This is a genomic window from Streptomyces sp. NPDC051286, from assembly GCF_044455345.1.
Taxonomy (GTDB): domain Bacteria; phylum Actinomycetota; class Actinomycetes; order Streptomycetales; family Streptomycetaceae; genus Streptomyces.
This window is the reverse complement of record NZ_JBITER010000029.1, coordinates 1-56,815: the sequence shown is the minus strand read 5'-3', so window position 1 is coordinate 56,815 and position 56,815 is coordinate 1. Positions and strand designations below refer to the sequence as shown.

Below are 56,815 nucleotides of genomic sequence, written 5' to 3'. Positions count from 1 at the left end.
GGGTAGCAGTGTCTGCTCAAGGAGCTGAAGAGCTTGCTGGAGGTCTCCGATCTCCACGAAGTCGTCTACTACCTCCTGGCCGATGGTGACAACCGATCTCCAGGCGCCGGCGAGGTGGAAGAACTTCATGGCGTGCAGGGCGGCGAGTCCATGGTGCTCATCGAGTTCTCGTTTGCAGCGCACGGTCAGCGCCAGGCAGTCGGCCAGGCGTTTGCAGTCGTCGAGGTCCGTGCCCTGCTGTCCCAAACGGGCGCCCAGTTCATCGACGCCGACACCGAGGACGTCCTCGGGCTTGAGCCCGAGGTGGTCCAAATACGCCTCGGCCACGTCCATGGCCAGAATGTCCGACTGTTCGTACCTGCCGGCGATGGAGAAGCACTGGGCCTGCGTGTAGCGCAGGATGCGCCTGGCCACGGAGTTCTCGGCTGTCTCGGATCGTGTTGCCAGGTACGTGGTGTTCATGGCGCCGAGGTCACCGGTGGATGCGTGCTGGATCATCCGGTGGGTCGCGAGCACCAGCCGCTCGCGTGTGCCCCACCGTGCTGAGTGCGCGGCCACGAGTGCGGCAAGGTCGTCAACCAGGCGGCCGTGGTCTGTTGTCTCGTCGGCGGCGTACGCAAGGAGGGCGAGCGCGTTCAGCGCATCGAGTCGACTGGCTGGTGCGGCGTCCTTGTCAGTGGCCACAGCGGTGAGAATCGGGGCAAGGTCGGCGGAGAAGGACTGTTCGAAGAAGAGATCGTGGCTGGCCAGTTCGAGAAGCTGCTCGGTCTGATCGGTTCGGGCCAGCAGCATGGCCCATTTCGCCAGACGTCCGACCGGTGCGCTGCCTCCTTCAATGGACTCGCGCAGGATGCCGCTCAGAGCATGCTCGATCGTGAGATGGCTTCCTGCTGGGCCGTACTCCGTCGCGAGAGAACGCGTGGCGTCGTGCAGGGTGAGCAAGCGGCCGGTGCGCTGGGTGATGGCGAAGGCAGTAAGGGTTCGCGTGCCTCGTGAACAGGCCGGTCCGCTGAGCTCCGCCGCGTGGGCTAGGCGCCGTAGTTCTTGATCGGTCAGAGGCACTTCGGCCATTGCCAGGAGGAAGGCGACCGTCCGGGCCGTTGGGTCCAGACTGGCGAAGACTTCCTCGAGGATGAGGTCCTGGACGGAGGGGACGCTGTGGCAACGCTGGCTGAGTTCTGTGCAGAGGCTGGCCGCGTCGTGATCGTAGTGAGTGCGGGTCAGGGCGGCGGCGTGGCACACGTAGAGCGGCAGGCCGCCGGTGAGGGTGACGAGGCGCTCGGCAGTGGGCCGGTCGACGGGGCACTCGGCATCAGCGAACACACCGGCCACGCTGTCGGCCGTCCACCCGTTTAGGTTTTCCGTCGCGATGCCGATGTGGGCTGCGAAAGCGGCCTGGTCGGGGCGGGGCTGGCCGAGCAGTACGAGTCGTGTCGAGGGCAGTGCGGATGCCAGGTCTCGCAGATCGGCGGCATTCAGTCGGTGGACGTTGTCGATGACGATCGCGACGGGTGTACCTGCCAGATGTTGGTGGACCGCCCGTAGGACATCGATGCCAGCCCCGTGCAGGAGCTCCGCTCGCTGCGCTGTGTCGAGATGACGGGCCGCAAGTTCGCGTGCGAGTGCTCCGGCTACGGCGTCGCGCGAGAGCGCGGAGACGTCGAAGTAGGTGATCGGCTCAGGGCAGTGCGTGGCAGCATGAGATGCCCAGGCGGTCTTCCCTGAGCCGGAGAAGCCGGTGATGAGGCGTACCTTGGCGGCCGTCAGCAGTTCCGGTTCGGTGGCCTGCGGCAGATAGGGGGCCGGAGGGGCTGGGAAGGCTTGCAGTTCCTGGACGAACTGCTCGTAGAGTGCGGGCATTTCACTGACATTGAACATTTGCCCGCCGTGACCGGTGCAGGCAAGGACCACCCGGGCAGCCAGCTTCCATACAAGCGTCTGCGGCGCCAGGGACGCAAACGGGACCCTCGCCGCCTGACGGGTGCACCAGGCGACTGCCTCGTCGACCGTCTCCCATGCGGGTGGCAGCCAGGAATCGGGGGCTGGTGCTCCAGGAGTGAGGATCGTGACGTCGTTCGGCCAGTCGTCACCTGTCATCTTCTGGGTCAGACCTGGGCCGGTGACCTGGTTCGACACGATGATCAGCTGGGGTCGTCCTGGCCGTATTCCTGCGGCGTGCCGGGCACGAACGCTCTCGAAGTTTTCGATGGCGCTGCTGATGTCACCCCACTGCAAAGCTCTGCTGCGGGTCTTGATCTGCATGTAGAGTCGCCGGTCCGCAAGGACGGCTTCCACGTCCTCGTCCCGTTCGACCAGCAGTCTGTCCACTCCCCCGCGATTGAGGCTCAGCAGGCATCCGACGGCATACAGATGTTGGTAGAGGAAGCCCCTATGCAGCGATGTGATCCGCGTCAACTGAGCAGGATCGACAGGGCCGTCATCGACGTCGGGGTTGATACGCGGCGGAATGGTATCGGTCACGTATCCCATCCTCACACTCAGGCTCTGGTCCACTTCGTGGGCTCTGCCGCCGATTTGGGGATGTCGGCTGGTTGATCAAGGTGACAGGAGGATGCGGCATCGCAGGAGGTTGAAGTTGACCCGGCCGTACATCTGTCTCTTCAGCAGCTTGATTCTGGTGACGGTTGCCCTCCACCGCTCCCGAGGTGAAGGTGGTGGTCAGGGCGGCAAGTACGGCTACTCGGTCGCGCCGTATGCCGACGGCCTTTGTAGGCAGTGGAGAGCACGGCTCGACGAGTCGTACACGGCGCATCACTGAAGCTCGCCCCGGGAATCGAAGATGTTCAGCTCAGGGTGAGTGCTGCGCTTGCGGCCTTGAGGTTGCGGGCGGCTCGGGCGAGAACCCAGTAGTTCCGCACCAGCACCGCCTGGCGGGACGTGCCCGAGGAGTCACCCCGCCAGCCGAAACAGCGCATTCTACGCCCCAGTTACCACGAAATAGCCCCATTCCGAGCCTGGACCCCTCGAACGGGACAGCGTTCTCGCCCCGGTTTCCATAGGTCGCGTATCACCAAAGCAAGGGCCCCGGCCGGTGGGTTCAACACCGGAGGTAAGGCCATAGCCCGACTCCCGCAATGAAGGAGATAAAGCATGAAAACTTTACCAACGGCCGCCAACAACGGCGGTCCCGAGGACCACACCACCCATCCTCTCGGGAGCACCGGCCTGGCCACCCGGCTCCAGCCCGTCCCCGTAGCCCCGTCCGACAGTGAGCCCGCCATGGGAGCGTCCGCTGTCCGACGCACATTCACCTTCACCAGCTCCATTACCGGTGAAAAGGTGACCGCGACCTGCATGCCAGGCTGCACGATCGACCACAAGGGGGACAGCAACAGGCCCGAGCACCCGCACGACATCTACTGCAACATCCCCGGCACGGCCGGTGAGCTGCCCCTCTACGGCCCGCTGTGCGACACGGGCCGCCCTGAGGACTTCCGCTTCCTCAGCTGGCAAATCCAGTCCCAGCCCTTCTCGGGACGGCCGTCGGAGCGGCTGCCCTTCGTATCCATCGAGGCCATCGACGACCACTACATCGAGTACCTCGACCCGGACGCGTTGGAGATAGTCATCAGCCACCTGCAGAAGCAGGTCGACTCCCTGCGCGAAGCCCACGCCCAGCTCGTCAACGTCCGCACCACATACCTCAACCCACCAGAGGTGGCGGCATGAAGGTCCCGGCCATCACCGAAAGCGCCATCGCCGAGGTGGAGACGTTCCGCACCAAGATGCGGGAGCTCGGCTCGTGCTCCCCGGCCGTGGAGAAGTTCGCCGACGAGGTAATCGTCCACATCATCGTCTGCGGGTCCCCGAAGGTCGCCGTCGAAACCGCGATGCGCAACCTCCTCAGCGAGCCGGCGGAGGTGACGGTATGACGACGTTGACCACGCGCGCCGGCTTCGACGCCTTCCGCGACCGCATGTGCGACCACTTCGGACAGCTGTCCGACGGGCTAGGCAACCAGCATCTCCACATCCAACATGCCTCGCTCGGCTCGGATGAGTACTTCACTCACCGGATCGACAGCGACGGCCACCACATCGCCTACGACCCGCGGCAGACCAGCGGGCTCATGGTGCGCCAGTTCCTTGGCATCTACGCCACCTTCACCGAGGACCCGATCCGCGAGGGCATCCGCAACGCCTACTACGAGGAGAATGAAGCGGGCGGGAGGGAGATCTGGAAGATCGTCCTCAGCGAGATCGACCGCACCCAGGACTCCAAGGGCGTGATGGACCAGGTGCTGGACCTGCTGCGGCAGGCCCGCGCGAAAACCAAAGCAATGGCTGCGTGAGGACGACCGCGAAGACCTCGGTGGCCGGGGGTGTGCAGCTCGTGGACAACCCCGGCTGCCCGGCCCGCACCTGACAGCAAACCTCATGGGTCCTTAAAGACTCGGCACCCGCGCGAACAGCCACCCACACGGGTGAAACGGCGCGACATTCCCCTGACAGTGCGGCCAGCTCCGTAGCGTGCCTGGCTGCAACTCACAGTCCACTCGGACGATGAATGGCAACACCGGACGCGGAACGGGGGGACGCCATGGGTGCTCCTTCAATCAATAGTCGCCATCTTCTCCTGGAAGACCGACCGCCGCCGAGCACACCCACGGTGCAGCGGCTTCCCGGCAAGGCCAGGTCTCGCCAGGAGGTGCTGCGGGAGTGCGAGGCGGAGGTCGCCGAAATGCGCGGGTACATCCCGAGGGTGCTCTGGGATTTCCTCATTCCGGGTCTGAGCCGCGTGTTCCGGTGGCGCGTTCAGCTTGACTGCGGCTGCATCCCCGAGGTCCTCACTCGTGACGACGGCACCCCACCGCACGAGGCGCAGAGGAAGGCTCTCCACTCACCACTGCCTCCGGGGCAGATGATCTGTCAACACGACGACTCCCCGCCGCCGCCTTATCGCGTGATCGCTGAGTGGGGAGAGCGGAGGGAGGTGAAGTTTCCCGCCGACCCGGTCGAGCCGCCGGACGACATGGATCCCAAGGTTTGGTCGATAATCCGCCATGACGAGCCGCACATCTCCGCCTTCTGGAAAGTGACGCTGGCTTGCGGTCACGGGGAGGAGGCCATCGCGCCGAGTCTCGATTGGGTGCCTGCTTCTGGACCTCGTCGTGCGGATCCGGAACGAATTCAGCAGATGTCTGCCGAGTTCGAGGACGCGTGGCGTGCGAACCCGGAGCTGCAGACCGAGCGGGATCGGGAGCACACCCGACGGATGCTCGCGGACGGCTGGCCGAGCCCGGAGCCTGAGCGACTCTGCTACTCCTGCCCCCATGTTCGGATGATCTCGGCCTACGAGCGCGTCGGGTGGCTTGTCCCCCGCCAGCGACAGTCCAGGAAGGCGGCGAGCACCGCACCTACACCCTCGCGGTACACCTTGGAGCGGAGGCTGCGAAAGGCCGAAGCCGAGGCCGAGCGTCTACGGGCTGAGTTGGATCAGACCGATTAGGGACCGCTTCGCCCTGCTGGCAGTCCGTAGGGGACCTCCCCCATTGGACAAAGCCGTAGTCCGCGATTCGAGAGATCCGCATCGCCGGTGATCGTCTTCCATGCCGAACTATGGGCCCCGTTCGTGTACGCCTACCGCACGGGCGGCCTGCTTGACCGGCCTGTACCACTGCGACGACCTGTGGACCGAGGAACCCTGGACCGACGAGTACGACTTGACGGTCTGGCCGGTACCCCGGCCCCCTGCGGGGGCGGAGTACTTCTCGTATGCTCCGGCGCATGCGACGCACCTTCATACCGCTCGCCCTCGCCGCTCTCGCGCTGGCCGGCTGCATCACCGAGGAGGACAAGGCCGCGAGGTACTGGGACGGCAACCGGTTCGGCGAGCAGACGGCGACGGACTACGCGAAGCGCGTCCTCGCCACCAACCTCACGTACTGCACGACCGGCGGGGAGGTGGCCACCCGGCAGGACATGTGCACCCGCCCCGGCGGCCCCGACACCCAGTACCCCGCCTCCGTGGGACAGCGGGAGTGCGCAGACGCGCTCCCTGGCGGCCTGGACGGCGACGAGCGCGACGCATGGAACAAGGGCTGCATCACCGGCATGGCTCTCGGTGTGCCAGACGTCGCGACGTACGGGGCCGATCCTCAGAAGTGAGCCTCAGGACAGTCTTGTTGGCTGGCCGGGTCGGGCGCCGGACGGCTGCGGCATGGCGTCTCCTGTCGGCTCTTCTTGGCAGGCGTTCCGGAGGCGTTCGTCCATTTCAGCCGTCAGTTCAGTCAGCCGCGCGTACAGCGCCTGTTCTTGCTTGGACAGGTTTCCGGACTTCATCCTCGCCAACAACTCTTCCGTGGCATCGCACAGGACACCCAGGCAGGTCTGGGCCGCCTCGTTGAAGCCGCGATCGTACACACTGAAGTAATAGGTGCGTGCGCTCTCCTCGGCCCCCTCCTTGGCCACCTCTCGTACCGCGTGGCCAAGCTCGCGCAACATCTGCTTGCCCCTCGACATGCTGCCCCTCCCCTTCCCCGTACTCAACACCGAGCTGCTGAAGGTATCGCCCGGCTGGCCCAGTTGGCGATCACGACCGCTTACGCCCTGCTGGCCCCGCTCCTCCGCCGAGGTCGGCTTTCGGTGTCGGCCCCGGCCCTTGCCCATCGCGGGCCGGCCCCACTCGGTAGGCTTCGCCCGCTCGGGCGGCGGCGGATACAGAAGGGCCTGGGCAGCGGCCAGGTTCTCGACAACGCCGACCACCTGCCACTCCGTGCCGGTCCACTCTTCGATCGATCTCGGGGCGCCAGGGTCGACGTAGGCCCCGCAGTGAGGACCGTCGCCGAGCGGCACCGCGCGCCGCTTGCCGTTCGAGGCGGCCTGGCCGTTCGGCTCGCCGGCGCGCCCACTCCTCCAGCGGGCCCGAGGACGCGGCTAGCGCGCAGCATGCCGACATCCGCGAGACAGTCCCGGCCCAGCGCGACCAGCAGGCCACGCCCAGCTCCACAGCCCCCTGTTCCCCGGCCGTTACTGCTCGGGTGCCTCGCCGTCAGAACCCGGCTCGGCGGCGGGCTTCTCGTCGGGAGGAGCGGTGCGCCGGTATTGCGGGTGGTCAAGGTCCATCTGCCTGGCGGCGTGCAAGGGCACCGGGAAGCGGGCCCGGTCTGACCAGAAGAGGGTCTGGTGGCAAAGTTTTGCCGTGGTCACGGCAAGGGCTTCCGCCGAGACGCCCTCGGCGCAGGCCAGCGGGTAGATCTCGGTCGCGGTCATGGAGTACCAGTTCTGGGGCATCTCACCCTTGCGGCGCTCCTCCTTCTTCTCCGAGTGGACGGACCGCTTGGCGTCCCATCGGGTGTACTTCGAGCCAAGTCGGCCAGCGCCGTCGCCGTCGTACGCGCGCGGCACGTTGCACAAGATCCAGACGGGTGCGCCAAAGTCCACATCCACTTGATACAGCATTCGAGTTGTTTCGCCATCTGTCGTGGCGCCAGCCTGTCCCTTCAGCACACGCGTGGTGCTGACAGGCGGCGGGACCTCCTCGTCCGCGATGTTGATGCGGATCACGGCGCGCGGCCTCTCGTCGCTGCTCAGGGAGCTGCCTGGGAGCCAGTAGCGGCTGAATCGCGGAGTCCGGGAGGCTCCCTGGTTCATGTTCTGCAGCCCCTCCCACATGCGGCGGCAGGCCAGCCCGTCCACGGTGACGATGTAGGGGACATCGTCCAGCTCCTCCGCGAGGTCTCCAAGGGCCAATTCGACCGCCTCGGCTGCGTCGTCCCAGCGCTGCCGGTGAGTCTTCTTGTCCCCGTTCTCCTGGGGGTAGGCCGTGGCGTGGAAGGCGGGCTGGGCGCTGCGGTAGGGCTGCCACTGGGGTCGAGTGGAGCTCCAACCGAGCATGCTCCATGCTCCGCCGACATGGGCTGGCGGGATGAGTGCTGATGCGGTGATCACGACCTTGGGGGGCCCGTTCTCCCCCTTCCGCCGGTTCTGCTGGCGTACATGAACACCGACTTGGGCGACTCGGTGAACGGGATAGTCGGAGGTTTCGGGTTCCAGCGCGTTGGCGATGCGGTCGTCGATGACCCCGAGCGAGCGGTAGAGGTCGAGGAGGGCCATTTCGGCCGGGTGGTCCTTCGCCTTCGGCATGACGATGCCCTTGTCGTTCTTGCCCAAGATGTACTGGGTGGGAACGCCGAGACCGGCAAGGAGCGATCGTGTCAGGAGCTTGCCGTCGCGGCTGTCGGCGTCCGCGCCGTTCTGCTCGTCAACGGCCTCGGGCTTCTCGGTCTCGCACCAGGCGCCGACAAGAATCCCGTCCCCGGAGACCAGCGAAGCCCCGGTCTGTGCCAGGGCTTCTCGCCTGCCGTCCGTTCCACCAGGCTTGAGGAAGTCGGTGGCCAGGTGAAGCACCGCGGTGATCTGGTCGCCGTGAAGACTGAACTCCTGGCCGTCGTGCGGGTCGAGCCCCATGGGGTCGATGCCGTAGGTCTTGCAGAGTGTGTCGAGCATCCGCAGCCGAGTCTCGTCGCGGTACCACAGGCAGGCGATGCGCAGCTTCTTGAAGCCGGCGGCCTCGACGGCGGAGAAAACGGACTCCGGCGTGGGCACGGCGCTGCCTCGCGCCCGGAGCGGCTCCTTGCTCTCGCTCTTCTCCCGTTCCTCCTTGCGGCGTTCGAGCTCCTTCTTGGTAACGCGCTCGGGGTCGGTCGGCCGGTGGGGAAGCGTCATGGGCGCCTCCCGCATTGTCAGAGGCACGGCCACGTCGCCGAACGCCTCGGCGACGTGGCCATAGAGAAGGCGCAGGTGCTGCATCCCTGTGCCGGTACCGATGGGGAAGGAATAGCTCTTGGGGAGGACCGGCCACACCTGGCCGGGGTGTTCGCGGGGGAAGGCCGCCGGCTTCTTCTCCTCGCGGGCCGCCTTGAGAAGTTCCTGTTCCCTGCGGGATCGCTGGTCGATCGTCCTCAGGATCGAGTAGTCCATCTCCAGACGCCCCAGCGCCTCCAAGGCGAGCCGGTTCACGGTGCGGGCAGCGCCGCAGCCGTTGAGCGACACTTCGAGGAGCGGACGCCCAGAGCCGGGCTGCACAGCCAGGGCCGTCTTCGAGAAGATCAACGAGGAGGAGATGCGGGTCACCCTCGACGACACCAGGAGCACGGGACTGGCAATGTTCGGAAGGGTCTTGAGCCGCAACGCGGTACGGGAGAGGGCGTACCGACCGCCCTGCTCGTTCTGCCAGGGTTCTTCCAGGGCAACCAGACCGCCGGTGGTGTCGGGACGCAGTGCGATCTTCCTGCTGTCGGAGATCGCCCACTTTCCGGCCATGCGGCGGGAGAGGTCCCAGGCGACGGTCCTGTAGACCCATGCGGGGGCGTTGGGCTGCTTGCCGTCGATCGGCTTGAGGTGGTCGGCGAGCGCGTATCGGTGTTCTGGTGACGCGGCGATCCGTTTGGCGAGCTCAGGAGCCATGTCGAGGTCGATGGTGTCGATCTTCTCGCCGAGCGCCAGTGCGTGGGTGAGGGTGAACACCTGACGGAGCAGCTCGCTGTCCAGCGGTTCGCGTGAGGCGAGAAACGGGCCACGGAAGTCGGGGTCGAAGTAGACGTAGCCGCCGCTTAGGGTGCTGAGCACGGTGGTAGCGATGGAGTACGGGGCCTGCGCCGCGTCGTCGCCGTAGCGTCGTGCGCATTGCCTGCTGAAGTCGCTCCACAGCTTCTCGGTCTCGCTGTCGAAGTGCCGCACGTACACCGCGGCGTCGCCGACGAGCTTGGGTGTGCAGCGGTAGGCGAGGGTGTTCAGGTACACCCCGGGCTCGCGGTCCTGCTGGGTCACGCGTCCTCTTCTCTTCACGCGCCCGGGAAGCCGGGCTCGTGGGGTTCGATGCCGGCGTAGGACAGGAACGCGTTGAGCGCCTCTCCGTACAGTTCGTTCATCCGTTGACGCACCTGGGGCGTCCACTGGGAGTGGATGCGGCGCAGGACTGTTTCCAGGTCGGCGTTCCAGGTGTCCTCGTGGAAGGCGTAGTCGACCATGTGAAGAACCGCTTCGGTGCCTCCGCGGCGAGCCCGGCCGGCCAGCTGAATGAGATCGACGATCATGCCCGCGACGACCTCCTCCTGGAGGGACTTGTGCATGGACGTGAACTGCGGGGCCGTCCGCAGGAGAAGGGACAGACGCTCCCAGGCAGCGTCACGCCCGACGGCAAGCGCCCGTGATGGGTTCGAGCTACCGCCGGTCGGCAGAGCCCGCAGACCAGCGGCGTTGATGCTGGCGTACATCTCGGCAGGCTCGCTGAGGAGCGCCAGGGGACGTACACAGAGGTAGACGGAGCGGACTGCGGAGCGAATGCCGACGACGATGTTGAGCCCCCTGGCAATCAGCGACAGGGGCACGACCAGGATCTTGCCGTGTTTGGGGAAGTCCTCGAACTCCTCGGCGGTGAGGCGTACAGCGACGTTCTCCTTGGGCAGGTCGGGGTCGGCACGGTGGCGATCCTCCGCCCGCACCGCGACGCACAATCCGCCGCCGTAGTGGCCAGCCTGCGCGATGCCACGCGCTAGCCAGGCGCACTGCTGGTAGGAGTTGGCCACCACGAGCACGTGGGCGCGGTCGGGGTCCCGGGCCATCGCTCGTTCGAGTTCGCGGTGGATCTTCTGGTCGTACAGGTTGCTGCCCAGTTCGATCAGGGCGTCCTTCTTACGGCTGGGGTGGGTGCCTGACACCTTGATGGGCTCCCCGAACAGGGGGTGGCCCTCTCCATACTCGATACGGTGCTTCCTGGCCCGGATGGACTTGGCCTGCGCGTCGGTCATCCACCACCGGACGGGGGCATGGACATGTTCGCGCACGGCCTGGGGGAAGTATGCGGTGGCCGACAAGCCCATCACCGGACGCTCCACAGCGGCCAGGAGGAGCGAGACGACACCGCCGAGCTCGGCCGTGTAGGTGTGCGGATCACCGGTGATGCTCTGGGCGACAACGCTGGCGTTCTTCTCCTTGTCGTCAAGCCCAGTGATGCGGTAACCGGTGATGGAACGGCCGAGCATGCCCAGCGGAATCACCGAGGAGACTGCCGTGGCCCGCAGGAGCTCCACGATCTTCTGCGCCGACCGCAGGCCGGAGGAGCGGTAGTCCTGAGCCTTGTCCTGCAGTTCGGACAGAGCTTCATCCAGCTCGGTCATGGCAGTGCGCGTCACCAGGAGGTTGATCGCCTTGGCGCGCCGTTGAACGTCCTTGATGGAATCCTCGAGAAGCGTGTGCAGCTCCAGCTTCACCATGTCGAGCAGGTGCTCGCCTCGTGGCGCCACGAGGGCACCGAGGGCACGGCGCACGTCGTCCCAGTCGGGTTCGAGCAGACTCGGTTGGGAGGCGAGCGGATCGAGGCCCCGATATCGGGCCGGCATGAGGGCGTTGAGCCTCTGGAAGAAGTCCGGCGGAATGTCCGCCTCTTCCGCGATCTCCGTCTCGGGCCAGAGCAGGCGGATGAGTGCGCGGTCCCGCCCACGGGCCAGGTGCCAGCGGGTACTGGTCTGGTCCGGAATGCGGGCCTGGGCTCGCTCGTCCTCCGTGGCGTGCAGGCTGAGGGCGTTCTTGCAGATGCTCAGGAGGAGAAACTCCGCCATCAGCCGCACGTGGCTGACGGCGGGCAGCAGGTTGTGCTCGTCGTCGATGTGTAGCCGCTTCGCGTCGGTGTCCATCTCCTGCGGCGCTGCGGACCAGTGCCGCCGAGAATGCAGGACCACCTCGCCAGCGCAGTTGTCGATGGCCCGGGACTGGAACTGGTCCACTTCGTCGACGAGCACGGCGTGGCAGGTCCGAAGCGCGAATTCGGCCGCCGTCATGCTCCGGACGGCCCGGCCGTCCAGGTTCACGCCGATGCGCAGGTTGCCCTGCATGAAGGCGTAGTGGTTCATGATGACGACGTTCGCGGCGCAGGCGTCGTAGACGGGGGCGAACTTCCCGCACGTCGGGATCCAGGGGCAGGCTGCGGATCCCACCCCCTGACGGCGCAGGTTCAGGCACGGCTCGCGTCCGGGCGGGTAGTCGCCGGTGGCCTCCAGGAAGGTCTTTTGTGCGCATCCGTAGGCCAGTTGGTCAAGATCGCGCTCGCCTCGCTCACCCCACTCACCGGGGAGGTCGGGGTTTTCGTTGATCAGGGAGGCGTGCTTGAGGGCGCGGTCGTGCATCCCGGACGAGGACATCAGGTGGGCACAACCTGCCTCGTGTTCGATGACCCCCGATTTACGCAGGTGGTCGAGGTCCCCTCGAACATTCCACGTCGCTGCCAGGCACGCCTTGATGTCGGGCAGCACGATGGCGACGCGTAGCTGGTTCGCGGCGAACCATGCGGCCATGACCCGGACCAGGACGCTCTTGCCGGTGCCGGTCGGGGCGTTGAAGATCTCTGTCCGACCGGCGGTCATCGTCAGCGCCTCGCGGGGGGACAGGCTGTCGGTGGTCTGCAGCACCTCGAAGAGCTGCTGCAGGGTCTGGTGCAGGTAGCGCTTCTCCGGCGTGTAGCGCAGGTCGATCTGCCGGGCCAGGTCAAGGAGTTCGGGCGTGGGGATACGGACGTCGGGCAGGTAGGGGACAGAGGAGACGCGCGGGAGCCGATCGTGGCCAAGCGGGGCGGTGAACTGGGGGTAGGTGGGGATGGTGAGCCGCCCCTGGATCTGTCCCTCCCCGTTCACAAACATCTCCTGCGTAGCCCATGTCCCCGGACCGGCGAAGTCCGGTGGCTTGGAGCGGCTACTGGCCCGGCGGAAGCGGGCCGTGAGACGGTCGACGTATCCCGGCAGGTCGCCGCCTACCCGTGGGAAGGCGGCGCTGGCGGTGAACGGGTTGTCACCGACGAGCTCAAAGGGAAGCATCGTCCCCGGGCCGTCGGGGTCGTCTCCGTGCAGGGGCGCGAGCATAGACCGGGCCGTGATCGAGAAGGCCCGGAGACCCGAGATCTCGGTGGGGGCGATGGCGTACACCGCCGTGATCCGCTGCTTCTCCTCATGGGTGAGGCTGTCCCAACGTTCCCACGCCTGGTACTTGCCGGAGACCAGGAACGCCGCCTGTTCAAAGGGGGCAGCGCCACGCTCGTCCCCGTCCACCGTTTCGGGAAAGTAGTGGGCGGCCAGTGCCAGCGCCGCCAGTACTGCGGTCTCCTTGACCGACGCCTCGCTCATGTCCAGCTCACCTCTGCCTCCTTACACACCAGTTCACCGAACTCGGAGGCGGTGACCGCCCTCATCCCGTACCTCTCGCACACCCCAGAGAGCAGCGGGACCTGGCGGGCCCGGTAGTCCGGCACGACCAGCCACTCGGCCCCGCCCTTGTCGCCCTCCTGTGCGTGGATGAGCTTCGCGAGCGTCGTCGCCGACGTGTAGTCCTTGACATCGACCTTGAACGACAGCTTCTTGCGTCGCTTCGGCGCAACCTCCACCAGGAGGTCGTAGGCGTCCAGCCCCGGCCACAGGTCCACCTTCAGCCCGCGCTCCTTCAACCGGTCGAACAGGGCCAGCTCCGGAAGCCCCGGCACGGTGGTGTACCTCCAGATACCGCGGGCGAGCGCCTTGTGCCCCTCCGCGGGCAGCGCCTCGGGCAGGGTCTTGGTGTCCGGATACAGCACCGCTTCCCTCCCGCTCGGGCGCGCCGGAGACGGCTCTGGCAGCAACTCCGGCACTTCCTCGTCCGACGTTGGACGGAACAGGTACGCGGCACCCATGTCCGCGTGGGGGGCATGCCAACAGCGAGCCGATCCCACGATGTTGCCGGCGTTCTTGCGGAGCGTGAGGCGCATCGGCCAACGGCAGACCGGGCAGGGAAACCACCAGCCGTGGTGGACGGACCCGTAGGGGATCTCCTCGTAGAAGTCGACGACCCCCATTGGCAATTTCAGCTTGCGCAGTTGGTCGACCGGACCCGCCGGATGCCGGATGAGGTCGGAACGGCCTGCCTCGTAGGCGTTCTGCGTACCCTGCTTTCGTAGAAGCGCGTACGCCGTCTCCTGCTCGATCTCCGACTGGAGCTCCCGGTCACTGATCGCCCCCGCGTCCTTGTCGAGCTTCCGCAGGGTATGCAGCAGAATCCGCTGCTCCAGATCGAGGTCGAAGGCATCCTCGGTCACCTGCCCGTCCCTGTCGACCACCAGCAACCCGCCCAGGTCCAAAGCATTTACGCCGTCCGGCAGCAGCCCAGCCAGATCCCCTCTGAGTGCCTTCCGGAACTCGGCGAATGGCAGCGGGCTGCTTGGCCCGCGAGCCGCCAGCATCGTGCCGTGGCACTCCATCAGGGTCGCCAGACGCTGCTCCGGCTTCAAGCCGGGCGACGTCATGGCCTTCGCCGCCCGCAGAGCAGCCCGGGTGACCAGGTAGCGGACCTTGACTTCGTCAAGTGTCTGAGCATCTTCGTGCGTGGGGCTCGTCACAAATCCGCAGCGTAGACCGCACCACTGGCAATCACCCCGAGGTAGAGGGAATTCCAGCTTCTAGAGTGAGTCGACCGGAAAAGGGCCTAGCCCTGTGGTATCGACCTGCGGATAGAGCTCTCGATAGAGATCGAGATACTCCGCGACATGCCGCTTACCGAGCCTGGTCAATCGCCATCGATACTCGGCAACGTGCGTGCCCCCTGCCGCCATCACCGGAACGGACTCGACGAAGCCCCGGCTCGGCTGACCGCCTGCTTTCCCCTTGTAGCCCACGCCGATGAAGAAGAGGGACCGGCCCGCCAACCGGTCGTCCTCCAACCCGGTCGGTTCCGCCGCCGCAACCCGTACCAATACGCCCCACAGCCACTCCGACAGCAGATGCGCCGCGTGGTCAGGTTCACGAGGCTCGCCCAGCCCGGCGCGGGCAGCTGCTCGGCCCCGGCGAGTAATCTCCACCAGCACCCGATCCACATAACCAACGCCGGGATGCTCGACGGCGTCCTCCGTGATGATCAGCAGCCCCCGCCGCTCAAGTGCATGCACGGTCTGACCAGCGCCAGGATCGTGCACTCCGCCACGCCGAAGGCGTTCCTGCAGGCGGGTATAGCCCACCAGTGACGGTGCGGCCTTGAGGGTCAACGGCAGCTTGCGCCACTTTGCCGCTCGTGGCACTGGCAGACGCTGCACCCGTCGCATCCACATCTCGGTCTCCGTCATACGGTCATCCCGCATGATTTCGCCCAGGTAGATGCGCTGCCGTTCGTTCAACAACTCCCAGGTCCTCAGCGCGGCCTGTGAGGGGTCCTGCTCCCGCTTGCCCTGGATCTGCGGCGCCGGCTCACCTGTACGTGTGCGCATCCAAGCGTCCAGGACCATACGCACGGGCACGCCGTAGACCTTCGCAAGAGGAGCAAGCAACCTTCCGGTCGTCTGGGCGTCCTTCCACCCCCGGCCGCGCACCTCGCGACCACTCTCCAGAGCCGCCACCTTCGCCGCGGACACGCACAGCTCACGTCCGGCGGACGACGCTCGCAACAGCTCGGCGACTCGGTCGAGGGGCAGTCCAGCGGCATAACGAAGATCGATCAGCGTTTCCGCACCGCGCTGAGCTCCGGTGAGCGCTCCAGAGTCACACCCCAAAGCCTTGGCCAGCTGGTCCAACCGCGCCGGAGCGGGCGAGTGCCGGCCCTCCTCGTAGAAGAAGATCATCCTTTCCGACACCCCAGCCCGCGCCGCCAGCTCCGCTCGTGTCAACCCCAGCTCTTCGCGCCGGGCCGCCAGGCGGCTCGGCTCGATTCTGCGAAGAGGCGCGGGCATAACTCCATAAGAGCCAGGCTGAAGACTTCATTGCAACCGTGCCTCTGCACCCGCTGTCGGCCCTACTGCCGGCATGGATCAACGCTCGTTCAACGATGCCGTTGTACGGAGCAGGGGCAACTCATCCTTCCGGCCGGAATAGTCCGGTACCGCTATCGATTGATCCTCCTGAGTGATCGCAGGAGGGGGACGCTGGTGACCGACGTGAAGCTGTTCCGGCTGGATGCCGATGGTCGGGACATCGAGCTGCGGGGTTCGACCGTGGCGCTGGAGGTGGAGCTTCAGCGTCGGATCGAGGCAGGGATGGAAGCAATGCTCGGCATCCGCTTCCTGGCGTCGGAGTACCCGACCGGCCCCTGGCATCGGGGGCGGATCGACACGCTCGGGCTCGACGAGAACAACACGCCCGTCCTGGTCGAGTACAAAAAGGGCGCCAATAGCGGGGTCCTGTCGCAGGCCGTCTCCTACCTGTCCTGGCTGGACTCCGCTCACCACGAGGTCGAGGCGCTCGTCCGGAAGGTGCTCGGCGCGGAGGCCGCCGAGAGCATCGACTGGCGCCGCCCGCGGATGGTCTGCATCGCGGCCAGCTTCTCCCACCACGACCGCGTGGCCGTACAGCGGCTGCCCGAGCGGATCGACCTGGTGCGCTACCACGTCTTCGACGGCGGTCTCCTGAGCCTGCTGCTCGTGGACTCTTCGCCCGGTTCGACGAACGGTTCTTCGTCTCGTCGGATCAAGGAGCGGGACACGGCGACCATCAGCATGCCGACGACCTCTGTAACTTTTCCGCCGCCGGGCTCTGGTCTCGTCCCGGAGTGCTTGCGGGACCTGTACGCGGAGCTGGACGAGGCGCTCACGGCGTGGGGCGAGGTGGAGGTGGCGCCGCTGCGGCACTACATCGCCTACCGGCGGCTGGTGAACGTGGCCTCTGTGATCTTCCGTCCGAAGCACGAGGCGATCCTGGTCTACCTCAGACTCGACCCGGACTCGGTCGAGTTGGAGGAGGGCTTCACCCGGGACATGCGCGGCATCGGACACCTCGGGACCGGCGACCTGGAGGTGCGCGTCGTCTCGGCGGCCGACCTAGAGAAGGCGGCGCCGCTCATCCGGCGGGCGTTCGAAGCGGCCTGACGCAAGGGGAAGGGCGGCTGGTGCATCGGTTACTCGATGCGTCAGCCGCCCTTCGGCGTCTGCGGGCCGCCGTTCCCCGGCTCTCCGCTCTCACGCTCATGCCTCCGGTCCGGCCAGCTCGAAGTCGTCCTTCGTCAGTTCGGCGCGCAGCCGCTCCTCGGCGACGTCGGCGTAGTGCGCGGACAGCTCCACGCCCACGAAGCGGCGTCCCTCGCGCAGGGCCGCGACCCCCGTGGAGCCGCTGCCGGTGAACGGGTCGAGGACGGTGCCGCCCTTGGGGCAGACCTGGACGAGCTGCTGCATGACCTCGACCGGCTTCTGGGTGATGTGGACCCGGCCCTTGCGGGGCTGGGAGGCGATGTAGTGACCCGGCAGGTAGAGGTCGCGGGTGTTGTCGAGGGATCCCTTGACGCCCCAGATGATGAACTCCGAGTCCTGCTTCGGTCCGCCCTTACGGGGTCGGCTGGAGGGTTTGATCCACGGAATGGTGCCGCTCCAGGTCCACCCCGCCAACTGCAGGGCGTCGGAGGTGGTCGGCTCCTGGCGCCAGTCGGTGAAGACCATGGCCACCGCGTGCTCGGTCGAGGCCCGGTACGCCTCGGTGAGCAGCTCGGTCAGCCAGGAGCGGTAGGAGCGCTGGTCGCGGTTCTCGCCAGGGAAGTTGGCGAGGTCGTGCGCCGAGTTGCTGGTGACGTACTTGGCACGCGCGGTGCGGCCGGTGCGATCTGAACTGGTACGGCCACCGGAGTTGTACGGCGGGTCGGTGATCACCGCCTGAACGCTCTCGTCCGGGAGGGACTTCAGGACGGTCAGGGCGTCGCCTCGGTGCAACGTGTAGCTCATGGGGAGGGCCTCTCTTCGGGCACGGCGGATCCGGGCCCGCTCCGGACAGCGCTCAACGGCGTGCGTCTGGGGCGGGGTTGCACCGGAGGTTAACGGCGAATTCCGGCCGCGCCTAACGAGGTGACTCCCCGCTGCGGGCCCCGGGACGGCAGTCGTTTGGTACGGCCGGAATCCCGGTCTACTGTCTCGCCGTGTCACCGGGAAGGAGCCCCGCTCCACCCCCGCTGACCTGTGCTTATCCGTGCTGTCTCGTCTAATCGGGCAGCTTCGGCGGCATGTTGCCCGTCTGTCCGCGAGCGCCGTGAGGAGGTCCCGGTGCACTGCCTGAGATTACGAGCGCGGCTGGCTGCCGCGCGTGACCTGAAACCGGCGTCCGGGAGCTACCAACTCCTCTGACCCGGGCCCGCCGAGAGGCGGATGCACATCGGCGCGGTGCCGACGGCTTTGCACGAGAAGTCTGCACCGCGCCTCCTACGAACACCGAGGAGCCGCTGCGATGCAGCATGCCCTGACACACCCGCCTCCGTCACCTGGCCGGCACCGCCGTCGCGCTGAACGGCGGCGGCGATGAAGAAGACGACCGGAGCCCTCGTCGGTCTCTGCGCGACCGGCCCGCTGCTGCTGGCCCTTCCGATCCTTGCCATCGGCGCCGGGACCGCCTCGGCCTCGTGCTCGACCGACGGTGCACAGGGTGTGGACACCTCCGCCGTCGCCAAGCAGGTGAAGGCCATCCTGGACGGCGGTGACAAGGGCTCGGTATCGGTGCCGGGCCTGGACGCACCAGGCGATCAGGTGCCGAACGCCAAGACGATCCAGGCCACGGGCGTCGCGATGAACATCCCCGCCCGAGGGCAGGTCGTCGCCCTGGCGACCGCCCTGCAGGAGAGCGGCCTGCGGAACCTGACTTACGGCGACCGCGATTCGCTGGGTCTCTTCCAGCAGCGGCCGTCGATGGGCTGGGGCACGGCCAGCGAGATCCTCGACCCGGTGCACGCCAGCACCAAGTTCTACGAGGGGCTCAAGAAGGTCTCCGGCTGGCAGTCCCTGTCCGTCACCCAGGCCGCCCAGGCGGTGCAGAAGTCGGGCTTCCCCGAGGCGTACGCCAAGTGGGAGCCGCTGGCCACCGCCCTGCAGAAGGCGATCGAGCCCCTGCTGCAGAAGGCCGGCGACCCGTCGCCGAACCCTTCGCCGTCCGGCTCTGCCGACACCGGCAGTCCTTCGCCCGATTCCGCGGGCGGTTGCTCGGCGGACGGTGACGGGACGGACTTCGGCACCATCCCGGCCGGCGCGCTGCCGGACGAGTACAAGATCCCCGCCACTGCTCCGCGAGAGGTGCAGACGGCGATCCGGTGGGCGTTGGGCCAGCTCGGCACGCCGTACCAGTGGGGCGGGAGCTGCACCGACTCCCACGGCAAGAACCCGATGGGCCGATGCGACTGCTCCTCGCTGATGCAGCAGGCGTACAAGGCCGCCGGAGTCAGCCTGACACGGACCACGTACACGCAGGTCAAGGACGGCAAGTCGGTGTCGGTCGACGCCCTGAAGCCGGGCGACCTCCTCTTCACCGAGGGGACGGCTGCCGTACCCGAGCACGTCGGGATGGCGATCGGGCAGGGCCTGATCGTCCACGCCCCACACACCGGTGACGTCGTACGGATCACGACCGTCGCCTCCTGGAAATCGCGGATTCTCGCGGCCCGCCGAGTCGTCTGACCGGCGCTCCCCCTCCTCACCTCTCTTCGCACCGCTGGTTCGCCCCTCCGGGCTTTGGCATGCATTCATTCGAACTGGAGTTCCCCATGTATTTCGCTGACCAGGTCATCCAGCTCGCCTACGATCCCGGGGTCAAGCCGAACGAGGGCGGGCTGCCGGGTCTCAATGTCCTCAAGCAGGTGATGGGCTCGATCAACCTCTTCGGGCTCATAGCCGTGGTCGGCGCCCTCGCCGTCAGTGCGGGCGTATGGGCCTGGGGCCATCACTCGGGCGGTCACCAGGCCGAGGCGAACGGGAAGAAGGGCGTGTTGGTGAGCGCCGGCGCGGCCCTTCTGCTCGGCGCGGCCAACGGCGTGGTGGCGTTCTTCTCGACGCTCGGAACGCAGGTCCACTGATGGCTCAGCACTCCACCCACCCCGGCGGCGCATCTCGCGTGCGCCGCCGGGCGCTGCTCGGCACCGTAGTCCTGGCGGTGCTCGTCGCCCTCGCCGGCCTGGTTGCTTACCTCACCCGCGAGGGCCGAGGCCCCTCCGATGCTCCGGCGCCACCGCCGAGTTCCCCCACGGCGTCCTCGTCGCCCGCGGCACCGTCCGGGCCGCACACCCGGCCCCGCGACCTCCCCGTCCCGCCGAAGACCCACGACCCGATCCAGTACGGAAAGGCCGCCGCCGCAGCGCTGTGGTCGTACGACACCCGGGCGTACTCCCAGCCCGAGCTGCGCAAGGCCCTGCGCGGCTGGCTGACCACGGAGTCGAGGTACGCCGACCCGGCCTCCGTCGACAAGGTCGTCCCCTCGCCCGTGCTGTGGAAGGAAATGGCCTCCAACAGGCAGGTCGCCACCGCCAAGATCAATGAGGGGCACTTCCCGCACGCCTTTACCCAGGCCCTCCAGGACGATCCCGGGGCGATCACCCAGGCGTACGTATACGCCGTCACGGTCTCCGGCAAGCAGTCGATTGTCTGGAAGGGCTCGCCCGCCGGCGGCGCGGAGAGCCGGTCCACCACCCTCGCGGTGCAGTGCCGACCCGACCACCCCTGCGCCTTGGTCGGCGTCATGCCGTCCGTCGCGCCCTGACCCTCGCCCCAGAACGGAGGTACGACCCATGGGAGTCTGCGACTTCCCGCTGATGGACAAGGTGTGCGGCGCCGTCGACTTCGCCACCAACCCCGCCGGCACCGTCACCGACGGCCTCGGCGCATGGATCGCGAAGTCGGCGGGCGAGCTGGCGTCCAGCGCAGCCGACCTGGCCGCCAAGGCCGTCAACAAGACCACGGCCATCGACCTCAACGCTGGGTGGTTCCGGGACAACTACGAGCTGCTCCTGCCCATCGGTCTCGCCCTGACCGTCGGCATCTTCTGCATCCAGCTCATGACCGCGGCCTGGCGACGAGACGAACGCGCCCTCGCCAAGGCTGCGTTCGGCACCATGACCGGTGTCCTGTTCAGCTTCTCCGCCATCGCCTTCACCACCGTCGCCATCACCGTGGTCGACGCGTTGTCCGACGGACTGTTCAAAGCGGCCAACACCTCGATCGACGACGCGATCCGCCGCGTGATCAAGGTCGACCAGATGGGGGCCATGTACGGCCTCGGCTGGGGCGTCCCCGCACTGGTCGCCTTCGGGTGCGCGATCGGCGCGTTCCTCTACTGGGGCGTGATGGTCGCCCGCAAGGTCGGCGTCCTGATCATGGTCGCGCTCGCGGTGTTCGCCGGGGCCGGCGGCGGCTGGGAGGTCGCCAAGCGGTGGCGGCGCGGCTGGATCGAAGCCACCGGCACCCTGATCGTCTCCAAGCTGTTGATGACCGTCGTCTTCCTCATCGGTGTCTCCGCCATGGGCAAGAGCGATGCCAGCGACGGAATGGCGGCCCTGTCTGACGCGATGGCCGGCATCGTCGTGATGGTCCTGGTGCTGCTCTGCCCTTACGCGACGTACAAGTTCGTCCACTGGGCCAGCGACGGCGGCGGCCACGACGACATGCACCGCACCGGCGTCGCCGGCATGGCGGTCGCCGCCGGAGCGGCGAAGACCGCGGGCAGCCTCGCGCTGCGGGCTGGCACCGGCACCCCCGCACCGCAGGGTCCGAACCAAGTCCCCGGTGCAGGGACCGATGGCGTCGCCTCCGGCATCAACCCCTCCGGCGGCAACCTCAGCAAGGAGGGCATCGACGCTGGCCCGCCCATGCAGCAGACCCGCTTCCGGTACGGCGAAGACCCGAACGCGACCGGCGACAAGGGCCGTGCCCTGATCCAGCGCCCGGGAATACCGCCGCTGATCACGCGTCCCGGCGAGGACGAACCGGAAGGGTCCGAAGTGACTGTCCAAGGCGTTGCGGGCGGCTCCGGTCACCTCGCAGGCGCATCAGCTCCGACAGGCGACATGACCTCCATGCCGCCTGTCGGTCCCGCGCCTTCGGCCTCCGGAACTCCGGCGTCTGCGTCCGGACCGTCGGCCGCCGGCTCTCCGACGCCGACCAACTGGGTGTATCCCACCCAGCCGCCGTCGGGTTCCTGACCCACCCACCTCCCCGGGGGCGGGCCGCACTCCACGGCCCGCCCCCACCTCCCCCGACCAGCAGGAAGGTTTCGTCATGACGTCCAGAAGAGCGCCGCGCACCCCGTCCTCCGCCCGCTCCCACCGTCTGGAACCACCATGTCCGGCAAGCACCAGTCCTCCACGCCCACCGTGAAGTTCCCCCACCGCAGCAGGCGCGGCGTCCTGCTCGGCCTGACCGTCCCGCAGTTGGTCGTTGCCGGGCTTACCGGCCTTCTCCTTCTCGCTGTGATCCTCGCCCGCGGCGTGGTCGGCGCTCTCCAGCTCATCCCGCTGTGGGCGGTCATCGCCCTGCTCGTCTTCGTCCGACACCGGGGCCGTGCCCTGGCGGACTGGGCCCCCATCGTCACCCGATACGCGCTGCGCCGGATGCGCGGCCAGCTCATCTGGCTCACCCGGCCCTCCCGCCGACCCACCCGCGAGGGACTGCTCCACCTTCCCGGCACCGCCGCCAGCCTGCGCGTGGCCACCGCTCCCGACGGCAAGTACGGCGCGGTCCACAACCCTCACACCGGCACGCTGACCGCAGTGGTCAAGGTCTCCTCCCGCGCCTACGCACTGCTCGACCCGGGCACCCAGCAGGCCAACGTGGGCGGCTGGGGACGCGCACTGGCAGCCCTCGCCCGCACCGGGCAGATCGCCCGCATCCAGGTGATCGAGCGCACCATCCCCGACTCCGGCGACGCGCTTCGCCGCTACTGGGAAGAGCACGGCCGACCCGACACCCCGATGGCTGGCACGATCTACAACGAGCTGATCCAGAGCGCGGGCCCGGCAGCCGCCCCGCACGAGGCGTACGTCGCGGTGTCCCTGGACACCAAAGCCGCTCGGCGCCTGATCAACCAGGCCGGTGGCGGCCTGACCGGTGCCTTCAGCGTCCTGGCCCAGCTCACCTCTACCTTCGACCAGGCCGCGCGGACCGCCGGACTCACACCGACCGGCTGGCTCAGCGCCCGCGAGATCGCCGCCGTGGTGCGTACCGCCTACGACCCGAAGGCGCTGGCGACGCTGGATCGTTGGTCCACCGCTGGCCGACCTGAGGCCGAGCCCGCCGCCGCCGGACCCGTCGTGGTCGTCGAGAAGGCGGACCACATCGCGACCGACTCCGCCGTGCACGCCACCTACTGGGTGGAGAACTGGCCGAGGACGGAGACGTCGGCCGGCTTCCTGCATCAGCTCCTGTTTACCGGCGGGGTCCGGCGCACACTGTCGCTCTCCTACGAGCCGAAGAACCTCGACGCCGCTCTGCGCGACGTGCAGCGGAAGAAGTCCAGCGTGATCGCCGACGCTGCCGAGCGGGCCCGTCGCGGCCAGGTCGACTCCGAGGCGGACTCGATCGAGTACCAGGACATCAAATCCCGCGAGCGCCAGCTCATCGCCGGGCACGCGGACGTCGCCCTGACCGGGCTGCTGACCGTCTCGGCCGACACCGAGGACGAGCTGCGCAGCGCCTGCGCGGTGGTGGAGACCGCCGCCGTCGGCGCCCAGCTCGACCTCCGTCCCCTGACCTGGCAGCAGGCCGAGGCGTTCACCGCCGCCGCCCTGCCGCTCGCGCTCGCCGCCTGATCTTCGCCTTCGAAAGAGCGCCCTCATGTCCCGCACCGCCAGCCCAACCGCGCAGGACTTCGTGCCCTTCGCCACTGCCGCGCTCGACTTCCACCGCGCACTCAACGTCCCGGGCGGCCCGCTGGTCATCACCCGCGCCGAGCTGGACGCCCTGCACGCCCACCTCGTCTCGCTGTACGGGCTGCTCGATGCCCACGCCGGTCGCACCGGGCAGCTCGTCGCGGTCGAGGGCGACCAGCTCCGCACCGCCCGCACCCGCATCTGGCAGGCCGCCGAGCACCTCCACGCCGCCTACCACGCGGCGCCCCGGCCGGACTCCGGCGAGATCCCCGAACCCGAGGCGTGCCAGGCCGGCCTCCCAGAAGGAGCGCCGGAACTGACCATCTGCCAGCGCCACCAGCGCACCGCGCACCTCGTGCGGCGGCACACCACCCCGGCCGACCTGCACGCCCCGTTCACCGGCCTCGTCCGCCACTGACCCGCACCCCTGTCTGGAGAAACGTTCATGCCCCGTACCCGCGCCAGCGCCTCCCCCCTGTTCGTACCCCGCAAGACGTCGCGGGCCGAGCAGCGGGCCGCCCGAGCCGGTTTCGCCGAGGCCCGCCGCAAGGCCCGCCTCGCCGGAACACCGCCCAAGCACCGCGCCGAGAAAACCCTTGACCCGGAACTGCGGCACACCTACCCGCTAGCCGGTCGTCCCGGCCCGGCCTCGGCCCGCGGCGGCAAGCTCGACCTGCCCGCCCACCGGATGACCACAGCCACAGCCAGCGGCGCCTACCCCTTCGTGGCCGAGGGCGGCCTGGGGGCCGAGGGGGTGTTCATCGGCCGCGATCTGCACGCGGAAGCGGCCTTCTGCTTCGACCCGTTCTCGCTGTACAACAGCGGCCGGATCGAGGGCTTCACGAACCCGAACGCGGTCCTGGCCGGGATCATCGGCATGGGCAAGTCAGCGCTGGCGAAGTCGATCGCCACCCGGTCGATCGCCCACGGCTACCGGATCTATATCCCCTGTGATCCCAAGGGCGAGTGGACCGGCGTCTCGCAGGCCCTCGGCGGATACAGCATCGCCCTGGGCCCGGGGCTCCCGGGCAGGTTGAACCCCTTGGACTCCCCGGCCCGACCGGCCTCCGTCAGCGAGGAGGACTGGTTCACGGAAGTTCGCAAGCGCCGTCTGCTGCTGCTGGCTGGCCTCGCCCGCACCGTGCTGAAGCGCGATCTGCTGCCGATGGAGCACACCGCCCTGGACCTGGCCCTGGACCTGGTCGTCGCTGACGCCACCGCCCGTGGCACGGTGCCGCTGCTCGGCGAGATCGCGCACGTCCTCGGCTCCCCCGAACGCCTCGACCAGGCCCTCGGCCACCAGGCCGGGCACCTCGGCTCGGCCGCACAGGACCTCGCCCACGCCCTGCGACGTCTCGTGCATGGTGACTTGAGCGGCATGTTCGACGCCCCGTCAACGGTGTCGTTCGATCCGACCACGCCGATGCTGTCCATCGATCTCTCCCGTCTCGGCGGCTCCGGCGACGACACGGCGTTGGTGCTCGCGATGACGTGCGCGAGCGCGTGGATGGAATCCGCACTCGCCGATCCTGACGGCGGCCGACGCTGGGTGATCTACGACGAAGCCTGGCGGATCATGCGCCACGTCGGCCTGCTGGAGCGCATGCAGTCGCAGTGGAAACTCAGCCGAGGGCTCGGCATCGCGAACCTGATGGTGATCCACAGGTTGTCGGACCTGCTCTCGGCGGGCGACGCCGGCTCGCGTGGCCGAGTCCTAGCCGAGGGCCTTCTGACCGACTGCAGCACTCGAATCATCTACCGCCAGGAGCCCGACCAGCTCACCGCTGCCGCGTCCCTGCTCGGCCTGACCGGCGTGGAGACGCAGGCGGTGTCCGCTCTGACCAAGGGCCGGGGCCTGTGGAAGGTCGCTGGCCGCTCCTTCATCACCCAGCACATCCTGCACCCGGCCGAGCGGGAGCTGTTCGACACCGACGCCCGCATGGCGGCCTAGACCAACGACCGGCACAGCAACAAGGATTGATCATGTCTGCTTCTTCTACTCCTCCGGCCTCCAGTGACAACCTGCCGCCGGAGGCCACCGACCCCCTGGCCTGGCGGCGACACCTCCCGGCACTGGCCTCGGCCGCCGCCGGCATCAATGAAGCGTCCGACGCCTGGGACGCGGTCTCGGACTCCCTCTGCGACGCGGACGGCTGGCCGCTGGACGACGAGGTCTACGGGGACGGCAAGGTCAAGCGTGACGCCGAGGCGTGGAAGCACGCCGAAGTGTTCCTCGACCACGGCCCCGAGGTGCTGGCCGGGGTCCGTGCCGCCGCCAACGGCCCCGACTACGTCGAGGGACCGATCAGTGACAACCTCCGCCGACTGCGCGGGCTCGACACCACCCTGCTCCGGGCGGAGGAGCTTCGACATGAGTGGGACCAGGTCATGGCTCTCATGGACGGCTCGCAGCCGGGCTCGCTTCAGCTCTACCAGGAGCGCGCGGAGGAGCACCGTAACAGCGAAGGCTGGCACTACGCGCACGAACTGTCGTACCAGGGCGCTGCGTTGGCGCGTGTCGGCGAATACCTTGCTCACCGGGCGGACGCCGAACTGCCGGCGCAGACCGAACGGGCGCGCGTCGCCCTGACCCGGTCCACTCATAACACCCCTGCTGTGTCGCCTGCTTCGCCCCAGGTCCCCCCGGCATCGCGTCCGCCGACTCCCGGTCGCTCGCGGTGATCCCTAGCACGCAGTCACGGCAGCACCAAACCGCCCGATCACCGGATCCTCATGGACCACCGCGCTCCTTCAAGTTCCACACTCCCGGCGGTTCACGCCGTCCGGCGGGGCGTTCGGCAACGGAGAACTCCATGCACCACGAAATCCCGCCCCAGCCCGCCGAGTCCGATCCGCGCAAACTTCAGGCCGCCCTCTGTTCCGCGCTCGGGCAGCGCGGCCTGGAGTGCACCGTCGAGTACGGCCTCAGCGACTACATCGTCCGCGCCGAGCTTCCCGACGGTAGTTCGCTGATCATCTCGCCCCCGCAGGAGCCGCCCTCCGAGCACCCCGAGTCCCCGGAAAGCTGGATGGTCACCCGCCACCGGTCCGCCGTGCCTGCCGTCTACGAGGTGGTCTACGACTCCGAGCCAGACGGTCCGCATGCGCGCCACGGCGGCAGCGTGCCGGATCTCCTCTCCGTTGTCGACGCCCGCCTGGACCAGCTTGGCGTACCACCACGCCAGGTGCAGGAACGATCCGGCAAGGAGCGGGCCGTCAACGTGCTCCCGCCAGACTCCGCTCCATCCCGGGCGAGTGTCGCTCTCGCCCCTTCGCCGTCGGTCGGCCAGCACGTGCTCCCGACCGGTCCGCCGACGGAGTCTTCCGCGCTGGCCGCACCGTCGCCTGCTCGTCCCTCATCCGCCCCCCGGCTCTGATCGACCGCGATCCAGGAGTCCTCCGTGAACCGCACCCCCAGAACTGATCCGCCCGTCGCCCGCACCTGTAACCGCACCCGCCTCGGATGGATCTGCCATGCCCAGCCACTACGACGTGCTGCCCGACCTGGCCTTCGGCCACCACCCCGTCCACGGCATCGTCGCCGCGAACCCGAAGAACCTCGCGGCCAGCACCTGGATGCTCAAGGCATTCGACTTCCATCCCGTCCCCGACCAGCCGACGTTGTACGCGCTGGCCGACCAGAGCCGTGACGGACACGGCCGTACGAGCCGGGCCATCGAGCTGCTACGCAAGGCCGGCTACCAGGTCGATGTGGACGCAGCACTTGACCCTTCGCTGGCGCCCGTCACGGCACAGGTACGCGACCGCGGTCCGCTTGGTGAACCAGACGTCGCCTTCGCCGATCACCCGCAGCTCGGCATCGTCGCAGCCCTCGACGACCGTGTCTCCGGCCTCAGCGGGCTCGTGCTGGTGGAGGACGGCTGGCGGCACGACTCGAGCCTGGACATCTACACGCTCCCCGCGACCACCGATCGCGTCGAGGCGCTGGGGAAAGTCGCCGACGCCACGGTGGCCCTGCACCGTTCGGGGCTCCAGGTCGCAGTGCAGCCCCGCCTCGCTCAAGAGGTGACGGCTCGGCCCCGCCCTGCTGACACGCCGGCCGCCGGCCGTGAGCGCGGTCATGGTCCCGCTCGCGCGTCTCCGTTGAGCGCCGCCGCGCTCGCCGCCAGCCCGGCCCGTGCCGGTATCCCGGGCAGGGCGCCGGTCCCCGCCTCCGCCTTCACCACAGCGGCGGTTCGGCCGGTTGACCCCCGCATCGCGTACTCCCGCGACCGCTGATCCAACTCCTCAAGGAGGCCCTTCCACGGCCGTGAAGACGATCTGGCCTATCGACCACACCTGCGGTCACCATGCCGACCGCGACTTGTCCGACCGACCGGCCGACCGCCGCGCAGGCTTCGCCGAGTGGCTCGCCAGGCAGGAGTGCACGGACTGCTGGCGCGCCTCGAACGAGGGCGACGAGCAGGACAAGGCCGCCTGGCTCAAGGCGAAGCGCGCCGAGGAGCAGACCGCGTCCGAAGCCTGGTCCGGGCAGTACCGGATGCCTCCCCTGGAGGGGACCGAGCGGGCCGTTCCCTGGGGCGTGCGCTGTCGTCACCAGATCCTGACCAACGCCTACACCGCACTGGTCACCGAAGGCACGACCAGCGAAGCGGAGTGGGCGGAGATCGAGGAGAGCGCTCGTACGGTGACCCGCGCCGGGTGGTGGATAGACCAGAGGTCGTCCGAGCCCGAGGACCTCGCCGAACTGCTCCGAGCCGCCACCGGGGCCGACCGACCGACAGAGAATCCCTTCTTCTGACCTACCGGGTGCCCTGCTGCGGCGGGGTACCCGGCTGATCGCCACCGTGCGGCCTCTACCAGCGATCTCGGCCGGACCAAAACCCGGATTTGCCGGACGCTCTGCCCACTGGCCCAACTCCAACGGGTCCTTCGCTCCCTCTGCCCCGGAGACTTCCGTGCCTACCTCGATCACCATCACGTCCGAGTTCAGCGGCAGCGTCGTTGCCAAGGGCGCTACCGATGACCTCTCCGCGCAGCTCCTCCGCCACGCCGGTTTCAAGCAGATCGACGACTGGCACGGCCGACGCCATCGCCTGCCCACCACCACTCCGCTCGCCGACCGGGTCGCCATCGCCACCCATGCGGCCGAGATGCTTCGAGCTGCTCGATATGACGTCACCCTTCCGCCCTCTCTCGACACGGCCCGGATGAGTCCGCCGGTGCATGCGCTCGGGCCCTACACCGCCGGAGCCGAGCTTCTCAGCATCACGGACCAGATCCGTGCGGCCGAAGACGGGGCCAGCCTTCAGCGGGCAGTTGACCACCTCCTTCACCCCGAGCACGGTGCTCTGGAGCGTGTCCGGGAGGCGCTGGAAGCGGCGGGAGAACAGGTCAACGACTTGGACGACGAAGCGTATGCGCTCGCTAACCGGTTCGGCTTCGCCTCGGAGTTCGTCAGCTCGGCCCAGTCTGAACTTGTCGACTCCGAGGCCGAACTACGCCGCGTCGGCACCGCTTCGACGAGTTACTCCGCATCACGGACCGTCCGTGATCACCGTGGTGCCGCTCTGGCCACTTCTCCCGCGGCGAACCAGGCCAAGGTCTCCTCGGCGTCCAGTTCCCAGACGGTGCCTGTCACTACGACGGGGCACCTGCCGCGCGCCTCAACCCCCCGACGGTGACCCCGGCCGCTCTCTTCGCCGTCGGCCACCAGTACGTCGCGCGCCACTGCTCGACTCACCCGTCCAGGATCACTCACCCGAAGAGGCAAACGTGCCCGAGTATTACTCCAGCATCGGCGAGGCCGTCGGTGCGGCCATGCAGCACAACATCCGGCTCGCCCACCACAGCGCGGCACCGGGCTCCGACAAGCCGCTGCAGGTCAGGCACCTGCCCAGCGCTTCCACCGATCCGTACTCGGTCCGCGGGATGATCTCTCGCCTCCACGAGGACGCCTCGCCCGATGAAGTGGCGGGCATCATCGAGGAGGTCAACGGCGCACTGGTCGGGGCTCTGCCCGAGCTGACCGAACTCGTCGCCGCTGCCGCCGACTGGACTCGCGCCCGTCTCGACTTCGACGACCCGCATCACAATCCGACTTTCGAGACGTGGACGCGACTGGCCGCCGCGTACGGAATGCTCCAGGACGTCCGCGAGCAGTTGGAAGCCGCCGAGGACGGTCTCGCTGCCTGTCCCGCAGAGCGCACGGACCCCCGGCACCACCAGATGGTCAACGTCCTGCGCAGCCGGGAGTTGCTCGACGATGCCCTCGGTGCCGAGGCTGCTCCTGCGCCGTGCGCTGCCCGGAACTTCGATTCAGGCCGGCAGCGGGCCGCCCGCGCCTCCTCGCCGAGCGCCGGAACATCGCCGTCAACTGGCAGTCCGCCGGCCCCCGCAGCACCTCCCCCCGCGCCTCGTCCTGCCGGCCGACCCCGCTGAAACGTTCCGCTTCAGACGTCCAGGAGTACCCCCATGAGCCGCAAGAGAGCCGAGCGCGCCCCACCCCCGCCCGCTCGCACACCAAAGGAACCGCCGTGCCTTCCCCGCGCACCAGCGCGCCCTCGACCACCACCGGGTCAGACGCGCTCCTCTACCTCCTGTTCGGCATCCTCGGCGCCGTCATGGCCTTCGGCTCCCTGGCCTGGCTGACCGGAAATCTCACCAATACCTTTGTCGGGAGCGGGACATGGGCCCCCTTCCGCGTAACGGACGCGCTGCTGCACCCAGAGGTGCTGTGGCCGACCTTGAGCACCAGCATGCTGATGGTCGGTGCCCGCGTCGTCCCCGGCTTGTTCACCGTGGCCCTGATCGTCACCGCTGCCGTGCTGTGGATGCGCTGGCGTGCCGGATCCAAGTCCGGCCTCGCCCGCAAGGCGGACCTGGCGCCACTGCTGGACAAGGAGATCGTCGCCAAGGCGAAGAGCCTCCGCCCGAGCCTGGGCGACCGGGAGAGTAAAAGAGGTCCTGCCCGCTGACCGCGGCATCTTGCTCGGCACCCTCGATCCCGGTCGTGCGGAGGTCCGCGCGTCCTGGGAGGACGTGATCGTCGCGATCATGGCCCCGCGTTCCGGCAAGACGTCCGGGCTGGCGATCCCCGCGATCCTCTCGGCACCGGGCCCGGTCCTACTCACCAGTAACAAAGCCGCGAACGATGCCTTCACCACCACGGTGGACGCCCGAGCCGAGGTCGGCACGATCTGGACCCTCGACCCGCAGCAGATCGCCCATCACCCGCGCGAGATGTGGTGGGACATCCTCGCTGACGCCCGCGATCTCGCCGGGGCGAAGAGGTTGGCGGGGCACTTCGTGACCGCGAGCGTGGACGAGTCCAGCGGCTCCGACTTCTGGTCCACCGCCGCGAGCAACACCCTCGGTGCCCTCTTCCTCGCCGCCGCGTCCCACCGGCGGCCGATCACCGACGTCCTGGCCTGGCTCGCGATGCCGGCCGACCGCACCCCGGTGGACCTGCTCACCGACGCCGGCCACCATGCGGTCGCCGCCCAGCTCCAGGGCACCGTTTCCGGAGCGACCGAAACCCGCGATGGCATCTTTGAGACGGCGAGGCAGTATGCGAGCTGCCTGCTCGACCCGGACGTCGCCGCCTGGGTCACGCCGAACGAGGACCTCCCCGAGTTCCAGCCGTTCGCCTTCGCCACGTCCCGCGACACCCTGTACCTGCTGAGCAAGGACGGCGGCGGCAGTGCGTCCGCGATCATCGCGGCAGCGGCCGACGCTGTGATGCGCGCGGCCGTGATCGTCGCCGAGCGCTCCGGCGGGCGACTCGACCCGCCCGCCCTGTGCGTCCTCGACGAGGCGGCGAACGTGTGCCGCATCAGCGACCTCCCCGACCTGTACTCGCACCTGGGCAGCCGGGGCGTCATCCCGATGACGATCCTGCAGTCCTACCGTCAGGGCCAGCGGTGCTGGGGCGAGGCCGGTATGGACGCTCTGTACTCCGCCGCCACCATCAAGATCATCGGTTCGGGCATCGACGACGCTGACTTCGCCGACCGGCTCAGCCGTCAGGTGGGCGACCACGACGTCCAGACCACCTCGGTGTCGACGAGCGAGGGCGGCAAGTCCACTTCGGTGAGCATGCGCACCGAGCGGATCCTGCCGCCGGACGCCATCCGCGCCCTGCCCAAGGGCAAGGTGCTGCTGCTGGCCACCGGCATCCGGGTCGCCATGCTCAACCTCAAGCCCTGGTACAAGGAGCCCTCCGCCAAGGTAATCGGCCCGGCTTCCGCTCGCGCCACGAAGGCGATCACCGAGCGTGCCCTCGCGAAGAGCATCGGCCAGGACGATCTTGGACTGTCGGCATGAGCGCGCCCACTCCACAGCAGGGGCGGTTGGCCCACGCTCCGGTCGTTCTGCGCGGTGGCCGGTGGTGGCTTGACGGCGGGGCTGGCTCGGTCCCCGCCTCCGATCCTGCCTTCACCGCCGTCCTTGATGACTTCGCGCTGTCGATGGCCGCTGCTGACCGGGCAGTCGCCAACCTCCATATCCGGCAGGACGAGGCGCTCTCCGTTGATCCCGGCGGCTGGCGGTGAACCCGCTGATGAGTGCCGAGCAGGCGGTCCTCGGCGCCGCACTCCTCGACCCCGAGCAGCTCACGCACCTGGAGTGGCTCGCTGCGGACCACTTCTATCGGCCCGTCCACCAGGCTTTGTTCGACGCCCTCCGCAAGCTGCGCAACGACGGGCATCCCGCGCTCTCGGCCGATGGTCCGTTGCCGCTGTCATGGGTGACCGACGCGGTCGGGGAGGCCGGACAGCACGTGCGCGGGCTGACCGCGGCGTACGCCCACACCCTGATCCAGGCGTGTCCCCGAACCGAGCACGCCCCGGTGTACGGCCGCATGGTGCTGGAGGGGGCGATTCACCGCACCGTCGCCCAGCACGCGATCCGTCTCCACCAGGCGGCTCGGGCCGACGCCGTCCAGGGCGAGGTCGAGGGAGCGTTGCGTACGGCGGACGTCCTGACCGGCGTACTCACCGACCTTGCGCGACGCTGGGGAACCGATCCTCGACCGGTCCCACCCACCGCTGGGCCCTCTGCCGCCACGGACATCCCGCCTCCGGCACAGAGCGGCCAGGTCGCCGAGGACGAGCGGTTCCTCCTAGCCGTCCTCGCCGAACAGCCGGGGGCCATGGGCGAGGTGGTGGCCTGGCTGCGGCCGGGAGATTTCGCCGACCCGACCCACGGGCAGCTCTACCGGTGCCTGGGCGCGCTGCACCACCGGGGCGAACCCATCGACCGGATCACCCTGCTCTGGGAGGCCCAGCGACGCGGTCTGTTGGCCGACGGCACTGTGTCGAGCGAGCAGCTGACCGCCGTCTGCGAAGGCATGGTCCCCGGCAGCGCTGACTGGTTCGGGCAGCGGGTGATGCGCTCCTCCGTCACCCGCACCGCCGCCGCCTCCGCGCGAGCCATCCGGACCCTGGCCCAGGACGAGGTTCTGGGGCCCGGTCGGCTGATCAACCACGCCCTGCACGCGCTCGGTCCGCTCGACGAGGTACGTGCCCGCTGGGCCACCGCGAACAGCAGTCCGGCTCCGAAGGCCCCGGCATCGGCTCCGCCGGCGGGCGAGCCGCCGCCCGACCGAGTGAAGGCCGCCCGCGCCCGCAGCACACCCCGCCCAGGCGCGTCACCCCCAGCCCCGGCCAGCCGTCTCCCCACGCTGTCAGCAAGCCGACCACCCTCGCGCGGTCACCCGTGAGACCCCGTCCCCACCAGCCCTCTTCTGCCCCTGGAATTCGCCTTGATCTACCCCATCTCCGACCCACGCGTCACGGACCCGAGCCTCGACGCCCTGTTGCGCTCTCCGTTGATCGGGTCTCTCTGCTCGGGGTACGGCGGCCTCGACCTGGGCGTGCAAGCCGCCCTCGGCGGCACGCTGGCCTGGCACGCCGAGGTCGACCCGAACGCCTCACGCATCCTGGCCCGCCACTGGCCCAGCGTCCCGAACCTGGGCGACATCACCGCCGTCGACTGGACCACCGTCCCCCGGGTGTGCGTCCTGACGGCCGGCTTCCCCTGTCAAAGACGTCTCGGTCGCCGGCCGCCGGGCCGGACTCAACGCCCAGACCCGCTCCGGGCTCTGGCTGCACGTCGCCCGTGCGGTCGATGCCCTCCGACCCTGCCTGGTTGTGATCGAGAATGTGCGCGGCCTCCTCACCTCCCCCGCCGGTTCCCCTGGCGACGTGGAACTCTGCCCGTGGTGTCTGGGAGACACCACAGGTCAGCCTGCTCTGCGGGCACTCGGTGCCGTACTCGGATCCCTGGCCGACCTCGGGTACGACGCGAAGTGGCTCGTGCTTCGCGCCTCCGACGTCGGGGCCCCGCACCGCCGCGAGCGGACCTTCCTCGCCGCATGGCCCGCCGGGCACCCTGCTGAAGACGCCGACCAGCAACATCGGGAAGAACGGCGGGTCGCAGCATCCGTCGAAGCGGAAGAGCGGGGGGCACGGTCCGAACCTGGCCGACGAGGTCGAGTGGCTGCTGCTGCCGACCCCGAAGGCGTCGGACGGAATCAAGGGTTCACCGAACCAGCGGCACGGCAATGGCGACATGACCCTGCCCAGTGCCGCGGCGTCTCTGTTGCCGACGCCGAGGGCCAGCGACTCGGGCACCCCGGGCCGCCGCCCCGGGAAGGGATGGCGGCCTCCCTTGTCGGCGGTGGTCCTGCCCCTCTGGGCGGAGGAGACGCCGGAGGCGGGGGCGCGGACCGGCGATGGGGAGCGTACGGATCCGCCATCACCCGATGGGAGAGGCTCACCCGTCCTGCCCCGGCTCCCACGGACGCGGCCGGTCGGCTCCGCGCGGACTTCGTGGAGTGGATGCAGGGCCTCGACGCCGGCTGGGTCACCGCGACTCCAGGGCTCGGCCGTCCAGCGCAGCTCACCGCGCTCGGCAACGGCGTCGTCCCACAACAGTCTGCGCGTGCCTTGCAGTTGCTGGCCCCACCCTTTCCCCGCTGTCCCCGCTGCGCCGACCGATAGCGCTCCCCTACCGCGTTCTTCCGGCCGGACCAAACCGCTGATTCTCCGGATCCTCTCGGGCATGTCGCCGTCTCACAGATGGAGCACACCCCCATGGCCGACACCAGCCCGACCTCCCCCGGCCCCGAGCCGTACCGCGTCCCCGACGCAGACCTTGACGACCTCGCAAGCACCCTCGCCAAGACCATGGCCGAGGTCAGGCAGCACGGCGTCATCCTCGACCGCCTCGGCTCCGAGCCCGAATCCGTCGCCATCCAGCCGCCGGACGGCACTCCGGAAGCCGAGGCGGCTGACGGCAAGAAGGCCGACGGCCCCGCCTCGGTGTTCATCCCCGCCCTGGGCGGCAAGGAGTATGCCGTCGAACTCGCTGCACTCAGCGACTGGGTGAACTACCTCTTCCTGCCGGTGTACGGCCGGGAGATCAGCACGAGCCGTCCCTGGTGCGCGCACTGGCACGAACACCCCGAGGCCGTCGCCCGGCTCCACGCACTCTGGCTCGCCTGGCAGCAGTTCACCGACACGGAGGCCGGCCTGTCCGGCCCGTCGACCTGGCACCGCGACCACCTGGACCAGACCCTGGCGCACCTGCGTGCACCCGACGGACCCTTCGCGGCCTGCACGACCAGCGCAACTCGCCCCAATCACCGGGTGCTGGCCACCCCGGCGCCCGAGCAGTCGGGGGTGGCGGCGTGAACGACATCCTCGACTTCGACCTCGACGATCTCTCGCCGGTCGACGACGACTCCGAGGAGGCGATGGAGGCCCTCTGGTCTGGCGACTTGACGGTGCTGTCCCAACACCACACCAAGCCCAACGGTTCGCACAGCTTCGTCCTCGCCCACGACCGATCGGTCACCTGGGGGGTACCCGGCGAGCCACAGCTCGTTGCGATCGCGGTCGCTCGGGATCTGCGGCATTCCACGTTCACGTTCGAGACGAGTCACCACGCCACGGCGTCCTTCGCCCAGAACTGGCTGGCAGAACGCGGCTGCCCGCTCGAACGGATCGCACTGCGCGGTGGTGACTACATCGAGCCCGCCGACGACCTCACCGTCCAGGTGGAACAGCAGATCCAGAAGTCGGGCACCCGCTACGAGGTCATCGACACCTACACCTCCGACGACAATCCCAGCGAGGCGTGGACACTCGTCAACGACTCCCAGGCCACCCAGGCACCGGTTCGCCTCTTCTACGAGGAGTGGAACCACGATGCCGGCACGTACACGATGCGCGAGGGCGCCTTCCCCGACGTCGGCGTCGCCCAGACCTGGCTGGACGAGCGCAGCGAACCGCTGCCCGAGCCTCCGGAGTACAGCGACCACAACGGTGCTGTCGTCCGGGCCCGCATCGCCCTCTCCCGGTCCGCCGGTACCTCTCCGACACCGCAGACCGGGCTCGACGCGCCCCGCGCGACGGCGGCGGTACCGGTTCAGCGCGCGGTCCAGGGGAGGCTGCTGTGAGCCGCGCCCGCTTCGCCTTCGCCGCGCACCCTGACGCCATCGCCGACCTGCGGGAACTCCCCGGTGGGATACGCGATTTGGCCTTGCTGGAGCTGCAGAACCTGGTCCACGGAAGCGACGACTGCTTGCCGTTGAAGGGCCGTCTCGCCGGCTTCCACAAGGTGTACGTCGACCCGGAGGTCGCTTACCGGCTGGTCATCCAGTTCCGCCAGGCCCCACCGACCTCGACTCACAAGCGCGAGATCTACCTCGTAGCCGCTGGCAGCCGGAAGGACTACGCGGTCTACCGCGCGGCCCACCTGCGGACCGGCACCCAGCAAGAGGTCGGCCCGGACTCCGCCACGGAGGCCCGCGTGCAGGCCGCCCGGTCTCGTTCGACGCTCACCGCCGAACGTCCGACAGCGGGCCACGCGACTGCCCCGTCAACAGCGCCGCCCTCGGCCACTGCCCCCCGAAAGGCCGCCCAGCGATGACCAACGACCGTACTGCGCTGACCCGTTCAGAGCTGGCGGATCTCCTCACCGAGGCCGCTCAGATCGTCGGCGGCATCCCTGCCGCCGAGTACCCGACGGCTGCCGCCCGCTCCTACCTGCATCCCGTCTTGGGTCCGCTGGCCGCTGGGCCCCGCGTGATCACCGGGCTGAACGACCGGTTCGAGGGCTTCGTGGCCGCCGAGCCACGCTCCGCTGGTTCGGCGGGCCTGTTCGCTCTGGCCTCCTACGCCTCCGCGCTGGGGTGGCTCACCGAGTCGTTCGTCGAGCTGACCTCCTCGGTCGACGAGATCTGTACCCGCGTGGGCATCCCTACGGAGCCTTGCGCCCCGATCGTCGCCGCATCCGGCGGAACCGAGCGGGACGACGAGTTCGACTTCGCTTTCAGCGCGCTTGAGTTGGAGGCGGTCCGCAACGCAGCCGAGGCCGCCGGCCTCGCACCGGACGACTACGTCGAGGTTCTCTCCCAGTCGCTGCTCGCCGCCGCCCGGATCACCGACGCCTGCATGGAGATCTCCAGCGGTCTGCTCGATGACGCCGATCTCCTCCGCGAAGCGAGCGACCGCCCTCGGCTCGGCGACGACCCCGGGAGCCTGCCCGCTCTGGTCCGCTCCCTGCTCGCCCGGATGGAGGCGACGGAGTGAACCCGTACGACGCAGACACACACCCTGGGCCTTGTCTCGTCGTCGAAGTGCTCGGTGTCGGGGATGTCAGCGTGCCCGCCCTCGCGCATGGTCCGGGAGAGCCGCTGCACCAGGCCGCTACGCGCGTCATCGAAGCCACAGCGGCGTTGGACGAGCGACACGAGAGCGTGCTCGACGCGGTCCAGCGGGCTCAGCGGCTGCTCGAAGGCATCGGTCGCGGTGAAGTCGGCCGTGCCCAGGTGTCGTACGCGCTGCTGCGGACCGCACTCCCCGAACTCGGAGACGTTCTGGCGCAGCAAGACCGGGCGTACAGCCAGCTCGTCGAGTCCCTGTCCGCCTACCGGAGGCTTCTGTCCTCGCCTGAGCCTGCTCAACGCGCGACCAACAAGAGCTACGGGCAGAAGACGAGGCCCGACCGGGACGACGACTGGGCCGTCGCCGGGGAGCGCGGGCTGGTAGCCCTCGAAGCCGTCGCGGCCGGAGGCGTTCGCTTTCGTCGCAACGCGATCGGCGAGGACCCGTTCATCTCGCGGGAGAAGGCCCAGCGGCAGGACCCGGCGGTCTTCCCGCAGACCGTGCAGCGGCTGGTCGCCGACGGGCTGCTGCATCAGGACACCACCGAGAACGTGTATCGGCCCGGCCAGCTCCTCTCGCTCACTTCGCAGGGGGAAGTCGCCCTGCGTGATGGTCGCGCGACGACCTCACGGGTGTCCGCCGCCCTCGGCCGCACCACCACGCAGACCAAGTCAGGCGCGCTCGCCGACTCGGCCGCCGTGCCCGTCGCCAGTACCTCCCTCGCAGCCCCCCGCTCACGCTGACCTCATCCCGATAAGGACCCCACCATGCCTACCCCCGGCCTGCCTCCCACTTTCTCCATCGCTTCCATTGACGCCCAGCGCGTCGAGGAGGCTTTCGCCCGGATCGGGCCCAAGTGGACCACTTGGACCGCGATGACCCTGGCCCAGGTGAACGGCCCCATGCGCGTCCGCGATGTTGCTGCCCAGCTCCCCTTCGTCAGCGAGCAGTTCGTCGGCAAACGGCTGGCCACGATGCACGCTGACGGACTGGTGATCCGCGATGACGACCGGCGGGGCTCGCCGTACCGACTCAGCGCGCTCGGCACGTCTCTGGCCCCCGTCCTCCGCACGGTGTCGGACTGGTCCCGCACCCACCTGACACCGGAGCCGATGGCCGAAGCCGAGCGTGTCGAGGACGCGCTGCGCCGCTTGCATCTTCGGCACTCGACTGCCGTGATTCAGGCCCTCGAATCGGCTGACGGCCAGATGCGATTCGTTCACATCGCCGAGGCGGCGCGCCTGGACAACGGCCTCGCACGGCAGCGACTTGTCCGGCTTCAGGCCGATGGCCTGGTCACGCGGACGGGTTCCCGGCACGGAGACCCTTACGTGCTCACCGATGCCGGCCAGGCGTTGGGGGCCGTCTACGCGAGTGTCGAGCACTGGAGCCAGCCCTTCGTGCTGCGAAGTGAAACAGCGCCAGCGGCAGCAACGCGCACCCACGTCGGTATTCCGCTGGGGGCGGGGGCCGACAGCGCCCGGACCGCGGCGGCCCTACGGCGTAGCGCCGCCGCGTCCAACGTCATGTTCAGCCACGCGCCTCAGCCGGAACCGCGGGTGCCGGCGGCCGTGACCGCTCGGTCGGCACCGGGCCGGGGCCGGTGATGGGAGTGAGAACTAGAGGCCACTCGCCGCCGCCACGGCATCCGCGTGCGCTCCAGCGGCTCCCGCCGCTGCTCACGCGGATCCGTTCTCCTCCTTCGCTTCCGGAGACTCGACCATGTACGCCCCTGATGACCCGACCCGGTACCAAGAGGTACTGGTCAGCCCTATGTATCTGGCTGGTTCCAACGGGACCGGCGAGGCTGGCTTCGTGCCCGTCGCCCACTGGCCTCATCAGTACCTCGATGAGGGCCCCTGCCAGCTCCTCGTAACCTCTCCCGACCAACGGATTCGGATCGGCTGGTTCGGCGACGACTTCGAACTGTGGGAGATCAGCGCAGCCGAGGACGCCTTCTCGGCGCCTCGCTGGACGGCAACGTTCAACCACGTCACCCCGGCCGAGACGGTCGCCGGCCTCACCGCCGCACTGGTCCAGGACTACGACGAAGCCATCGCTTCCGACACCCTCGGCCGCTTCTTGACAGGGCCAACCGTCCCCTGGAGGGACACCGTCCGGCCGCTGACCGATGCAGGCTGGAACCTTGACGGAGCTGCTGAACTCGGCACCGTCGAGATCATCGCTCCTGATGACCAAGCGGGCATCCTTATCGATCGGCGCGGCTACGGCTCCGACCGCAGGACCGTCGAGCTGTGGGCTGGTCCGCCGGGCTGGGGCACTCGTGCCGAAGCGACCTTCACGGCCCGCACCCCATCCCATTTGATCGCCGCAACCGCCGCTGTGATGGCGAAGTCGACCCCGGTGGTCCGCGAACGCCACCAAGTCGACCGGCGTATGCAGCACCTGGTCACTATGACCCCTGTCGCGTTGGCCACGCCGATCGCCGAGGCTCAGGTCTCGCGCGCTCCGACTCCGCTGGACGTACGCCGCACCGCGGTCACCCAGGCCGTACACCGTGCCGCGCGGGCACCACGCACGGCAGCCGACCTCCGGGTGATGGCCGCCCAGAGCCGGATGGACATGACGGCATGGCAGTGCACCCGCCCGTCGGACGCCATGCTCGCTGCCTACGCCACAGATCCGGAACTGGCTAGCATAACGCCTGGTCTTCACCGACCTGGTCCGCCGGACGACGGCAGTCACCACCTCGGGCCTGCTCGCCCGGCAGGAACCTTCGGCCTGAACCGGCTCCTGCATAGGCGATGTCAGGACGACGCGCCGGTCGGTGGGATCCTGGCTCGCGCGTCTCCACGGGACGACGGGAGTCCTTGAACAGGCGGTACAGGTGCAGATGTTGAGACATTATCGCCATGTGGAACCCGCGCGGTCGATCTCTGCGTCACACTGACCGCACGCAGAGATTCCGGCATACGGGGGTGTCGCTGTGCCTGAAGGTACAGGGGAAGTGCACCGGCTGCGGGAGGAAGTCTTCCGCATCCGCCGGGCGGGCGGGGACGCGGACCCGGCCCTGTTGTTTCAACTAGCCTGGGACTGTTGGGCGCACCAGCTCGGCGCCGAGGCAGCCTATCTGGCGCAGTACACAATCCGGCAGGACGCGGTCGACGGCGGCGACCGTGACCGCGGCGTTTACGCCAGGGCGCTGTGGATCGCGGCCCTGACCGTCGACCAGCGGCTCGCGGAAGCGGCGCAAGTTGTCGACGAGGGGGAAGCGCCGCCCCCGGGAAGCGATCCCTTCGCCTGCTTCCAACTACACCTCAACGAGGGTGTGGTGATGGTCGAGTCGAACCGTTACGAAGAGGCACTCGACCGGTTCCGGCTCGCCGACGCGAACGCGCACCACGTCGACAACGACGAACTCCACGGTGTGCTGGAACTGAACCGGGGGGCGGCACTGAACTCCCTGGCCCGCTACGACGAGGCGGTCACAGCGCACTCCCGTGCCCTGGCCTTCCTTCCGACACACCGCCACGCTGACGCGCTGCTCAACCTCGCCAACGCGCTGAAGGGCTCCGGGCGCGCGGCCGAAGCCGAGCAGCGATACCACGAGGCCTTCGAACTGGCCCGCGGCAACCCCCGGGTCCAGGGGAGCGTCCTGAGCAATCTCGCCGCACTCCTCATGGGGCAGAAACGCCTCGACGCAGCAGAGCCGCTGCTGCGCGACGCCCTGGAACTCCGGGCCGAGGCGGGGGACGCCATCGGTCAAGCGCGCTCGCACCAGTTGATGAGCGGGCTGCTCGCCGGGCGTGGGGACTTCCGGGGCGCACTGCACCACGTGGCGCGTTCCCTGGAGCTGAGCCGTGGGGCAGGGGTACCGGACGACCCTGAACTGGTCGACCGCGCCCACGTGTTGGCGGAGCTCCAGCGGCGCCTGGACGCCTCACCCGTGGACGAGGCGGAGATGCTGGTCCAGCGGATGCGCCGGACGAGGAAGGTCTCGGAGCTGGGAGAGCTGCTCGGTTCGGCCTCGCGGGAGGTGCTGGTGGAGGTCGGCTCGGTGCTGGAGCGGGAGCAGCGGCAAGGACCGGGTGGCGGAGCGATCGAGGCGCTGGCCGGGCTGGTCCGACGAGCCCTGGAGCAGGGCACGCAGATGGCGATCGCCGAGTTCACCGCGGAACAGACTCAGCGAAACCGGCAGGTCAAGATCGTCAAGGAGTTCCTCGGCAGCGCTACCTGGCTGGAACGCAAGCGCTACTACGAGTCCGAGCGGAAGACCCTGGAGAGCGAGGAGCTGAGACGGATGCTGCCGAGCCTGGCCCAGCAGCCGGAGCCTCTGTACGTCCCGCCGGAGCAGGGCGAAGCACTGCGGCGACTGGTCGAGGCATGTCGCGACGAGGGCGTGGACATGGGGTTCGCCCGGCTCCCGGCCGAGTACTCCTCGGATCTGATCGACCGGTTTGTGCAGGTGGGGACCTGGCGCGAAAGCCTGGCCCTCCTGCAGGCGCATCCTGCCTACTTGCTCAGCGATGAAGTACTGCGGCTGGTGGAGCAGGGAATGGAAACACCGGACCCGATGCGCCGCAGCCGCCTGCAGACGCACTTGGACGTCCTGCGGCAGTGCCGGGAAGTGGGACCGGAGGCAGCCTGCGCCGCCGCCCCCTGCGGGGCGGACGGACCACTGGGCACCAAACGGGTCACCGTCAGTTGGCACATGGGCCATGCCGAACCGGATTCCGACGAACCGTACCCCGATATGAAGAGGATGGCCGCACAGGCGGCGGCCCACGGTGACGAGGAGTCCGAGCTGCTGGCGCTCGCCTTCCTCGGAAAGGCATATCTGGACCGGACCGACGGCGATCGGCTGCGCAACCTCGAACAGGCGCGCCGGGCCCTGTCACGACTCCTGGAGGTCTCCCGGTCCAAGCTCCTCTCCCTGACCTTTTCCGGCGCGTGCGTCAACCTCGGGACGACACTGCTGGAACTGAGCAGGCTGAAGCCCTTCGACGGGGAGCTTCTGGAACAGGCCAGGGCCGCCTTCCGGGAAGTGCTAGGACCATCGGACATCCGTTTCCCGGCCACGACAGCCCGCTCGGCAGCCCGCGGCATGTACGAGACCCTCGCAGCGCTCGAAGCGGCAGATCCGACGCTGGGCCGCCGCGCGGGGTTCCGGGCCGAGCGCACCAGCAGTTGCCAGGTCGCGATGGACGCCTCGGACGCACTCGTACGATCGGGATCGGTCGAGGACTACCGCGAGGAGTTCGTCAGGATGTTCTGGGCCTGCGAGCAACTGGTGGAGGACCGCTTCGCCCAGCAGCGTGTCGCTGACGCACTGCTCGCTTCCGAGCGCGGCCGAGGACGCGGATTCCTGGCGGAAGTCGGCGGAACGGGCCCGCTGCCCGACTTCGTGCCCGCGGACCTGGCCCGCCGAGAGGAGCAGGCGCGGTCCCGGCTCGCCAGGCTGCGGGAACGCCCCACGCAGGAGGACGTGGACACGCTCATGGCGGAGCAGACTCTGGTGGACATCCACCGAGAACTCGCCCGTATATCTCCCGAGTTGGCCCGCCTGCGCACGGGGGACGCACCGACCCTGGAAGAACTCCTTGAACTCAGGGACTCTCTCGCACCCGGCACGGTGCTCCTGTCCTGGTTCTCGATGCGTGACGCCTGCATCGCCTTCGCCCTCTTCGACGACGGGCAGGTACTGGCTGAGAAGTCACCTCTGTCGTGGGCGGACCTGGAGTCGTACTCCAGGCTGGCCGCGGCAGACATCTGGCGCCGCCCCACCAACCCCGGCCAGCCGCTCTCGCCGGCCTGGGCGAACCTCACCGAGGCCCTGGTGCCACGGGCCTGGTGCCCGCGCCTCGCACAGGCGACCGCCACCGTCCTCGTCCCGCACGGCCTGCTCCACGAGTTGCCGTTGCACGTCCTTCCGGTTGCAGGGCTCGACGGCCGATCGCTGACCGAGATCGCCCCCGTCCACTACCTGCCGGGGCTGGTGCTGGGGCGACGTCTCGGCAACCGCCGTCCCTACGAAGGATCCGCCCTCGTGCTCGCCCACTCCGGGACGGACTCGGCCGAGGAGCAGGACGAGTTCCTCCAGGAGGCCCGCGAGGCCGCGGCACTCCTGAACGCGGAAGCAGGACGCGTCGCCTCTGGAACGGACGCGAGGATCGACCGCATCACGGAACTGGCACCGACCCTGTCCACCCTGCACATCGCGGCGCACGGATTCTTCGACCCGGACGATCCGCTCGGCTCCGGCCTGCTCCTGTCCGACGGCACACAGGAGGGGACCGAAGTACTGTCCGCGCGCACGGTGATCTCCCGGATGCGGCTCAACGGCGCCGTGGTCGTCCTCAGCGGATGTGAGTCCAACCGCCGGGACCTGGGGCCGACCGATGAGGGCGAAGGGCTAGTCCGGGCCTTCCTGGTGGCCGGCGCAAGCCGGGTCGTCGCCAGCCAGTGGAAAGTCGACTCCGCGACAACGCGCCGTCTGATGAGGAGCTACTACTCCCGGGTGCAGCACGGCACCGATGTACCCGGGGCCCTGCAAGGCGCGGCGCTCGAGCTGCGCGCCGCGCCGGATACCTCACACCCCTACTACTGGGGACCGTTCGTAACTGTGGGAGCGTGACAGGCAATGTCCCTGGACGAGATCGGCGCACAGACCGCCTTTCCCGAGTGGCGGCCAGATGCCGTTCACCTCTGGCTGGAACCTGCTGACGAAGGAAGCGGTGTGCGGGGGCCGGCCACGCTGCCCGTCATCACCGGCAGGCCGCAGATCGAGCTGCCCCGCTCGGTGTTCGACTGCATCTCCCTCGACGGTCTGAGCGATCACCCGTCGGTGGATCCAATCGTCAGGGCGCAACTGGACGCGGGCGTCACCTTCCGGCTCCTGCGGTTCCCCTTCTCGCTGCGCCGCCCGGCCGACGGTTGTGTTCGCGAGATCGTCTTCTCCGTACGGCTCGACGGTCAAGAAGGGAGCGGACCACCGCGTGTGCACAGCATCCACCCCGCACGCGAAGAGACGCACGACGAGGTCGCGACCGACGTCGCCCTGCAGCCGCAGCTGACTCTCGGATCGCTCGGACAGGTGGGAGTGGGCCGGGTCGGGCGCACGGTCACAGCGCGGCGCAGCCGCGCGACGGTGGTGGGGCTGTGGGGCGAACTCGGCGCGGACTGGGTGCTGCAGGCGCCGGACCGCTCGGCGGAGGGACTCCACGGCACCTGGGAGTTCCTTTCGGTCGTCCGCTGGGACGGGCCGCCGGGTCCGTTGAGCGCTGTGCTGGCGGTGTCGGCAACGGTGGAGACCTCGCGGAGGCTGTGGACGACCAAGCGGGTGGAGCACGCGTACGGGCCGTTTGAACTCATGGAGAGCCAGGCCATCGTCTGACCCTCGACGTGCAAGACGGAGCGGCGGGCCATGCGGAGCCGACCGCGCTGGAAGTCAGCCAGAGAACGCTTTCGCGTAGGCGCCCGCGCCCTGTGTCACGCCGCTGCGGTTCGTTGCCGCGTCGCCCCAGCACAACAGGAGTTCCACCATGGCCACCACCACCATGCTCGACCGGGCCACAGCGTGATCGTGAACTCCTGGGGCCAGCCCCTCGAAGCACTTGGGGTCCTGGCGGGCCGCCTCCCCAGCGAGGACCCGCTCCTGCGCTGCGCCATGCACACCCGCACGGCCCTGGCCATCACGGGCAACGCGGTAACCGTCCACCAGGACCGTCTTCACGCCCTGTCCCGGCATGGGTACGTGCCTGACTTCTACGAACTCGACCGGATCACCGAAACGGCGGTCAGCCTTCGTGCCGCGCACGCGGAGAGCCGTGCGTACCTCCAGGCGATTCGACGCGTGGTGGAGGCTCGTGAGGCCGCCGCACCCGAGGTTGAGGCGCCGAGGGTTCGGCTGGCACAGGCCGCTGTCGCCCGCTCCGGGCAGACGCGGCACGCCCCGGGGACCGTGCCCGAACCGTCCTCTCCGGCGGCTGTCATCGGGCCGTCGGCACCCACAACCGGCCCCCGACGTTGAACGGTTAGCTCTGAGTCTCGTCGCGGTGGTCCTCTTCTGCGCGGAGGCCCACCGCGTGGGCCAGCTCCTCCATCGTCAGCTCCACGCGCCGGCCTTCGGCGACCCGGCGCTCCACCGTCTCCTCGTCCGGCCACTGATCGGGCTGTGCGCCGACTCCCCACTGGCCGTCGGCGACCATCGCGATGTCGCCTACGGTCCACGGCCGCCCGGCCGCGCGGATCTTGCGCTCCAACCCGGCGCCGTCCCAGTGTCTGCTCGCCTCGGCCATCGCTGTCCCCCTTCTCTCGCCTGCGGCCCGTCACCGCAACCCATGTAGGACAACCACGGTGGCCTGCCCATTCCCCGGTCTCCAGTCACCTGCCGACGACCCCGAGTTCGCCCACGGCAGACGTCCTTGCCGGGAAACGACTACGCACTTCGGCATGCCACATGCCAACGTACGGATGTCGGGAAAACCGCAGGTCAACAAAGGGATCCATCTAACCGTGAGCACCTCTGCCACCCTCCTTCCGGTCGTTGTCCGCCCCACGGCGGACGCTCTCCACTGGCTCTCCGCCGACCACGGTGCGGGCCCGGTGCTCGATCCCCTGGACGCACTCGGGTGGGCAATCGTCGACACCCCCGAGGCCAACGTCCACGCGACCAGCCCCGACGGCTGTGTCTACGTCGGCTGGCTCCCCGAGGACCCGTCGGCCTGGCAGCGCAACATCGTCTGGCACGTCCGGGTGCAGCCCGCCGATGGCGACGCATGGGTCCAGGAGTTCGGTCTCCACACCCCCTCCGAGGCCGTTGCCGGATTCCTCGCCGCCCTGGTCACCAACTCCTCGTGCTGACTGCCGATCAGGCTCCGCTCATACATCCACCGACGGCTCGACGACTCCCCGTCGTCGGGCCGACCAGCCCCGTCAATGTCCACCGTTCACGGAGACTCCCTTGCCCCAGTACCTGACCGTCGGTCACCTGCTCCGCCAGCTCCAGGAACTCGACCCCAACCTGCCGGTCCGTCTCGCCGTCAACCCCGACTTCCCCTTCGCCCACTTCGTGGGGGCCGAGGTCGTCGTCCGCGACGGCAAGGCGTACATCACCGACGACGGCCAGGAGGACTACCTCCCGGTGGGGGCGCGCGACGCCCTCACCTGGGCCTGATCGCTTCCTTACCACCACGGAGGCTTCCCATCTCGTCACTCTCGCGCCCCGCGCCCCGCCTCGCACTGCACACTGTCGCGGCGCGCCCCATGCCGCACGGCGTGCACAGCGCGCTTCTCCAGCGCATCTCCACCCGCCCCGACGGCCCCTTCGACATCACCTGGCTCGCTGCCGAGACTTCCAGACTCCCCCTCGGGCGCATCCGACTGCGCTGGGAGCCCGCATCGCGCAGCGGCTGGGACGTCACGACGTACCTGGGGCTGACCACTGCCGAGGTGCTCCTCGGTTCCTGGCCCGCCGCCCCGGACGACTGGCCGCGCCTGATCCGTCCGACCCTGTACGAGGTGACCGGCCTGTGCGCCGCCCTCTCTTTCGCGACCGACGCCCTCGACCGCTCTAACCGGCTCGCCGGGGTCTGACCGAGGACCGCCGAAGGCCGCCCAACGCCGATCAGGCGGGGGCGGCCTCGTCGTGCGTCCACCCGTTCGTTGCGTACGCTCGACCCGACGAAGGAGGACACCATGGCCGACGACCAGAGGCTCTGGGGATACCCGGAGGTCGCCGCCCACCTGGGTATCAGCGTCGGCGCGACCCGCAGCCGCAAGAGCCGGGGCAGCCTGCCCTCGCCCGACGACGACAGCGTGCCGGACCGTCCCCGCTGGAAGCCGTCCACGTTCCAGAGCTGGAGGCCGGTCGGCCGGGGGTTTCGCAGCGACCTGCACAGCTCCCCCCGGCAGGAGACCACCCCGACCGACTGACCGACTTGGTGCTCGCCCGAAGGCTGCGGGCATGAGGCCCGATGCGCAGATGCCCCCACCGCCGTTCCCTTCGACCGACAACGCCGTACCCGGGTGGATCGTCGGCCGACCATCGAGTCAATCCGCAGCGGCGAAGCCACGGTGGAGGAGGCCATCCTGCGCTCAGAGGTCCGCGGCTGGTTCGAGGGCCATGTCCAGGGCGAGGAACGAATGCCCGGAATGTCACTTCCGAGGCGGGCTACCGAAGGACAGCGCACGCGGCTGACCACACCTGCACCCGAGGGGCGCCCCTGATACGTGGGTGGCGCCCCTCGGCGTTCCGTCTGTTGCTTTCCTATACCAGTGGAGACCACTTATCCCGTTTGTGCCGCATTCCCCACCCTTGAGGCCGGGAAGTCTGACTCCGGCTGCCGAGTGCGACGGGTACAGCCAGACCGGTTCGTTCCTCCGATACGGCTGCTGTGGAAGTGGATCCCTGGAAGAGTGATCCTATGGGGGGTTCTCCGACAAAGGCATGGGCGCAGTTCAAGGCCCGAATAGAAGCTCTGGGCGGTGAAGTGCTGGAGCCGAAGTGGCTCGGCAGCGCGGTAAGGCACCAGACTCGCTGCCCGAAGGGGCACGAGACGACAACGATTCCGAACGCCGTGCAACGAGGCCAGGGTATGTGCCGACCTTGCTCCGGTAGCGATCCGGCTACGGCGTGGGCAGCCTTCAAAGCTCGGGTGGAAGAGCTCGGCGGGACAGTCGTCGAGACCGAGTGGCTGGGGAAGGACAACCGTCACCGGGTGATTTGCAGGAACGGCCACCCCAGCAAGCCCCGGCCCGGATACGTGCGCAGTGGTGGGGGCATCTGTTCGGTGTGCTCCGGGAATGATCCGGCCACAGCATGGGCAGCGTTCAAGGCCCGGGTGGAAGACCTCGGTGGGACCGTCCTCGAAACGAAGTGGCTGGGGAAGGCAGCACAGCACCGCGTCATCTGTAAGAACGGCCACCCCTTCACACCCACGCCGAACAACATGCGCAGCGGCACCGGCCGATGCCTTAAGTGTGTCGGCATTGATCCCGTCGCATGTTGGGCGTGGTTCAAGGCGCGGGTGGAAGAACTCGGCGGGACCGTCCTCGAGCCGGAGTGGCGGGGGGACGGAGTTGAGCATCGACTGATCTGCCGTGCTGGCCACCAGGTCAAGACCATCCCCAGCGGTGTCAAGCAGGGGCAGGGCATCTGCCGACGATGCGCCGGCAAGGTGTGGGACGTGTTCTACGTCGTACAGGACGTGGAACGTGTGAAGTTCGGAATCACCTCCGGTGAGCCTCGCCCCCGTCTGCGAGCCCACGCCGCAGACGGGTACACGACGCAGGTGCTTGTCGCCCCTGACCTTCCCGGCGACTTCGCACCCAACTTGGAAACGTTCATACGCTTCGCCCTCGCCGACGAGGGTGTGAAGCCAGTGCGAGGACGGGAGTACTTCCCGATCTCCGCCACTCCGCTGATCCTCTCTATCGTCGAACAGCGACTCGGCGAAATCGGGCGCTGACAAATGCCGCAGGGATCGGCTTGCAGGGGCGAGCGCTCGGCCCTCGTCCACCACCGCGGTGAAGGCCCGGGGTTGGTGCGGACGCCACCTGCACGACGGCATTCTGGCCACTGCAGCCAGTCCCGAATCCCTGGCAGCACTACTGTGGGCTGTCGACCCTGGTCTGGGCGTTGGTAGTTACTCCAGGTAGATGCCGACGAAGACGCCGTCAAACCCGAGCGCGGCCAAGCCCGCCTCGACACTCGGGTAGGTCGTCCCGTGCGGGCCGCCGACCAGGGCGTCGAAGTCGGCGCGGCTGATCTCGGGCTCGAGCCACTGGTTGCCGCACCGGCAGCGGACCCAGACGTTGCGGCCGTGGTTGATGAGCAGCCAGTCGCGTCGGGCACGGCAGGCGGAGCACATCACGGGGATGCCCCCGAGAGCGAGTTCGCGTGAGTGGCCGACGCAGCGAATCGCCCCGGGTCCGTCGGCCGGCCGCGTCTCGGCCTGGAGCTGCAGCAGGGGGTCAGTACCAGTGGGGAGGACGGGCAGCGCGGGTGCCGGCCCGGTGGTGCGGGTGGTGGTTCTGAGCACGAGCGTCATCTCCCGGTCGTCGGTCCTGTCTTCATCCGTAACAGCCGGTGGAACCGGCTGTCCATATATTTCGCAGCGTCCGCTCGGTCGGTGGTCGACTACCGGTTCGACCTGGTCAGCGACGTGACGAGCGGCGATTGGGGTCTTGAACAGTCCCGAGCGGCGCGGCTGCCGTCGCGTTTCGTTCACTGGTGCGGCTGCTCGACGTGTTGGCATGGCGGGTGGCGGCCTGCGGACGACGGGCAGCGTCACCCGGGTGTGCCGGGAGCTGGGCGATGCGCCGCAGGCGCCAGACCAGGACGTCGCTCACGTCATCGGCGCTGTCGAGTTCGCGCATGTCGATGGCCTGGCGCAGGAGGGCTTCGGAGTCGTGGCCCACCCGCTCGGCCTGGGCGAGGGTGGCGACCAAGGCGTCGGTCCTCTTCGCCATGCCGCCTGCCCGTACGACCTCGTCCGGCACGACGGCGCGAAGGGTGGCTTCGTGCGTGCGGCGCTGGGCTTCTGGAAGGGCCCGACCTTGGTCGTGCAGCACTCGCATCGGGGTGGCGGCGGCCTGCCGGTAGGCGGTGCGCAGGTGCGCGGCGGCTTGTCGGGAGGCGTGGGCCTGCTGGGCGTGTCCGCGGGCGGAGTGCCAGCGGGCGGCGGCGAGGGTGACCAGGACGAGGGTGGAGACGAGCATGGCGGTGGTGCCGCCGTCCTCGCCTCGGCCGAGCGCCCCGCCGGCCTGGACGATGCCCCGGGCGGCTGAGCGGAGGGCCCGGGTGTCGGCGCGTTCGGCGCGGACATGGCTGCGGGTCGCCCGCTCGAAGGCGCGAGCTGCGGCGGCCAGCTCGGCGCGGGTGGTGGCCGGTGAGGTCTGGGCCACCGCGTCGAGGAGTTCGCCGACGCCGACGAGCTGGGCGGCGGCCTCGCCGTCCTCGTCGCGTTCCAGGAGCGTGGCCGAGCGCTCGGCGATGACGGTGGCGTTGCGTCGTTGACGGGCGGGCGGTGACCAGTTCGTCCGGTCAGCGGCGACCGCGGGCGTGCTCGGCTCGGCGGCCCCGTCGGTGAGGCGTAGGCGGATCTTCGGCAGGGAGAGGTCGGGGGCCAGTTTGGAGCCGGAGTACCAGACCGGGTCTCCGTCGCGGTTGCGGTCGCCGGGCAGGGCCACGTTGTAGCCGAGCGTGTCACCGGACGGAGCGTGCCGCAGTTTCACCCGCACCCCCGCCTCGCGGAGCCGCGTGAAGAACTCCTCCTCCGAGTCCGCTCCCGCCACGGCTCGACGAACGGCCTCACGGAGCGTCTCGCGCGAGGTCTCCGGGCGGTCGGTGCGCTCGGCCTTGAACTTCTCGGCGCTGCTGGGATTCTTCGCTGCGGTTCCGTCGCCGGCGTTCAGGCGCCGCAGGCCCATCTCCTTCTCGATGCGGCGGCATTCGGCCTGGGCCTTGTTGAAGTCGTAGTTCAGGCGTGGGTTGCGCAGGTCGCCGCGTACGAGGGTGGCGACGATGTGGATGTGGTCCTCCGCGTGGCAGACGGCGATCCACCGGCAGCCGTCGGGGTCTCCGGCCGGGGCGATGCCGGTGGCGTGGACGATGCGCTGGGCGACGGCGTTCCACTCCTCGTCGTCCAGCCGCCGGTCTCCGGGGGCGGTGCGGACCGAGCAGTGCCAGACGTGCTTGGCGGGCGCGCGGTCGCCGGCCTGCTTGACCCGCAGGTCCAGGGCGGCGGTGAGCCGGGCGAGGGTGACCTTCGGGTCGGGGTCGAGGCCGGTGTCGCGGCCGGGGTCGGGGGCGAAGCCGTCCCAGGAGCCGACGAGGTGCGCGTCGGTGTGCTCCTCGCGCCGTCCGGGGCCGTACAGGTAGACGAGGAGGCCATGGGTGCGGGAGCCGCGTCCGATGTCGGGAACCATCACAGCCGCCGGGTCACCAGGTCGTTCGCCGCGTCATCGACGCGGGCGAGAAGTCCGGTAAGTGCGCCCAGCGCTTGTTCGAGTTCACCGGCGCGCGGGTGGCCACCGCTGTTGAGGACGAAGGCGATCTGGTTGATGTTGTTGCCGATCCGGGCCAGCGCGGTGCGCAGGGCGGCGAGTTCGTCGATGGCGGTGTCGAGCTGGTCGTTGCTGTGCACGGCGGCGTGTCCGCGGGCGGCGCTCAGGCCGGCGGTGGCGAGGAAGCGGGCGACGGTGACGCCGCGCTGGGTGGCGGCGTCGGTGATCTCGGCTTTCTCGGTGTCGGAGAGGCGGGTGGTCGTCTTGCGGGCGCGTTCGCTCGGGTTGCGGCTGCGGCGGCGCGGGGTGCGGTCGGGGAAGGCGGGCGTGCTCGGGCTCGGCTGCTCGCGGTGGTCGTCGTGGTCGGCGTCTCCCCCGGTGGCCGGCGCCCCCTGGTGCTGGTTGCCCGGCTGGTCTCCGTGCGCCCTCGCTCGGGGACCAGCCGGGCTTCCCCCGCCATCCTGGGCGGGGGCAAGTGCGTACGACGGGCCGTAGGACCGTCGTACGCGATAGCTTGCTCCGCCAGGAGCCGTCGTGGGGTCACGCTGCTGTCCGGCCGTGGTGGCCACCGGGTCGTTGGCGGTCACCGGCTCGTCTCCGGGTTCTGCTGGCGGATTTCGCGGACGAGTTCCTCGATCCAGTCCATGGCCAGGACCGGGTGGTGCAGGGTCCAAGGGCGACTGTGCGGGGTTCGTTGCACGGTCCAGGTGTTGTCGGGGGCGGATTGGGCGCGGTGGAGGTGGCCGCGCTGGTGCAGGACAGTCAGCCAGGAATCGACCTCGGCAGGTGTGGCCGGGTGAGTGCGCATGAGGTGCTCTCCGCTTCGCTTCGGAAGGATGTGAGGCGCGTGTCCGGGGGCGGGTGACCGGCCGGAGTGTCCGGCTGGGTCACCCGCTTCGTGCTGTCCGGTCAGTTCCGGGCGGAGGTGACCGACTGTCCGTGCTGTTTGCGGAGCTGGACCATCAGGGCGGTCAGCGTGTCGCTGGACAGCGGGATCTGCTGACCGCGGATCGCCTGGGCGACCACCTTGCGGGTCAGCTTGTCCTCGGCCCTGACCGCTGACCGGGCGATCTCCAGCAGCTCCTCGGTGTCCGGGTCCGGCCGCCGGTTACCGGTTGTCCGGGTGTCCGGGTCAGTGACCGCTGGCGGAGTGACCGGCCGGAGGCTGTCCTGGTGACCGGTGACCGGCTTGGTGTCTGCCGGGCGGGCAGTGACCGACGGCGCGGTGTCCGACTGTCCGGGCAGGTCAGCGGGCTCGTGCGGCTGATCGGGGTGGCCGGTGACCGGGCTGCTGCTGTCCGCCGGGGCACTGTCCCCGGTCAGTGACCGAGGACTTGGGGTCTGCTTGTCCAGGGACAGTCGCGGCCGGTCGGTCAGGGCAGTGACCGGCTGACCGGCACTGACCTGACTGGCCTGCGGCTGCGGCTGACCGGGCCGGTCAGTCCGGGTGACCGCGATGCCCTCGGGTCGGTCGGCCTGACCGAGGTGACCGGGCTGTCCGAGGTCATCGCGGTCACTTCGGTCACTGTCCTTGACCGGCCCCCGGGCGATGAGGATGTAGAGGTGGACCGCTCCGGCCAGCGCGAGCGGGGCGATGGTGGACAGCACCGCGACCACCATGTCCCCGAGGCGGAGCCCGGTGTCCGAGACCGCTTCCTCGTTGAGTCGCACCGCGTGGAGCGCGTTGGCCCAGATGCTGGCGGCGGTGGCCGTGCCGAAGAGCGTCCAGACGTAGAGCCGGGCCCGCAGGGGTGCGTCGCGCAGGACCAGGAGGGCCCGGATGCCGTAGGCGATGAACCCGTCGATCACCAGCGGGAAGAGGTAGGTCAGGAAACCGCGGACGTGGATGGCGGCGGCCATCTGCTGGAGGGCGTCGTAGGACAGGGCGCATCCTGCGCCGCCCAGGGCGATGACGACTGCTCGGTCCCAGCCGGTGATGTGTGCCGGCTTGGGCGCGCTCGCGGTGTTCACGCTGCCGTACCGAAGTCGTCGCGGCCCAGGCGTTGGCCGTCGGCCTCCGGAGTCAGGGTGGTCTTCGTGGTCTGCTCCAGGTCTCGGTTGCGCAGGGCTCGGCGGGTTTCGCGGTACAGCTTCTGGGCGTGCTCCTCGGTGATCTTCAGGAGCCAGGCCAGGCGCTGTTCGGTGATGCCGTGGCGGTACGCGGCGTGGACGACTGCGCGCCGCTCGGACTTGGTGAGGTGGACGTCGCGCCCGGCGACGGTGGCGTTGACGCGGCTGTAGTCCAGGCGGTTCGCGAGCTTCTCGTGCAGCGGTCCTCGCTCCTCCTCGGTCATACCGCCCCGGATGCCGTGGGTGTCGCCGCTTTCGAGGGCGGCATCCAGGCAGGTGCGGCGGACCGGGCACTGGCCGCACAGCGACTTCGCGGCGGCGATCTTGTCGGTCTCGTCGGGCTCCGGGAAGAAGGTTTCGGGGTCCACCGGGTTGTACTCGGTGCTCTGGCAGACGGCCTGGTCCTGCCAGGTGTGGTCGCCGAGCGGCCGGTGGCGGGCAGGGCTGATCGTCGTGGTGGTCATGCGGGTTACTCCGATCGCTCTCCGCGCGCAGGGGCGTCGGCGGAGGGTTGTGCTGGGTCGGGAGGTGCATGGGGCAGCGCACTGGGGGCGCGGCCCGGCGGCCTGCGGCAGGTCAGGCGGCGGTGCGGAGGCGTCTGCGGTCGACCGGCTCGAACTCGACGCGGGTGGTCATCTGCGCGAGCCGGGAGGTGACGCGGTCGCCGAGGTAGGCCCGGAGGTCCTTGATCGCCAGGTTGGTGGTGATCAGCGTCGGGAGCATGTGGTTGTACCGGCGGTTGATGAGCCGGTACGTCACTTCCTCGACCCACTCGGATGCCTTGGCTGCGCCGAGGTCGTCGATGATCAGCAGGGGGCAGCGGCTGACGGCCGCCAGCTCCCGCTCGCTGTCTACCCCGGGCCGGGGGCGCAGGTCGGCGTACAGGTCGGCGGCGGTGGTCGCGTGCCAGCGCACGCCGACCCCGCTCTGCACCAGTCGCCGGACCGCGCCGTACGCCTGGTGCGTCTTGCCCGCGCCGACGACCCCGGCCATCAGCAGGCTGGGTCCGGTAGTGACCTGCCGCCGGGCTCCCCGGCTGGGGGCGACGGCCGCCTCGGCGACCTCCCGGACCCAGGCCAGGACCTGGGGGTGGTCGGCGACCGCGCCCTGGTAGCGCGGGGGCATGCCGGCGTCCAGCGGGGAGAAGGGCTCGGGCTCGTCGGCCAGGGCGGCGACGGCGGCGGGGTCGATGTTGCGGGCGGCCAGGATGCGGGCCATCCGGTCCAGGGTGCCGGCGCCGCCGAGGGTCTGCGGGTCGCGGGTGTGGGTGCGCATCACAGCTCCTCGGCGTAGGCGGCGGCAGCGTTGATCGGGTTGGTCCACGCCTGGTGAGCGGGCACGCTAGGCCGGATTCCCGGCCGCGCCAAACCGCCGGAGCGTGCGTTCATGGCTTCGTTGACCATGCTGGTCAGCACGCTCGGGTGCTTGGGGTTGGCTGCGAAGTTCTGGAGCCCGGCCCGGATGTGCTCCTGGGCGATGCCCTCGCCCAGGAGCTTCTTGGTGATCCGTCCGAGGTGTCCGACCACGTCGCTGGGCGGGCGCTCGTCGCAGGCAGCGATGTACTCGCCGACGAGCTGGTTGGCCGAGACGGTGGCTGCGGGCGCTGTGCGCCCCGTAGGGAAAGAAGATCCAGGATCCAAGATCCTAGATCCAGGCGCCGAGCCCTCTCCGAGGTTTCGGGGAAGGTTCGGGAAGCCCTCGGCGAATGCGTCCTGACCTGCGCTTTCCGTATCCGCGTGGCTAGGGGTGCCGGCCATGCCATCGAAGGCGTCCTGCTGGGCGGTGGGAGCACCGCCTACGTTGCCGGGAGGCGACGCAGCGGGCTGCGCGGGCAGATCGAGGACTCGGGGAGCGTTCGGCGAAGCCTCGGCGAGCCCTCGGGTAAGGGTGGGCGACTCCTCACTTCGCTTGGTGCAGGTGCCCTTGCAGGGAGCGCACCGGTCGGCCGCCTGGTGCTGAGAGCAGGCGGGTAGGCGGGACTGGCTCGGCTTGTCGATCTTCTGGTGCTCGGACCAGGTCACGATGTGCAGGTAGCGACGGCCGTCGCAGCCGGAGTATCGGCAGATCAGGCCAGCGTTCGCGAGCTGCTGGAGGTCGTCCTCGACGTGGACCGAGGAGTGCTCGGCCCGCAGCGGCCAGAGCAGTCCGGCGATGATCGCGGCGTTGTCACGGTGGCGGCCGTGGTCGTCGGCCTGGGTGAGCAGTCCGAAGAAGGTCCGCTCGGCCTCGACGCTCACTTCGGCGAGCGACTCGGAGACGAACGCCTCCGGCTTGATGGTTCGTATCCGCGCCATGTCAGCGGCCCCGACCGGCGACGATCAGGTCGCTGCGGGTGAGGGTCGAGTCGGCGAGGTCGAAGGTGTGCGGGCGGGCCCAGTCCGCCTCCGGCCAGACCCGCAGGATCCACCGGGCTGCGACCCTAGCGGTGGTCCGGCCCAGCTCCAGCGTCTCCCCGGCCTCGTCCTTGACAACGGCATGCGGGTGGGGCCACGCGTGCTTCGGGTCGTTGAGGCTGACTCGGATGGCAGTCGCGCCGGTGATCATGTCAACGAGTTGTCGCGCCAAGCGCGGCTCGGGTTCCATGACGACCGGCGGAGTAGTCGCCCTCTCCTCGTTGGACAGCGGCATGCAATACTCCCTTGCTTGGACGGTGATGCGGTCGTTCTCGTGCAAAAGCCCGGCCGCTCGCCGTTGTGTGAATCCGCCCCTTTCGGGGCTCGCGGCGCCTGGGAGTCACTAGCTCCTGGGCGCCGTTCCTCGTCTCTGTCTGCTGGTACGCAGAGCTTGTGGGTGGCCCACCCGTCTTGAGTCGTCCTACCCCTCACCATCTTGTTTCCATGAGTCGATGACCGTGCGACGACACTAGACCAGCAAATATGATCAACGTCAACCAGGGAAAATGGGATGCCTGCGGTATCGTTCTCACCAGTCGTACTGGACGAGCCACGAACAGAAGAGGAGGCATGGTGAGCGACGGACCCCCCGCAGGGAGGCGCACCCTCGCCAGCAAGCTCGACTACCTGTTCGAAACGGTGCGCCCTCGCGGTCGAGCCCCCTACACCTACGAAGAGGTTGCAACCGAGATCGCCAAACGGGGCGGCCCCACGGTCTCCGCCAGCTACATCTGGAGCCTGCGGACCGGCAAGAAGGACAATCCGACCATGCGCCACCTGGAAGCCCTCGCGGACTTCTTCGGCGTACCTCCCTCGTACTTCTTCTCCGCCGAAGACTCGGAACGCATCGAGTCCGAACTGGCGCTCCTCACCGCATTCCGCGATGCCGAGGTTCGGGGCGTGGCCCTGAGATCCTCAGGGCTCTCAACGGAGACCCTTCAGACGATCCTCGGTTTTGTAGAGAGAGCGCGAGCCCTGGAGGGGCTCAGCGACGAGGATTGAGGAAGCCCGGGGAAGGCCCCGCCGAATTCCTCACGTGACATTCGCCACCGCTTCAATCCGCAACTCGCGCCCGATCACCGCGACCACCTCTTCCTGCGTTCCGCGTAATTCGGGGGTTCTGGAGTCCGTCCCAGGCTGAAGGTGCAGGTCAGTGGGTTGGAGGCTGGTGACATGGACAGATTCGCCT

55 protein-coding genes and 3 pseudogenes (1 of these 58 cut by a window edge) are annotated in these 56,815 nt (G+C 69.0%); 39 read left to right on the top strand and 19 right to left on the bottom strand.

Annotated elements, in window-relative coordinates; all coding sequences use genetic code 11:
• Positions 1–2,481, bottom strand: partial view of an AAA family ATPase gene (locus tag ACIBB8_RS26075; RefSeq protein ID WP_398956018.1) — the 5' portion only. The gene continues 192 nt to the left of window position 1, outside the view; only the first 2,481 of its 2,673 coding nucleotides appear in the window; the start codon lies at positions 2,479–2,481; the stop codon falls past the left edge of the window.
• Positions 2,482–2,804: 323 nt separating this feature from the next.
• Positions 2,805–2,936, bottom strand: coding sequence for a hypothetical protein (locus ACIBB8_RS26070; RefSeq protein ID WP_398956016.1), 132 nt, complete (start codon positions 2,934–2,936; stop codon positions 2,805–2,807).
• A gap of 175 nt (positions 2,937–3,111) precedes the next feature.
• Here ACIBB8_RS26070 and ACIBB8_RS26065 point away from each other — a divergent pair, with 175 nt between their 5' ends.
• From ACIBB8_RS26065 to ACIBB8_RS26045, 5 genes are all read left to right on the top strand, one after another.
• Complete coding sequence (locus ACIBB8_RS26065; protein WP_398956014.1) at positions 3,112–3,690, top strand: DUF6907 domain-containing protein; 579 nt, start codon at positions 3,112–3,114, stop codon at positions 3,688–3,690.
• Positions 3,687–3,893, top strand: coding sequence for a hypothetical protein (locus ACIBB8_RS26060; protein ID WP_398956011.1), 207 nt, complete (start codon positions 3,687–3,689; stop codon positions 3,891–3,893). Before ACIBB8_RS26065 ends, ACIBB8_RS26060 begins: the two co-directional genes overlap by 4 nt.
• Positions 3,890–4,312, top strand: coding sequence for a hypothetical protein (locus ACIBB8_RS26055; RefSeq protein ID WP_398956009.1), 423 nt, complete (start codon positions 3,890–3,892; stop codon positions 4,310–4,312). The genes ACIBB8_RS26060 and ACIBB8_RS26055 overlap by 4 nt, the downstream gene beginning before the upstream one ends.
• Before the next feature lie 389 nt (positions 4,313–4,701).
• Complete coding sequence (locus ACIBB8_RS26050) at positions 4,702–5,469, top strand: hypothetical protein (protein ID WP_398956007.1); 768 nt, start codon at positions 4,702–4,704, stop codon at positions 5,467–5,469.
• Positions 5,470–5,747: 278 nt separating this feature from the next.
• Entirely contained in the window at positions 5,748–6,128 is a 381-nt protein-coding gene (locus ACIBB8_RS26045) for a hypothetical protein (protein ID WP_398956005.1), read from the top strand.
• Positions 6,129–6,131: 3 nt separating this feature from the next.
• Here ACIBB8_RS26045 and ACIBB8_RS26040 read toward each other — a convergent pair whose 3' ends face one another.
• The 5 genes from ACIBB8_RS26040 to ACIBB8_RS26020 all read right to left on the bottom strand — a co-directional run bounded on the left by ACIBB8_RS26040 (position 6,132) and on the right by ACIBB8_RS26020 (position 15,696).
• Positions 6,132–6,815 (bottom strand): DUF6087 family protein, encoded by a 684-nt coding sequence (locus tag ACIBB8_RS26040; protein WP_398956003.1) that lies wholly within the window; start codon positions 6,813–6,815, stop codon positions 6,132–6,134.
• Between the two features lie 174 nt (positions 6,816–6,989).
• On the bottom strand, positions 6,990–9,791 hold the full coding sequence (locus ACIBB8_RS26035) for an RNaseH domain-containing protein (protein WP_398956001.1): 2,802 nt from the start codon (positions 9,789–9,791) through the stop codon (positions 6,990–6,992).
• A gap of 14 nt (positions 9,792–9,805) precedes the next feature.
• Positions 9,806–13,135, bottom strand: coding sequence for a hypothetical protein (locus ACIBB8_RS26030; RefSeq protein ID WP_398955999.1), 3,330 nt, complete (start codon positions 13,133–13,135; stop codon positions 9,806–9,808).
• Positions 13,132–14,376: a hypothetical protein gene (locus tag ACIBB8_RS26025; RefSeq protein ID WP_398955997.1), complete on the bottom strand. Its 1,245-nt coding sequence runs from the start codon at positions 14,374–14,376 to the stop codon at positions 13,132–13,134. Before ACIBB8_RS26025 ends, ACIBB8_RS26030 begins: the two co-directional genes overlap by 4 nt.
• A 60-nt stretch (positions 14,377–14,436) precedes the next feature.
• Positions 14,437–15,696 carry a helix-turn-helix domain-containing protein gene (locus ACIBB8_RS26020; RefSeq protein ID WP_398955995.1) on the bottom strand — a complete coding sequence of 420 codons (1,260 nt, stop codon included), beginning with the start codon at positions 15,694–15,696 and terminating at the stop codon, positions 14,437–14,439.
• Positions 15,697–15,891: 195 nt separating this feature from the next.
• Here ACIBB8_RS26020 and ACIBB8_RS26015 point away from each other — a divergent pair, with 195 nt between their 5' ends.
• On the top strand, positions 15,892–16,827 hold the full coding sequence (locus ACIBB8_RS26015) for a DUF5655 domain-containing protein (protein ID WP_398955992.1): 936 nt from the start codon (positions 15,892–15,894) through the stop codon (positions 16,825–16,827).
• Positions 16,828–16,923: 96 nt separating this feature from the next.
• Here the strand turns inward: ACIBB8_RS26015 and ACIBB8_RS26010 are convergent, their stop codons facing one another.
• Entirely contained in the window at positions 16,924–17,670 is a 747-nt protein-coding gene (locus ACIBB8_RS26010) for a DNA-methyltransferase (protein ID WP_398955990.1), read from the bottom strand.
• Between the two features lie 567 nt (positions 17,671–18,237).
• Here ACIBB8_RS26010 and ACIBB8_RS26005 point away from each other — a divergent pair.
• The 27 genes and pseudogenes from ACIBB8_RS26005 (at position 18,238) to ACIBB8_RS25875 (ending at position 44,549) form a co-directional block, all read left to right on the top strand.
• Positions 18,238–19,383 carry a C40 family peptidase gene (locus ACIBB8_RS26005; protein WP_398955988.1) on the top strand — a complete coding sequence of 382 codons (1,146 nt, stop codon included), beginning with the start codon at positions 18,238–18,240 and terminating at the stop codon, positions 19,381–19,383.
• 86 nt (positions 19,384–19,469) lie between these two features.
• Entirely contained in the window at positions 19,470–19,778 is a 309-nt protein-coding gene (locus tag ACIBB8_RS26000) for a DUF6112 family protein (RefSeq protein ID WP_398955986.1), read from the top strand.
• Positions 19,778–20,458, top strand: a complete 681-nt coding sequence (locus ACIBB8_RS25995) for a hypothetical protein (protein ID WP_398955984.1) — start codon at positions 19,778–19,780, stop codon at positions 20,456–20,458. Before ACIBB8_RS26000 ends, ACIBB8_RS25995 begins: the two co-directional genes overlap by 1 nt.
• 28 nt (positions 20,459–20,486) lie before the next feature.
• A complete protein-coding gene (locus ACIBB8_RS25990; protein ID WP_398955982.1) occupies positions 20,487–21,896 on the top strand; it encodes an ATP-binding protein in 1,410 nt (469 codons plus the stop codon).
• 138 nt (positions 21,897–22,034) lie between these two features.
• A complete protein-coding gene (locus tag ACIBB8_RS25985; protein ID WP_398955980.1) occupies positions 22,035–23,501 on the top strand; it encodes an SCO6880 family protein in 1,467 nt (488 codons plus the stop codon).
• 25 nt (positions 23,502–23,526) lie between these two features.
• Positions 23,527–23,979, top strand: coding sequence for a DUF6238 family protein (locus ACIBB8_RS25980; protein WP_398955978.1), 453 nt, complete (start codon positions 23,527–23,529; stop codon positions 23,977–23,979).
• 27 nt (positions 23,980–24,006) lie between these two features.
• Complete coding sequence (locus ACIBB8_RS25975; protein ID WP_398955976.1) at positions 24,007–25,512, top strand: ATP-binding protein; 1,506 nt, start codon at positions 24,007–24,009, stop codon at positions 25,510–25,512.
• Positions 25,513–25,607: 95 nt separating this feature from the next.
• Positions 25,608–26,243, top strand: coding sequence for a hypothetical protein (locus tag ACIBB8_RS25970; protein WP_398956048.1), 636 nt, complete (start codon positions 25,608–25,610; stop codon positions 26,241–26,243).
• A gap of 131 nt (positions 26,244–26,374) precedes the next feature.
• A complete protein-coding gene (locus ACIBB8_RS25965) occupies positions 26,375–26,938 on the top strand; it encodes a hypothetical protein (protein WP_398955974.1) in 564 nt (187 codons plus the stop codon).
• Between the two features lie 97 nt (positions 26,939–27,035).
• Entirely contained in the window at positions 27,036–27,800 is a 765-nt protein-coding gene (locus ACIBB8_RS25960; RefSeq protein WP_398955972.1) for a hypothetical protein, read from the top strand.
• A 31-nt stretch (positions 27,801–27,831) separates the two neighbouring features.
• Positions 27,832–28,323, top strand: coding sequence for a hypothetical protein (locus ACIBB8_RS25955; RefSeq protein WP_398955970.1), 492 nt, complete (start codon positions 27,832–27,834; stop codon positions 28,321–28,323).
• Between the two features lie 157 nt (positions 28,324–28,480).
• Positions 28,481–29,206 (top strand): hypothetical protein, encoded by a 726-nt coding sequence (locus ACIBB8_RS25950; RefSeq protein WP_398955969.1) that lies wholly within the window; start codon positions 28,481–28,483, stop codon positions 29,204–29,206.
• Between the two features lie 91 nt (positions 29,207–29,297).
• Entirely contained in the window at positions 29,298–29,963 is a 666-nt protein-coding gene (locus tag ACIBB8_RS25945; protein WP_398955967.1) for a hypothetical protein, read from the top strand.
• Between the two features lie 95 nt (positions 29,964–30,058).
• Positions 30,059–31,847, top strand: a pseudogene (locus tag ACIBB8_RS25940) (type IV secretory system conjugative DNA transfer family protein).
• Positions 31,844–32,074 (top strand): hypothetical protein, encoded by a 231-nt coding sequence (locus ACIBB8_RS25935; RefSeq protein WP_398955965.1) that lies wholly within the window; start codon positions 31,844–31,846, stop codon positions 32,072–32,074. Before ACIBB8_RS25940 ends, ACIBB8_RS25935 begins: the two are co-directional and overlap by 4 nt.
• Positions 32,071–33,243: a DnaB-like helicase N-terminal domain-containing protein gene (locus tag ACIBB8_RS25930; RefSeq protein WP_398955963.1), complete on the top strand. Its 1,173-nt coding sequence runs from the start codon at positions 32,071–32,073 to the stop codon at positions 33,241–33,243. Before ACIBB8_RS25935 ends, ACIBB8_RS25930 begins: the two co-directional genes overlap by 4 nt.
• Positions 33,244–33,396: 153 nt before the next feature.
• A pseudogene (locus ACIBB8_RS25925) lies at positions 33,397–33,507 on the top strand (DNA methyltransferase); the annotation flags it as partial.
• 121 nt (positions 33,508–33,628) lie between these two features.
• Complete coding sequence (locus ACIBB8_RS25920) at positions 33,629–34,525, top strand: DNA cytosine methyltransferase (RefSeq protein ID WP_398956045.1); 897 nt, start codon at positions 33,629–33,631, stop codon at positions 34,523–34,525.
• A 93-nt stretch (positions 34,526–34,618) separates the two neighbouring features.
• Positions 34,619–35,218, top strand: a complete 600-nt coding sequence (locus tag ACIBB8_RS25915; RefSeq protein WP_398955961.1) for a DUF4913 domain-containing protein — start codon at positions 34,619–34,621, stop codon at positions 35,216–35,218.
• A complete protein-coding gene (locus ACIBB8_RS25910) occupies positions 35,215–35,985 on the top strand; it encodes a glycosyl hydrolase (protein WP_398955959.1) in 771 nt (256 codons plus the stop codon). Before ACIBB8_RS25915 ends, ACIBB8_RS25910 begins: the two co-directional genes overlap by 4 nt.
• Entirely contained in the window at positions 35,982–36,458 is a 477-nt protein-coding gene (locus tag ACIBB8_RS25905) for a hypothetical protein (RefSeq protein ID WP_398955958.1), read from the top strand. The genes ACIBB8_RS25910 and ACIBB8_RS25905 overlap by 4 nt, the downstream gene beginning before the upstream one ends.
• The gene (locus ACIBB8_RS25900) at positions 36,455–37,120 is read left to right on the top strand and encodes a hypothetical protein (protein ID WP_398955956.1); all 666 of its coding nucleotides are present in this window, start codon (positions 36,455–36,457) and stop codon (positions 37,118–37,120) included. Before ACIBB8_RS25905 ends, ACIBB8_RS25900 begins: the two co-directional genes overlap by 4 nt.
• A 71-nt stretch (positions 37,121–37,191) precedes the next feature.
• Complete coding sequence (locus ACIBB8_RS25895; RefSeq protein WP_398955954.1) at positions 37,192–37,938, top strand: large ATP-binding protein; 747 nt, start codon at positions 37,192–37,194, stop codon at positions 37,936–37,938.
• A 24-nt stretch (positions 37,939–37,962) separates the two neighbouring features.
• Entirely contained in the window at positions 37,963–38,802 is an 840-nt protein-coding gene (locus ACIBB8_RS25890) for a winged helix-turn-helix transcriptional regulator (protein WP_398955952.1), read from the top strand.
• 115 nt (positions 38,803–38,917) lie between these two features.
• Positions 38,918–39,772 (top strand): annotated as a pseudogene (locus tag ACIBB8_RS25885) (DUF317 domain-containing protein); the annotation flags it as partial.
• A gap of 370 nt (positions 39,773–40,142) precedes the next feature.
• Positions 40,143–43,790 (top strand): CHAT domain-containing protein, encoded by a 3,648-nt coding sequence (locus ACIBB8_RS25880; protein WP_398955948.1) that lies wholly within the window; start codon positions 40,143–40,145, stop codon positions 43,788–43,790.
• A gap of 6 nt (positions 43,791–43,796) precedes the next feature.
• Entirely contained in the window at positions 43,797–44,549 is a 753-nt protein-coding gene (locus ACIBB8_RS25875; RefSeq protein WP_398955946.1) for a hypothetical protein, read from the top strand.
• 54 nt (positions 44,550–44,603) lie between these two features.
• On the opposite strand, the gene ACIBB8_RS25870 is transcribed toward ACIBB8_RS25875, so the two are convergent.
• A complete protein-coding gene (locus ACIBB8_RS25870) occupies positions 44,604–44,972 on the bottom strand; it encodes a hypothetical protein (protein WP_398955944.1) in 369 nt (122 codons plus the stop codon).
• Between the two features lie 217 nt (positions 44,973–45,189).
• A complete protein-coding gene (locus ACIBB8_RS25865) occupies positions 45,190–45,453 on the bottom strand; it encodes a hypothetical protein (RefSeq protein WP_398955942.1) in 264 nt (87 codons plus the stop codon).
• A 217-nt stretch (positions 45,454–45,670) separates the two neighbouring features.
• Here ACIBB8_RS25865 and ACIBB8_RS25860 point away from each other — a divergent pair, with 217 nt between their 5' ends.
• The 5 genes from ACIBB8_RS25860 to ACIBB8_RS25840 all read left to right on the top strand — a co-directional run bounded on the left by ACIBB8_RS25860 (position 45,671) and on the right by ACIBB8_RS25840 (position 48,624).
• Positions 45,671–46,018, top strand: coding sequence for a DUF317 domain-containing protein (locus ACIBB8_RS25860; protein ID WP_398955940.1), 348 nt, complete (start codon positions 45,671–45,673; stop codon positions 46,016–46,018).
• Between the two features lie 100 nt (positions 46,019–46,118).
• Complete coding sequence (locus ACIBB8_RS25855) at positions 46,119–46,331, top strand: hypothetical protein (RefSeq protein ID WP_398955938.1); 213 nt, start codon at positions 46,119–46,121, stop codon at positions 46,329–46,331.
• Between the two features lie 101 nt (positions 46,332–46,432).
• Complete coding sequence (locus ACIBB8_RS25850; RefSeq protein WP_398955936.1) at positions 46,433–46,750, top strand: esterase; 318 nt, start codon at positions 46,433–46,435, stop codon at positions 46,748–46,750.
• 102 nt (positions 46,751–46,852) lie between these two features.
• Positions 46,853–47,089 carry a MarR family transcriptional regulator gene (locus ACIBB8_RS25845; RefSeq protein WP_398955934.1) on the top strand — a complete coding sequence of 79 codons (237 nt, stop codon included), beginning with the start codon at positions 46,853–46,855 and terminating at the stop codon, positions 47,087–47,089.
• Positions 47,090–47,811: 722 nt separating this feature from the next.
• Positions 47,812–48,624 (top strand): hypothetical protein, encoded by an 813-nt coding sequence (locus ACIBB8_RS25840; protein WP_398955932.1) that lies wholly within the window; start codon positions 47,812–47,814, stop codon positions 48,622–48,624.
• Positions 48,625–48,801: 177 nt separating this feature from the next.
• Here ACIBB8_RS25840 and ACIBB8_RS25835 read toward each other — a convergent pair whose 3' ends face one another.
• From ACIBB8_RS25835 to ACIBB8_RS25795, 9 genes are all read right to left on the bottom strand, one after another.
• Entirely contained in the window at positions 48,802–49,206 is a 405-nt protein-coding gene (locus tag ACIBB8_RS25835; protein ID WP_398955930.1) for a hypothetical protein, read from the bottom strand.
• 106 nt (positions 49,207–49,312) lie between these two features.
• Complete coding sequence (locus ACIBB8_RS25830; protein ID WP_398955928.1) at positions 49,313–51,085, bottom strand: relaxase/mobilization nuclease domain-containing protein; 1,773 nt, start codon at positions 51,083–51,085, stop codon at positions 49,313–49,315.
• Positions 51,085–51,750 carry a plasmid mobilization protein gene (locus ACIBB8_RS25825; RefSeq protein WP_398955926.1) on the bottom strand — a complete coding sequence of 222 codons (666 nt, stop codon included), beginning with the start codon at positions 51,748–51,750 and terminating at the stop codon, positions 51,085–51,087. The genes ACIBB8_RS25830 and ACIBB8_RS25825 overlap by 1 nt, the downstream gene beginning before the upstream one ends.
• Entirely contained in the window at positions 51,747–51,971 is a 225-nt protein-coding gene (locus tag ACIBB8_RS25820; protein ID WP_398955924.1) for a hypothetical protein, read from the bottom strand. Before ACIBB8_RS25820 ends, ACIBB8_RS25825 begins: the two co-directional genes overlap by 4 nt.
• A 101-nt stretch (positions 51,972–52,072) precedes the next feature.
• A complete protein-coding gene (locus ACIBB8_RS25815; protein WP_398955922.1) occupies positions 52,073–53,134 on the bottom strand; it encodes a DUF2637 domain-containing protein in 1,062 nt (353 codons plus the stop codon).
• Entirely contained in the window at positions 53,131–53,697 is a 567-nt protein-coding gene (locus ACIBB8_RS25810) for a WhiB family transcriptional regulator (RefSeq protein WP_398955920.1), read from the bottom strand. Before ACIBB8_RS25810 ends, ACIBB8_RS25815 begins: the two co-directional genes overlap by 4 nt.
• Before the next feature lie 112 nt (positions 53,698–53,809).
• Positions 53,810–54,508, bottom strand: coding sequence for an ATP-binding protein (locus ACIBB8_RS25805; RefSeq protein ID WP_398955918.1), 699 nt, complete (start codon positions 54,506–54,508; stop codon positions 53,810–53,812).
• Entirely contained in the window at positions 54,508–55,527 is a 1,020-nt protein-coding gene (locus tag ACIBB8_RS25800) for a hypothetical protein (RefSeq protein WP_398955916.1), read from the bottom strand. The genes ACIBB8_RS25805 and ACIBB8_RS25800 overlap by 1 nt, the downstream gene beginning before the upstream one ends.
• Position 55,528: 1 nt before the next feature.
• Positions 55,529–55,861, bottom strand: a complete 333-nt coding sequence (locus ACIBB8_RS25795) for a transcriptional regulator (protein ID WP_398955914.1) — start codon at positions 55,859–55,861, stop codon at positions 55,529–55,531.
• 338 nt (positions 55,862–56,199) lie between these two features.
• Here ACIBB8_RS25795 and ACIBB8_RS25790 point away from each other — a divergent pair, with 338 nt between their 5' ends.
• Complete coding sequence (locus ACIBB8_RS25790; RefSeq protein ID WP_398955912.1) at positions 56,200–56,628, top strand: helix-turn-helix domain-containing protein; 429 nt, start codon at positions 56,200–56,202, stop codon at positions 56,626–56,628.
• The last annotated feature ends 187 nt before the right edge of the window (positions 56,629–56,815 follow it).

Excerpts from the sequence above, each read along its gene's own strand:
- ACIBB8_RS25935 (WP_398955965.1), top strand. The coding sequence starts at position 31,844 with ATGAGCGCGCCCACTCCACAGCAGGGGCGGTTGGCCCACGCTCCGGTC.
- ACIBB8_RS26065 (WP_398956014.1), top strand. The coding sequence starts at position 3,112 with ATGAAAACTTTACCAACGGCCGCCAACAACGGCGGTCCCGAGGACCAC.
- ACIBB8_RS26010 (WP_398955990.1), bottom strand. The coding sequence starts at position 17,670 with ATGAGCTACACGTTGCACCGAGGCGACGCCCTGACCGTCCTGAAGTCC.
- ACIBB8_RS26055 (WP_398956009.1), top strand. The coding sequence starts at position 3,890 with ATGACGACGTTGACCACGCGCGCCGGCTTCGACGCCTTCCGCGACCGC.
- ACIBB8_RS25795 (WP_398955914.1), bottom strand. The coding sequence starts at position 55,861 with ATGCCGCTGTCCAACGAGGAGAGGGCGACTACTCCGCCGGTCGTCATG.
- ACIBB8_RS25830 (WP_398955928.1), bottom strand. The coding sequence starts at position 51,085 with ATGGTTCCCGACATCGGACGCGGCTCCCGCACCCATGGCCTCCTCGTC.
- ACIBB8_RS25835 (WP_398955930.1), bottom strand. The coding sequence starts at position 49,206 with ATGACGCTCGTGCTCAGAACCACCACCCGCACCACCGGGCCGGCACCC.
- ACIBB8_RS25995 (WP_398955984.1), top strand. The coding sequence starts at position 19,778 with ATGGCTCAGCACTCCACCCACCCCGGCGGCGCATCTCGCGTGCGCCGC.
- ACIBB8_RS26050 (WP_398956007.1), top strand. The coding sequence starts at position 4,702 with ATGCGCGGGTACATCCCGAGGGTGCTCTGGGATTTCCTCATTCCGGGT.
- ACIBB8_RS25845 (WP_398955934.1), top strand. The coding sequence starts at position 46,853 with ATGGCCGACGACCAGAGGCTCTGGGGATACCCGGAGGTCGCCGCCCAC.
- ACIBB8_RS26045 (WP_398956005.1), top strand. The coding sequence starts at position 5,748 with ATGCGACGCACCTTCATACCGCTCGCCCTCGCCGCTCTCGCGCTGGCC.
- ACIBB8_RS26000 (WP_398955986.1), top strand. The coding sequence starts at position 19,470 with ATGTATTTCGCTGACCAGGTCATCCAGCTCGCCTACGATCCCGGGGTC.
- ACIBB8_RS25875 (WP_398955946.1), top strand. The coding sequence starts at position 43,797 with ATGTCCCTGGACGAGATCGGCGCACAGACCGCCTTTCCCGAGTGGCGG.
- ACIBB8_RS26020 (WP_398955995.1), bottom strand. The coding sequence starts at position 15,696 with ATGCCCGCGCCTCTTCGCAGAATCGAGCCGAGCCGCCTGGCGGCCCGG.
- ACIBB8_RS25960 (WP_398955972.1), top strand. The coding sequence starts at position 27,036 with ATGCCCAGCCACTACGACGTGCTGCCCGACCTGGCCTTCGGCCACCAC.
- ACIBB8_RS26005 (WP_398955988.1), top strand. The coding sequence starts at position 18,238 with ATGAAGAAGACGACCGGAGCCCTCGTCGGTCTCTGCGCGACCGGCCCG.
- ACIBB8_RS25985 (WP_398955980.1), top strand. The coding sequence starts at position 22,035 with ATGTCCGGCAAGCACCAGTCCTCCACGCCCACCGTGAAGTTCCCCCAC.
- ACIBB8_RS25990 (WP_398955982.1), top strand. The coding sequence starts at position 20,487 with ATGGGAGTCTGCGACTTCCCGCTGATGGACAAGGTGTGCGGCGCCGTC.
- ACIBB8_RS25805 (WP_398955918.1), bottom strand. The coding sequence starts at position 54,508 with ATGCGCACCCACACCCGCGACCCGCAGACCCTCGGCGGCGCCGGCACC.
- ACIBB8_RS25820 (WP_398955924.1), bottom strand. The coding sequence starts at position 51,971 with ATGCGCACTCACCCGGCCACACCTGCCGAGGTCGATTCCTGGCTGACT.
- ACIBB8_RS25900 (WP_398955956.1), top strand. The coding sequence starts at position 36,455 with ATGACCAACGACCGTACTGCGCTGACCCGTTCAGAGCTGGCGGATCTC.
- ACIBB8_RS26030 (WP_398955999.1), bottom strand. The coding sequence starts at position 13,135 with ATGAGCGAGGCGTCGGTCAAGGAGACCGCAGTACTGGCGGCGCTGGCA.
- ACIBB8_RS25975 (WP_398955976.1), top strand. The coding sequence starts at position 24,007 with ATGCCCCGTACCCGCGCCAGCGCCTCCCCCCTGTTCGTACCCCGCAAG.
- ACIBB8_RS25890 (WP_398955952.1), top strand. The coding sequence starts at position 37,963 with ATGCCTACCCCCGGCCTGCCTCCCACTTTCTCCATCGCTTCCATTGAC.
- ACIBB8_RS25915 (WP_398955961.1), top strand. The coding sequence starts at position 34,619 with ATGGCCGACACCAGCCCGACCTCCCCCGGCCCCGAGCCGTACCGCGTC.
- ACIBB8_RS25965 (WP_398955974.1), top strand. The coding sequence starts at position 26,375 with ATGCACCACGAAATCCCGCCCCAGCCCGCCGAGTCCGATCCGCGCAAA.
- ACIBB8_RS25810 (WP_398955920.1), bottom strand. The coding sequence starts at position 53,697 with ATGACCACCACGACGATCAGCCCTGCCCGCCACCGGCCGCTCGGCGAC.
- ACIBB8_RS26060 (WP_398956011.1), top strand. The coding sequence starts at position 3,687 with ATGAAGGTCCCGGCCATCACCGAAAGCGCCATCGCCGAGGTGGAGACG.
- ACIBB8_RS25800 (WP_398955916.1), bottom strand. The coding sequence starts at position 55,527 with ATGGCGCGGATACGAACCATCAAGCCGGAGGCGTTCGTCTCCGAGTCG.
- ACIBB8_RS25980 (WP_398955978.1), top strand. The coding sequence starts at position 23,527 with ATGTCCCGCACCGCCAGCCCAACCGCGCAGGACTTCGTGCCCTTCGCC.
- ACIBB8_RS25865 (WP_398955942.1), bottom strand. The coding sequence starts at position 45,453 with ATGGCCGAGGCGAGCAGACACTGGGACGGCGCCGGGTTGGAGCGCAAG.
- ACIBB8_RS26070 (WP_398956016.1), bottom strand. The coding sequence starts at position 2,936 with ATGCGCTGTTTCGGCTGGCGGGGTGACTCCTCGGGCACGTCCCGCCAG.